Origin of the sequence: Trueperella pecoris (assembly GCF_014926385.1) — a bacterium.
Classification (GTDB): Bacteria; Actinomycetota; Actinomycetes; order Actinomycetales; family Actinomycetaceae; genus Trueperella; species Trueperella pecoris.
The window spans coordinates 2,128,321-2,185,991 of record NZ_CP053291.1 but is presented as its reverse complement, the minus strand read 5'-3'; the positions used below and the strand labels follow the sequence as shown (position 1 = coordinate 2,185,991).

Genomic DNA, 57,671 nt, shown 5'->3' with positions numbered 1-57,671 from the left:
GTCCGAGTAGAGGGAGAAAGCCTGCTGGGCAGTCCCGTGCTTCTCTGTGCGCGTGAATTGCTGCACGAGGCGGCCGGCGTGCTCGCCGTTGCGGATCTGGATTCCCTGGCCGGAAGCGGCGAATCGCCAGGCTACATTCTTATCTGGGGTTACCGTTGCTGTAATGATCTTACTTTCCCAGTTGTGGCCGTCGTCGGTGGACGTCGAAACCTCAACCTGGATCACCTTGCGGCTCGTTTCGTCGTTGCCGCGCTGAGACTCCTGAATACCGGCCTCGTATGAGCGAACGTGGAAATTAAAGATCTTTCCGGTTTCCCAGTCGACCACGTAGGAGGGATCGGAGCAACCATTAATCTTCGACCAATCGCCGACGGGGTTGCCCTTGCATACGTAGCCGTCATCCTCCCACTTAGTGCTGCCCTTCTTGAGCCTCCACTGCTTGATCGAGTTCGGGTTCGGCGAGTCCTCGCCGTTCTTCCAGGTCGCGATGTTGCGAGCCTTCATACCGGTAAACCAGTCTTCGCCGTTAAAACCGCGAACTGCATGCTTACCGGGGTCGTTGGCGCTCAGTGGGCGCTCATCGAAAGCGACGATGAGGTCGCCCTTCGGCGTGGCCGTGATGGCTGGGATTCGATAGTAGATCTCGCCGTCCTTGCGCTGGGCAAGTGCGAGGCGTTCAGTCATGTCAGTCTGGCTGATATCTACAGTGGGCTGGTTAGCTCCGCGTTCCTTCGCCGCCGGAGCCGTGGTGAGTGGCTCGTCCTGTGCGAATGCGGGCGACGCGGTGAGCCCTGATGCGACGAGTGCTGACGCCGCAGCGGCAATGAGCCACCGACGGGCACGTCGGGTCATGCAATCAACTCCTTCGTTGGTCTAATGTGCCGTGGATAAAGGACACCCCCATACCGTAAATCAGATGTCTGACAAATGGAAACGCTTGCCACAGATTTCCCGAAGTCAATGACCGCGCCACGGTCAACGAACACCCCAAGCACCTCGGACACGTGCGCCCGGACGGCGTCGTCCGCCGCTATCCTAGTAACGCACTCTCCCCACGCAGAATCGAGACCACATGCCCGAACGCTTCGCCCGCCTCGAACTCATCCTCGGCAAGGAGGGGCTGTCCAAACTCACCGGCGCAACAGTCATGGTCGTCGGGCTCGGAGGCGTCGGGTCGAGTTGCGCCGAGGCACTCGCCCGCGGCGGCGTGGGCACCCTCATTCTCCTGGACCGCGACGTCGTCGAGGAAAGTAACATCAACCGCCAGGCACTCGCCTTCGTCTCGACCGTCGGCAAGGTCAAGGCCGAAGTCATGGCCAACATGGTCGCGGACATCAACCCCGACTGCGTCACCCACGCCCAGCAGGTCTACATCAACCGCGACAACCTCGCATCCGTATTCGCCCAGTTCCCCCGCCCGGACTACGTCATCGACTGCATCGACGTCGTCGCCAGCAAGATCGAAATCGCGCAGTGGTGTGCAGAAAACGGCGTACACCTCCTGGCCTCTATGGGCGGAGGCAACAAACTCGACCCGTCGAAACTCACCTTCGCCAAAGTCAACAAGACGGAGTATTGCCCGCTCGCCAAAGCAATCCGGCTGGTGTGCATGCGGCGGCGAATCCGCGGCCTCGAGGTTCTCTATTCCACCGAAGTGCCCGTGGCCATCGCAGATAAAGGCAATGGCACCAAGGCCGAAACCCTCGGCACGATGAGCTACATGCCCCCGATCATGGGCCAGATGCTCGCCGGCAAGGTGCTTCGCCGCCTGGCCGGGCTTGAAAAGATGCCGCTCGCCCCGCGGATCGGCGGGCCCGCCGACGCCAACCAGCCGCCCACAGAGTCATGAACACCCTCGACACCCATTTTCACTACGACTTCCTACCTCCTCAGGCGCGCGGGCCGTTTCTCGAGCAGATCGCTGGTCACGGCGTCGGGATTATTGCCCAGACGCTAACTCCGTCCGGCTTCCTCGACCTCGAAGAAGCCGAGCATGCCCGCCTCGCTGCGGACGCATCGCTCACGTCGGCCACATCGGTCACGTCGACGACCTCGGTCACAGCGGCGACGCCGGCAGCCGCGCCGCCACTGTCCGTCGGATACCACCCTTGGTATATGACCCCGGACTACGGCAGCGAGCTGAACGTCTTTGCCGACGCGCTTTCGCGCACCCGGTTCGTGGGCGAAATCGGACTCGACTTTTCGCCCCGGCGTCTCGAGGCCGTCCCCGCCGAGCTTCAGATGGACATACTCCGCCAACTTTTCACCATCCTTCAAGGCTCGGAGTCGGGCGCGCCCACCGTGCTTTCCATCCACACGGTTCGCAGTGCCTCCCAGGTGCTCGACCTCGCTGCCTCCTGCGGGCTCGACGCCGCCGCCACGATTCCCGTCTTCCATCGCTTCGCCGGCACCAGCGACGAACTGACCCGCCTCATCCGCGCCGGCGGGTACATCTCGGTCAGCCGGCAGATGCTGGAGTCCAAGCGGGGGCGAGCATACGTCACCCAGGTTCCTGCCGATCGCCTCCTTCTCGAAACCGACCTGCCATCCGAGCCCGCGAGCGCCGACGCGAGCGCGGGTCCAGCGGCCGACGTCGCGGGCGCGCTCGCCCGCGGCGTCGCCGAGGCCCTCCGATCCACCATCGGCGAGTTGGCGCAGCTACGAGGGATCGAGGAGGCGGAGCTGGCCAGCCAGATTGACCACAACACGATCCGCGTCTTCGGCGCGGACACGCGTTAAATCCGGCACGCGGGTCCCGGCCACACGAGAACCGGCTACGCGCCCGGCGCGGGCCAGCCTCAGCGCTACATGCCCACCATCTTCTCGTTGGCCTGGATCGTCCACTCGGCATGAACACGCGGCAGGTAGTTGCACACGTGGAGATGCAAGCGCAGACCCTTTGTGCGGAAGTACAGCAAGATTCCCACCACCGTGAGCAGGTTCAGGCCCCCGCCGAGGAGGAGGGTCGAGCGCGGGCCGAACGCTTCTCCCATCCAGCCGATAATCGGCGCGCCCATCGGCGTCCCGCCAAGGAAAATCGCCATGTAAATCGCCATGACGCGCCCCCGGAAAAGCGGATCAGAGGCAAGTTGCACGGCCGCGTTCGCACTCGTCATCACGGTCAACGAAAAGAATCCAGCAGGTACTAGAAGCACAGAATACGATACGTAATTCGGTGTGAAGGCCAAGGCGATGGTCGCCAACGAGAAGGCCAAAAGTGACATAAGGATGGTGCGCAACCGGGGACGACGGCGTCGTGCCGCCATCAGCGCACCGGCCAGCGTGCCCACCGCCATGATCGTGCCCAGCAAGCCGTATTCGCCCGAGCCCTTGCCGAAAATGGCGGTCGCCATCGTGGCGTTGAAAATCTGGAAGTTCAGGCCAAATGTGCCCAGCATAAAGACAATCACAAGCAGCACAACAATTTCGGGCTTGGACTTGACGTATGCGAAACCGCCACGCGTAGCGCCCTTCTTGGTGGCTCGTGGAGAGGGGTGTAGTTCGCCAGTTTTCATGGCAAGGAGCGCAACAAACATTCCGACAAAAGAAAACGTGTTGATAAACAGCGCGGGCGCGACGTCGTTATGGAACGCCGCAATCATCAATCCCGCGGCACCTGGACCAACGAGCCGGGCCGCATTGAACGACGTCGAATTCAAGCCGACCGCATTCGATAAACGTTCCTGGGAGACGATTTCGGGTACGAACGCGCCGCGAGCTGGATTATCGAAGGCGATGATGATGCCTTGGGTAAAGGCGAGAACATAGATGTGCCATAGTTCGACGACACCGGTGTAGACCACCAACCATGTGGCGATTGCGTTGAGGGTGAGGAGGACCTGGGTAACTAGGAGAACTTTGCGTTTATCTAGCCGATCGACCACGCCTCCGGCGTAGGGTGCGAGGAAGGGGATCGCAAGAAATTGTAGCGCGGTCACAATGCCAAGGGCCGCCGAGGAACCCTGGGTAAGGTCGGTGAGAACTAGCCAATCTTGGGCAATACGGTGAATCCAAGTACCGACGTTCGATATGAGTGCGCCTGCAAAATAGTAGCGATAATTCCTGACTTCAAACGATTCAAATGTGCGCGACACTTTTCCTTCTCACCCTCTTATGAGGGTTCAGGCTAGCTGAACAAGACGACGCCGTCTATCACCTGGGTCACGCATGGCTTGAGGGTACTCATATGAGCGCCCTCAAGCCATTGTAGAGGCTCGCCTTATTCTCCACCGAAACTAGCAAAGCGCGTGTAGTTGCCTTGGAAAGCGAGTTCGATCTTGGCCGTGGGGCCGGAACGGTTCTTGCCCACGATCACCTCGGCGGGAGGCTGGTCGAGGGAGCCATCCTCGGCTTGGGGACGGTTGATGAGCATGACGACGTCGGCGTCCTGTTCGAGCGAGCCGGACTCGCGAAGGTCGGAGACCTGCGGGGTCTTGTCGTTACGCTGTTCCGGGTTACGGTTGAGCTGGGCGATCGCGATGATCGGGACGCCGAGCTCTTTGGCCAAAAGCTTGATGGAACGGGAGAATTCCGAAACCTCTTGCTGGCGCGATTCGGGCGATCGGCCGCCGGAGGTCAAGAGCTGAAGGTAGTCGATGACGATGAGCTCGATGTGGTTCTGCTGGCGCATGCGGCGGGACTTAGCACGGATTTCCATCATCGTCAGGTTTGGCGAATCGTCAACGAAGAGTGGGCCGTCCGCGATTCTCTCGATCGTCCTGGAGATGCGTTCCCACTGGTTTTGGCGGATGTCTCCCGAGATCAACGCTCCGAGCGGGACCTCGCTCTCGGCGGCGAGCACGCGCATCGCGAGCTCCGTGCGCCCCATTTCGAGAGAGAAGAAGGCCACCGGCTTGTTTTCCCTGAAGGCAATGTGTCGGCAAAAATCCATGGCAATGGTCGTCTTTCCCATGCCGGGGCGGGCGGCGACGATCACCATCTGGCCCGGGCGCAAGCCGTTGAGTACGGCGTCAAGATCGTGGAAGCCGGTGGCCAGGCCCGCGACGGCGCCGTCCCGGCTCGCGTTCGTCTCCAACTCCTCGACGAGGCCGGGAATGATCTCTCGGAAGGTCGCGTAGTCGTTCTTTGTACGCGACTCGGTCATGTTGAAGACCTCGGCCTGGGCCATGTTGAGCAGTTCGGCCACGTCGGCCCCGTCCGTTGTGTAGCCGAGCTGGGTGATGCGCGTGCCCACCTCGATGAGGCTGCGCAGCTGAGCCTGCTCGCGCACGATGTGGGCGTAATAGCCGGAGTTGGCCGCGGTCGGCACCCCGTTGACGAGGTCGAAGATGTAGGTTCGCCCGCCCACGCGTTCGAGTTCGCCGCGGCGGGCAATTTCCGCCGCCACGGTGATGGCGTCGGCGGGTTCGCCGCGACTGAAGAGGTCAAGAACGGCGGAATAGACCAAGGAGTGGGCAGGGCGGTAGAAGTCCTCCGCTTTGAGGATTTCCAGGACGTCCGCAATCGCATCCTTGTTAATCATCATTCCGCCGAGTACCGAACGTTCGGCTTCGATGTCCTGCGGCGGAATGCGATCAAAGGACGCACTCGATACTTCGTTCACTGACCCTCCTGAGTTTCGGCCCGTTTCTACTCTCTCTATACACATACCTGAAAGTCGGATGTCAAATTCAGTTCGAGAAAGATAAAGAAGTTATCCACAGAATGACCTGTGAATTGTGTATTGTTGAAGAAATGCTGTGGACATTTAGTGTGGATGTGTGGATTATTAAAGGGATAACTTGCCACGTTATCCACACCTTTACACACATTTTTGCGATTCTGTGGACACTAGCCTATCTTTCCGCGCAATGTCGTCCCCAGCTTTATCCACAGCAGTGGATACCGAACCGAAAGTTAGTCAAACTTGCAGACCTCTGCAATCTTCACCTACATGAAGAACACACCTTTACTTTAAGAACACACCGTCGCCCGGCGTGTTTAGGGGCCCCGTCCCCACACGGTTCTTACTCACATACCGCTAGCGTATTGTGGAGATCGTCAAAGATTTAAATGGGAGGGCTCATGGTTGGTTTCAAGTCAGACAACACCACCGGCTCAGCGTGGGTATCTTCTTCACGCGGTTTTTCTCTTCCCCCGCGCACCGAAAACCTCGAATCCCCATTCCTCGCTGGCGACTACGCCAAGGCGGACAAGCGCCGCCAGAAAAATATGAAACGCGCCGCCCGGGAACAAGCACGTAAAAAGCCCCGCTCTCACACTGCCGCTCCCACCCCTAAGCCCGCGGCTCCCGTCTCCCGCCCGGCTCCCCGGCTCTCCACCACACCGGCCCCAGCTGTGCCACGTGGGATGACGGCGTCGTCCACCTTCACCGTGGGGCGCCTCGCCGGCGTGACCATCAGCCCCGAGACCTCCTTCCTCGCCCGAGCCAACCGCAACCTGCAGAATTTCGCCAATGATCGGCTCTCCACCCTGTCGAAGAACACGATCCCGGATAGCTCGGGTTATTCGCTCGACGGCGTCGAGCTCACCAAGTCCGAATACGACGCCTGGATGGGCGGAGTCCCAGAGGCGAATCGGAACGTCACGGTCGAAGGCGCAACCCGGCCGATGGTTCAAGACAGCCTCCTACCGGGATACGAGAGCGTCGCCGTTCCCGAGCCCGCCCCGGCACCCAAGTCGGCCCGCAACCACGCGTCCAGCGCGACCACGAAATCCCACGCCGCTACCAAGTCCAGCACCAACTCCCGCCCGACAGCCAAGTCCGAGGCCGGCTGGCGCGGCACGGCTGGCTTCCTTATCTTCGCAGGCATCGTCGCCGCGATCATCAATGGCGGCGGGTTGAGCGAGATCCTGGGCTCCCTCGGAGACCTCATCAACGACTTCTTGAACGGGTTCTAGGCGTGAGTCAATCCTCCCACGCCCTCAAACGGTCCATTCGCCAACTCGCCCTCCCCTCACTTGCCACCCTCCTGGCGGAGCCACTACTCGTCGCCGTCGACACGACGATGGTCGGCCGCCTCGGCACGAATCCCCTTGCCGGGCTTTCCCTCGCCTCAACCGTGCTGACCACGCTCGTCGGGGTGTGCATTTTCCTTTCCTATGCCACGACGGCGTCCACGGCACGATACGTCGGCGCTGGACGGCCCGACCGCGGGCTACGGCAAGGGCTGGATGGCATGTGGCTGGCCGTGGGCCTCGGCGTCATGCTCGGGGTTCTCCTCGCCGTCTTCGCTCCCCACGTCCTCGGATGGTTCGGCCCCGAACCCGCGGTGCTCGACCAGGCCGTGCACTACACGCGCGCCTCGGCCGCCGGGTTGCCCGGCATGCTCCTCGTCCTGGCTGCTACCGGGACGCTGCGCGGTTTCGCCGACACGCGCACCCCGCTCATCGCCGCCACCGCCGGGGCCCTGGTCAACATGCCTGTCAACATTGCCCTCATCTACGCCGCCAACATGGGGGTTGCTGGAGCTGGCTTCGGCACCGCGCTCGCCCAAAGCGGCATGGCCGTCTACCTAGCGTGGCAGGTTGTGCGCCTGGCTCGCACGCATCGCGTGGGGTTACGTCCCAGCGGCACCGGCGTTCTCCTCGCTTTGCGCGACGCCGTCCCGCTGATCATCCGCACGCTCTCGTTGCGCGGGGCGATTTTGCTGCAAATATCGGCGGCAACCGGGCTGGGCACGATCGCACTGGCAGCAAACCAGATTGTCATGACGATGTGGAACTTCGCCGCCTACGGGCTCGACGCGTTAGCCACGGCCGCCCAGATCCTCGTGGGGCAAGGCCTCGGTTCAGGGGATCGCGAGCGCGTGCGCGCGATCGTGCGTCGTTGCCTGATCTATGGGGTCAAGGTGGGGGCGGCGCTCGGCGTCGTGCTTGCCAGCCTGTCATTCGTCATCCCCGGTGTCATGAGCGTTGACCGCGACGTGGCCTGGCTGGCCACGCAGGCGATGTGGGTGACGTCGGCCGCGATGCCGCTCGCCGCCGTGACCTACATCCTCGACGGGGTCCTCATCGGGGCGGGCGATACCCGCAAGCTGGCGGTCTTCATGGTGGCCTCGCTCACCGCCTTTGCCCCGATCGCGCTCTTCTTTGCCGGCCCGGGTGCCACCTGGCCGAGCGCGGGCATGGTGTGGCTCTGGGTGGGCTATTCCGGCATCTTTATGGCGGTCCGTGCCGGGACAATGCTGTACCGGATACGTAAAACTGCCTGGATGGGGCTAGATTAGGCGGTTTCGGGCTACCAAAGTGCACGCTGACGTCATAGAATGACTGGGCATGTATGCATCACCCGAAAGGCGAATATTCAATGAAGAATCCAATGAAAAAGTTGGCGATGAGCGCTGTCGCAGCCACGTCGCTGATTCTTTCACCAGCGGTCGCTCTTGCGACCCCTGATGGAACAGATGCACCGACCACTATTGCGGCTGATTCGACAGCCCCGGTAGATAAGGACAAGGTCGACGTCGATAAGTCTTCGGAAGTAACGACCGAAGACAAGACCAAGGACGAGACCACTGATGAAGGCACAGCCGAAGACAAGGCTGGTGAAGAGGCCGCTGGCGAGGAAGCAGCTGTTGAGGAGGCAGCAGCCGAGGCGAAGGAAGACGCCAAGGCCGATTCCGACCTCGTCACCCTCGATCTGTACAACCTCACCGACATCCACGGTCACATTGAGAAGTCCGAATACAAGGGTAAGGTTTCTGAAGCCGGCCTGGCAGCCATGTCCTGTTACATCAAGGACGCCAAGACCAAGAACCCGAACTCCCAGCTCGTTCTCCTTGGTGACAACATCGGTGCTTCCCCCTTCACCTCTGGTTCCCAGAATGACAACCCGACCATCGAAGCACTGAACAAGATGGACGTGTTTGCCTCCACGATCGGTAACCACGAATTCGACAAGGGTCAGAAAGTCCTCAAGGCCCGCTTCGCCGGAGGCGAGGTTGATGGCGTCACCTACACCAAGATCGGCTTCCCCTACCTCGGCGCCAATGTCGAAGGCATGGAAGAGATCAAGCCCTACAAGGTGTGGACTTCCAAGTCCGGCGTTAAGGTCGCCTTCATTGGCGCAATCGAGGACGACGCCGAAACCAAGGTCTTCCCGGGAACCTTCGACGGCATGAAGTTCAACAAGCCCGTCCCGGTCATCAACAACCTTGCCAAGGACATCAAGGAGCGAAAGGAAGCCGACGTCGTCATCGCGATGTATGACAACGACGTCGAACGCTCGCTGCCTAACATGGGCGAGTACGTGGACGGTCTCATGGGCGGCGACACTCACAAGCCGTACTACTTCACCAAGGTAGCCACGAAGGCTGGCCACAAGATCTCGGCAACTGCCTCGGGCTCGTTCACTGATAACCTCGCTAACCTCCGGATCACTTTCGACAAGAAGGCCGGAAAGGTCGTCGATTCGGAGGCCATCCAGATCAAGGCCGAAGACGTCGTCAAGTGCGGCGAGGATAAGGCCGTTGCCGACGTCGTCGCAGCCGCGAAGAAGATCTCTGACGAGAAGGGCGCGAAGGTTATCGCGGAGGGGACCGGAAACTTCTCTCGCGGCTACCAGGAAACCAAGAAGGATGGCGAGGTCACCCTAGGCGAAAACCGTGGCACCGAATCCACTATCGGCGGCCTGATCGCTGACGCGATGCGTGGATCGTTCACCACTCTTGACAAGAAGCCGATCGACATTGGCATCATCAACGCCGGCGGCATTCGTGCTGACCTCATGCCCAAGGATGGCAAGGTCACAGTGAGTGATGTTTTCAAGGTTCAGCCGTTCTCCAACGAGGTTGGCTACGTGAAGATGAATGGTGCTCAGTTCAAGACACTCCTTGAGCAGCAGTGGAAGGTTCTCGACGAAAAGTCGACCCGCCCAATGCTCAAGCTTGGACTGTCCTCCAATGTCAAGTACACTTTCGACCCGGCCAAGAAGATGGGAGAGCGTATCACCTCGCTCCTCATCGATGACAAGCCGATCGATCCGGCTAAGATCTACACCGTCGGCTCCGTCACTTTCCTTCTGACTGGTGGAGATTCCTTCGACGTCCTGAAGGAAGTCAAGGATACCTTTACGACCATCCCGAACGGCCTCGATCGTGACTTCTTTGGTTCTTACCTGACGGCAAACCCGAAGGTACAGCCACGCGCTCACGTTCATTCGGTTGGCGTGACAGTCGATTCGAAAGTTGACGGAACGAATGTTTCGGCCAAGGTTTCCCTGCGTGGTCTGTCCTTCTCGGGCAAGGCTGAGGCGCGCACCGAGAACGTCACTGTCAAGCTCGGCGACAAGACCGTCACAGCGAAGGTGAATAACACCCTCGAGGATCCGAACGCCGCCAAGGAAAACGCCATCGTGACCGCTGACGGCGTCGGCTACCTCGACCAGCCGATCGAGATCTCGGCTACCGCCACCTGCGGCGATGCTAAGACCGCTCACCTCCCGCTGACCGTCACCGACGACAAGGGCAAGGTTCTCGTGGGCGAGGCTGCCGGCCTCGGCGTCGCGGTCGATTGTGCGGGCACCGACAAGCCGGACCCCGATAAGCCGGCACCTGCTTCGGCCGGAGTGCTCATGCTCGGTCAGACCACCGTCGAGCGAGGCGACACGCTCAAGATCATGGGCGACAGCTTCGCGCCAAACGAGCCGGTCGTGATCTCGATTCACTCCAACCCGGTCACCGTCTTCGACGGAAAGGTCGATGCTCAGGGCTTCATCATCGTCGACTGGACTGTTCCGGCAGACTTTGCCCTCGGCGAACACACAGCGTCGATCGTTGGTAAGTTCTCCAGCGCCTCCGCTAAGTTCACTGTCGTCGAGAAGAAGGCAGCCGGCAAGTCTGGTTCTAAGCTGGCACACACAGGCGCAGAGTCCATGTGCCTCGTGCTCACCGCACTGCTCCTCGGTGGAGCTGGTGTGACATTCGCGGTTGCAGGACGCCGTAAGAGCGTCAAGTAACCCGCTCCTCGGCACATTCCCGTGCCGAATCGAGCAATAAGTGGTGGCTAGGATTCCTAGCCACCACTTTTATGTCCCACTTGTCCGTGTGAAGTTGGCCTGCCGACGCCGCGAGCGCTGGGCGAGTGCCGGCCAAGCAGACCAAGGACAAACCGAACTTGTTGGAAACGCTGTGGGAGCAGACAATTAAACAAACGCGTAGGGCACGCACCAGTTGGTACGTGCCCTATTAGCTCTACCTCGCCGGGTGACCCGGCGAGGAGCTCAGCTTCCGCTGATTACCGAATTACTCAGCAACCACGTTGATCTTGACGTTGGCAACGATCTCATCTGCGAGCTTCACCGAGCCGGTGTACTCGCCGACGGACTTGATGACCGACATGAGATTGACCTGGCGGCGATCGACGGACTTGCCCGTGATCTGTGAAGCAACCTTTGCCACGTCCGCGGTCGTCACGGCGCCGAAGAGGCGGCCATTGGTACCGGCAGTCTTGGCAATCTCGAGGGTCTTAGCCTCAAGAGCCTCGCGCGATGCACGTGCGGACTCGAGGTCCTCAGTGACGCGGCGGCGGCGTGCCTCGTTGATCTGATCGATCTGACGCTGTGCACCCTTGGTCCAAGCGGTGGCGTAGCCACGCGGGATCAGGTAGTTACGGCCGTAGCCGTCCTTAACGGTGACGACGTCGCCCGGCTGACCGAGCTTCGCAACTTCGTGAGTCAGGATGACCTTCATTTATTTAATCCCCTTCCTCAGCGGTTCGAGCTAGAGAACGGAAGAAGAGCCATCTCGCGTGCGTTCTTGACTGCACGTGCGATCTGGCGCTGCTCCTGCGTGGAAACACCGGTGACGCGGCGAGCGCGGATCTTTCCACGGTCAGAAATGAACTTGCGAAGCGTAGCGGTGTCCTTGTAATCGACGTGCTCGATCTTCGCAGCCTTCAGCGGGTTTGACTTCTTCTTGGGCTTACGCAAAACAGGCTTTGCAACCATGATTGAATTCCTCTTATCTGTGAACATTCCGGCTTCGCCCCTCAGAGCTGTTCGGCCTCAACGGCCGCGCCGGTTAACATTTGAGGATCAGAACGGCGGGTTATCGTCGAATGCTGATCCGTTAGGCGCCTGCGACCACGGGTCCTGACCCGAGCCGCCCTGCGGCGCGTTGTAGGAAGCTTGACCGCGCTGGCCGTAACCGCCCTGGTTGGCATACCCGCCTTGGGGCTGGCCGTAGCCGCCCGCGTTAGCGTTGCCATTGCCGCGGCCCTGGGTTCTGGTGACCTGGGCCGTCGCGTAACGCAACGAGGGACCGACTTCGTCCACCTGCATCTCCACGGACGTGCCCTGCGAGCCATCCTGACGCTGGTAATTACGGACCTGAAGGCGTCCCTGAACGATCACGCGCATGCCCTTGGACAGGGATTCGGTGACGTTCTCTGCGTATTCGCGCCACACGGAGCAACGAATGAACATGGCTTCGCCATCTTCCCATTCGTTCGTGTTGCGGTTGAGGGTACGCGGGGTCGAAGCGACCGTGAAGGAAGCGACTGGCGTACCCGAGCCAACGTACTTAAGTTCCGGATCTGCAGTGAGATTTCCGACGACAGTGATAATTGGTTCGCCTGCCATGTCTTTGCTCCTTCTTACTCGGCGTCGGCCGTTGCCTTGGGCTCGTAACGGAGCAGCTTGGTGCGCATAACGGACTCGTTAAGGCTCAGCTGACGATCGAGTTCCTTGGCGGTATCCGGCGTTGCAGTCATGTAAACAACAACGTAGATGCCTTCGCTCTTCTTGTTAATGTCATAGGCGAGGCGACGCTTGCCCATGATGTCCACGTTATCGAGGGATCCGCCCTCTGCCGTGACGACGGCGAGCATCTTGTCCAGCGTGGGCTGGAGGTTGCGCTCGTCCACTTCCGGGTCGAGGATGATCATCATCTCGTACTGACGCATGTGTACCCACCTCCTTTGGTCTCAACGGTCACGGTCCTTCCGTGACAGGAGGGTTCATGCGCTGCCACAACTTTCGTTGCAACAGACAATGACCAAGTCTAGCCCAAAATCACGCCCGAACCACTGCGCAATTGCACACATGTGGACGACGCCGTCGCCCAGCGTCTCGTGGAAAACTTCCGCCCTCGATCTTGACAGCTACGCCAAAAACTGGGGCCCGGGCTCTGATGAGCCCGGGCCCCACGGCCTACTTACCCGACTTATCTCGGACGTCGGGGTTCTGCCCGCTCCCCGGCGTCTGCCCGCCGCGGCCAGGGTTGAGCGGATCCTCGCCTGGAGGGACGCTCGTGGCATCCGTCGGCAGCGGGAGCGGATCGGGCGGAGGAAGGATGTCTGTGCTGGGATCCTCGGTCGGTTCCTCGGTGATGGTGGGCTCCGGCGTCGGCTCGACGCGCACGGGGGCCGGCGCGCGCTTGACCGCACGCTTGGCCACGAGCTTGTCCACGTTGGGGAATTTTTCAATATCCATGCCGTCGGTGGCGACCACCATGTAGTCGTGCCAGACCTGGGCCGGGAAGTTTCCGCCCGCCACCTGGTAGACGCCGCCGAAGGGTTCGAGCACGGCTTCCGTGCCATTTTCCGCGATGCCATACATGTCCACCACGGTCACCATTTGCGGAATGTAGGCGGCGAACCATGCGGACTTCGGGCCCGACGACGTGCCGGTCTTGCCGGCTGCCTCGCGGCCCGGCAGTGCGGCATCCTCGGCGGTTCCCCCGCGCTTGAGCGTATTCTTCAGCACGTAGGTGGACACCTGTGCGGTCTCCTCGCTGATGACGCGCTCGCTGGCGGTGTTGCCCGTGAATACTCGATTGCCGTCGTGGTCCTTGACCTCGCGCACGATGTGCGGCGTGACCTTCTGGCCGTTGTTCGCCAAGGTGCCAAATGCCCGCGCCATGTCGACGGCCTTCGGGGAGGCAGAGCCGAGGGTGTTGCCAACCCCGCGGTCCAGGCCGGGGGTGTCCTCGGGAAGTCCGAGGCGCACGGCCATATCGTACGTCTTCGCCGGGCCGATCTTCTCGTTGAGCTGGATGAATCCGGTGTTCAGTGAGCGTGCCGTCATCTCGTTCACCGTGACATCGTAGTAGCTACGTCCGTCCACGTTCGTAAAGACGAGGTTGTCGCTTCCGGTTCCCACGCGGTATTTCGCGGGCGAGTCGAAGCGCTCCAACGGAGACATTCCCTGATCCATCGCCTCGACGACGGCGAACGCCTTGAACGTTGATCCGCCCTGTGCACGATCCTGCATCACTGAATTGCGTTGACGCTCGAGGTAGTCTTTGCCGCCGTACATCGCATAGATTTCGCCGTTGCGCGGGTCCATGGAGATCAGACCGACGTAATAGTTTTCGGGACGATCCTTGGGCAACTTGGCGACGGCGTCCACGGCAGCCTGCTGCTTACTGACGTCGATGGTGGAGACGATGTGATACCCGGCGGTCGCGAGCTGCTCCTCGGTGAATCCGTTGGCCACGAGTTCCTTGCGCACCGAGTCCAAGAGGTATCCGTTGGTGCCCGCGAAGGCATTGTCCCGGCTCGGCTCGAGGACCTTGGGGAACGACGCCGCGTCGGCGTCGGCCTGCTTGATCCAGCCTTCGGAAACCATGCGTGAGATGACACGCTCGAAACGCTGCTTGGCCCGATCGGGGCTCACTGCGGGGTCCCAGGCGGAGGGTGCCGGAATGATGCCGGCAAGGGTGGCGGATTGGGAGAGCGTCAGCTCGGAGGCATGCACGCCGAAGTAGGCTTTGGCCGCCGCCTCGATGCCGTAGGCGCCGCGGCCGAAGTAGATCGTGTTGAGGTAGTTTTCGAGGATCGTGTCCTTGGACTGTTCGTTGTCGATCTTGATCGCGAGGATGGCTTCCTTAACCTTCCCAGGGAGGGAGGTCGTGGTTCCGGTGTAGTAGCGTTCGACGTACTGCTGAGTCAGGGTCGATCCCCCCTGCGTGGGCTTGCCCTGGATGTTGTTCCAGAAGGCGCGCGCGATACCACGCAGATCCACGCCCGCATTTTCGTAGAAGGAGGAATCCTCCGAGGCGATGACAGCATGTTGGAGGTCAGGGGAGATTTTGTTCAACGGTACCGAGGAGCGGTTCAGCTGGGCGAAAGAACCAAGTTCGGTTTTTCCGTCCGCGTAGTAAACCTTTGTGGTTTGGGCGAGGGCAATATCGTCGACTTTGGGGATGTCCGTGGTGACGTACATGCCGATGAGGCCACCCATACCGATGGCGAAGAGCGCGAAGAATGTTCCCAGTACGACCCGCCACGAGGGCAGCCACCGGCGCACTGGCCCCATGCCTTGACGCGGGTATCCGCGGCCCTTCGAGGTGGCGGTCTTATCCTTATTCCGTGCCATGTCCTGCGCCTCTCACTTCTTCGCGCGCTTGTTCCTGGCGCGCAGATGCATCTTCCGGCGATCCCCGCGAGGCTTGTCGTCCTTCGGGACCGTGTACGCGCCCTGCTTCTCTTTCCGGACGATGTGTTGCTCAGAGATGAGATAGGCATCCAGCCAACGAGCACGTGGATCGGAGTCTACTAGGAGAGCCTTGAAGAATAGTGTGAGCGGTACCGCAAGGATCGATCCGAGGATTCCCACGATGACAGTCCAGAGCACCAGAGAGATGAAGGTGACGGACGGGGAGAGCCCGACGACATCGCCCGTGAACTTCGGCTGGAGGAAGGTCTGGAAGACGACGTTGATGACCGAGTAGAGCACGAGAACCCATACCATCGATTGCCAGCCTTGATCCAGGAGGGCCATCACCATCGGGGGGAAGACACCGATGATGAAGCCAATGTTTGGGATGTAATTAGTGATGAAAGCCCAGTAGGCCCAGGTCCACGCGAGCGGGACCGCCATGACTTGCAGGGCAAAGCCGTCCACAATCGCGACGATCAAACCGAAGACCGTGGTGATCACCCAGTAGGAGCGAACGCGGCGTTCGAAGTCGGACATCGCGCGTGCGATGTTGGCGTGCCGCTTGTTGACGATGGCCCCTCGGCCCTTGGTGATCGTCGTGTCGATTGTGATGAAGAACGCTGTCACGATGACGATCATGATCAGGCCACCGACCGACGAGAGGCGATCCACGATCTCCCACGCAACCCCCACCAAGGAGTTGAAATTGATCTGATCGACGAACTTGGACAGGTCCACGTTGTCCATGCCGAAATCGGTGAGCAACTGGTTGAGCTGCTGGGTCGTCTTCTCGAAGTTGATGGAGTAGTGGACAAGGGTCTGCGGCACCGGGGTCAATAACAGGATGGCCACGCCCAGCAAGCCGAACACAATAAAGACCAACACCGCGATCACGACCGTTGCCGCCAGCCACGACGGCGCCCCGCGCCGGATCATCCGCTGCCCGATGGGGCGCACGGCCAGCACAAGCGTCAGCGCGAGGAAGATCGGGGTAAACACCGGGGCTATGTAGTTCAGGCCTGCTCCGGCGACGGTCATCAGCGCCAGCGCGACGAGAATCATCAGCCCGCTCGAGTCGCTATCAACGTGCGTTTCCGGCTTCGGCGTCTCGGCAACTGGGGCTGCTTCCTCGGGCGGGAGTTCCATAGGCAAGTCCTGGTTCGTCATGAACTCATCTTCTCACTTTCCTCCGACACAACGGGCGAAGAAGTTGTCATCCGGCGCGCCGATAGCCCCCTGAATATTCCCTGTTGTGGACCAACGCCGCCCGCGGGCCGCAACTCGCCGCCTCTCGCCGTCCCGGCCAGCCTCTCACCGCCCGCGCTGTACTAAGCTGATCGACGCTGTACTAAATTTCCGTATTTTAGTACAGCGCCGATCAGCTTAATGCGGTTTCGGCAAAATGCCCCGGCCCCTCGGCCCTCCGCACCCCGGCCCCGCGGCTCACCCGCAACACGCCCGCGGCGCGAACCCGAGAGCGCTGGTCTTACGCCAGTACCACCAGGCGACGACGCCGTACACGCCGGTCAACGCCGCAAAGGCGGCCGGTTGCCAGCCCGTGTTGGGCAAAACGAGGGCGGCCAACACCGCGGCCGCAACAAACGCCGCGTTGTACATCATGTCATAGAGGGAAAAGGCGCGCCCGCGAAAGGAGTCGGAGGTGTCGGCTTGGACGATCGTGTCCACGGCGATCTTCGCCCCCTGCACACCCAGCCCCAGAAGAATCGCGGACATGTACAGCATCGGTGGCTGGTAGGTGATGACCATGGCCATCTGCGAAAGGGCGGACCCGCCCAGGCAGATCACGATCCAGCGCGAGGGAGACACCCACTGATACATCGTCGGAGTGGCCACGATCGCGAGCGCGTTGCCGATCATGGACACGCCCGCGACGAGGGCGAACGTCGCAAGCCCGGCGACGGCGTCGTGCGGATCGGACAGAAGGTTGCGGGAGATCAGGAGCAAAGCGATGAAGTTGACCCCATAGAGGAAGCGGTGAATCGCCATTACCGACAGCGCATACATCGGCGTGCCGCGGCAGGTGAGGTAAACGACGCCGCCCCACATGCGGGCAACGACGCCGGCCAGGTCCGTGGCGAGGCTGGTGGTAGGCGGATGGGCGGGGCCGAGTTCGCGGTAGCGCAGGCGGAGCGCGAGGAGGGCGGCCATGGCGAAGATGACCGACGCGAGCGCGAGGGCCACGGAGTTGCGCACGCCGGTGGCCGAGATGAGGTTGAGGATGAGGCCCAGGCCGGCGCCGATCCCCGCCGCCACCGATCCCAGGGTTGGCGTGATCGAGTTCGCCATGACGAGCAGGTGGGCGGGCAGGGTGTGTGGCTGGCCCGCGGACAGGGCGGAGAGGAGGAAGCGGTTGACACCCAGGCCGACGAGGGCAAGAACATAGATCGACCAGTGGGAAGGGAGGAAGAAAATAAGGACGGCCAGGAGGCTCGCCAACCCGGCGCGGATGAGGTTGGCACCCACAAGCACCTGGCGGCGGCTCCACCGGTCGAGCAATGGCCCGGCGAATGGGCCGACAACCGTGAAGGGCAACAGCAGCACGGCGAACGCGAGCGCTACCCCGGCGGCCGTCGTCGCGTTCTGCGGGTTAAAGAAGAAGAGTGCGGCTAGGCCGATCTGAAACACCCCATCTCCCGTCTGGGAGACGAGCCGCACCGCGAGGAGGCGGCGGTAGGAGGGGTGAGCCGCGCAGTGGCGAAGCTGGTCGATCAACCCCAGCTGCGTGCCGCTCACTCCGCCGTCGCTCCCTGACGCTCGGCCCACCACTGGAGCAGGCGGCGGGTGGCTTCCTCTTCCCCGAGCGGACCCTCGTCCATGCGCAGTTGAAGCATGTAGTTGCGGGCCTGGCCCACCTCGCGGCCCGGCTTGAGGCCGAGGATATCCATAATCTGCTGGCCGTCGAGGTCGGGGCGGATAGCGTCAATCTCCTCTTGCTCCTTGAGCTCGACGATGCGTTTTTCGAGGTCGTCCATGCCCGCCGCCAACCAGTTGGCCTTGCGGCGGTTGCGTGTGGTGCAGTCGGCGCGGGTGAGCCGGTTCAGTCGTTCGAGCAGCGGCCCGGCGTCGGTGACGTAACGACGCACGGCCGCATCCGTCCACTTCTGCTCGCCGTACCCGTGGAAGCGCAGGTGAAGCGCCACCAGGGAGGAAACAGCCTTCGTGGTCGCCTTGTCGAAGCGCAAGTGGTTCATGCGCTTGCGCGTCATCTTCGCACCCACGATGTCGTGTGCGTGGAAGGACACCGATCCGTCCGATTCAAACCGGCGCGTATTGGGTTTTCCGACGTCGTGCATGATCGCCGCGAAGCGCAACACGAAGTCGGGGCCGGGCACCGGGCCATCGGCGTCAGTCTCAAGCGCGATGGCGCGATCGAGCACGGTCAGGGTGTGTTCGTAGACGTCCTTGTGGCGCCCATGCTCGTCCACCGTCTCGCGCAACGCAGAGAATTCGGGGAGCACAACGTCGCACACACCGGTTTCAACCATCAGCTCAAGTCCCTTGCGCGGATTTGCGCCGATCATGAGGCGCTCAAGCTCGGCCTGAATGCGCTCAACCGAGACGATTTCCAGCCGCCCGGCCATGTCGGCCATGGCACGCATGATCTCCTCGGACACGTCGAAGTTCAGCTGCGAGGCGAAGCGGCAGGCGCGCATGATGCGCAGCGGGTCATCGTCGAAGGACTGGGTGGCCGGTGCGGGGGTCTCCAGCACGCCGTCGATGAGGTCCTCCAATCCGCCGCACGGGTCGACGAGTTCGAGCGCGGGGAGGCGAACGGCCATCGAATTGACCGTGAAGTCGCGGCGAGTGAGATCCCCCTCGAGGGTGTCGCCATACATCACCTCGGGCTTGCGCGAGGAGGGCACGTAAGACTCGGTGCGATATGTCGTTACTTCGACCACCAAACCGTCACGTGCGGCGCCGATCGTGCCAAATTCCTTGCCGATGTCCCACACGGCATCTGCCCACTCGTGAAGGAGCATGAGGCTCTGATCGGGACGCGCCGACGTCGTAAAGTCAAAGTCATGAATAGGCTGGCCAAGGAACGCGTCGCGAACTGGGCCGCCGACGAGTGCCAATTCGTAACCGGAACGTGCGAAAATAGATCCCAGTTCAAGAATTGCCTGCGGCAGATCGGACAGGGATTGGTGTCCCTGCGCGAGAAGCCGGGCACGCTGGTTAGTTCCGGCGTCCGCCGTTGTCGAAAAGGAAGTGGTATCGCGTTCGTGAGTCACTCCTTAAGAGTGCCAGAAAAACCGGCGCGAGGCACACACCTGTCGACCTAGTTCATTACAGTAGATACATATGTCGAGAAGATTTCCGGCCCCTCCTCCGCAGGAGTCGCGCCGTAGACGACCGGTGGTTCACCCCCGGCGTTTTGGTCTGCCGGTCGTCAATGAGACCTCCGCAGGCGGCGTCATCGTCTCGGTGCACAAGGGCCACGCCTACGTTGCCGTCATCGCCAGGCGCAACCGCGGCGGCCGACTCGAATGGTGCCTGCCCAAGGGTCACCTTGAGGGGGAGGAAACCGCCCAGCAGGCGGCAGTACGGGAGGTCAGCGAGGAGACGGGCATTTTCGGCCGTGTCCTCATGTACCTGGCCTCCATTGACTATTGGTTCTCCGGCACCGACCGCCGCGTACACAAGGTGGTTCATCACTTCCTCCTCGAGGCCCTGTCCGGGGAGTTGACCGTGGATAACGATCCCGATCACGAGGCCGAGAAGGTCGAATGGGTCCGCATCGATAAGGTCGCCTCGCGTTTGGCCTATCCCAACGAGCGCCGGATCATCGGTATGGCCCGCGCCTTGTTGTATGGGGAGGAAAGATGAGACGACGTCGTTTACCCGCCGTTGCACTGACCATCGCCATGCTCTCGGTTGCCTCGGCGGCCGCGCTTGCCGCCCCGGCAGCTGCAGCCCCTGCGGATACCACGGCGACGGCGGACGCGCAGGTAGGTCAGCCCCACTTGCGCATTAGCGAGGTCGCCTCGCCGGTGCTGGCCCCCAACGGGGATCTCACGTTGACGGTGGAGGTCACGAACCCCACCGATCGCCCGCTTGAGCTGGCCGGCTTCGACCTCCTCGCGCAGGTCTCCACCTCCATTTCCGACACTTCTATTCACCGTTGGATGGACGGGACCACGCCCGCCCGCCGCCTCGCCACGGTCGATTCCCCATTGACGATCGCCCCGGGCAAGACGATCGACAAGAGCCTCGTCTTTGCCCGCGCCGAATTGCCGTGGCCCAGCGGCCCTTTCCAGTGGGGTCCGCGCGGCATTGAGATCGCGGCCCGCGGTGAGGAGGACATCGCCAGCGACCGCACAATGATCGTGGCGGGCCCCGACGCCGAGCTCAACCGTTTTCCCGCGACGGCCGTCGTGCCCATTACTGACACCTCGATCGTTTCTTCCCCCACTGCCAACACGATTTTGTGGGAGACGGACAAGGATCGCACCGCGTGGGAGGCCACCCGTACCAAAGCCCTCGCCCTCGTCGTCGACCGGCTCGCAAGCTGGGACGTTCCGGGCATCACGCTCGCCGTCGACCCCGAGTTGAAGCTTCGCTCACTACAGGCCGAGCAGGTGTCCCTTCCTTCCTACGACGCCGACGTCGCCGCCCTCTCGACCCTTGGCCTCACCGAGCAGGCGACCCGTCTCGCCAGCGGAGCGCTCTTCCTGCCCGAGGGCGCGCCCAGTAAGCAGGCCCTCGCCTACGCCCAGTCCTTGGGGATGACCCTCCTGATTCCCGACGCCGTCTACGCACCTCTTCCCCAGACTTATACTCCCGGCGCGTTAACGACGTTTGGTGAAGATTCCAAGCCCGTGATCTCCACAAACTCCACCATCTCGGCGGCCCTGGCGGGCAAGTTTGCCGTCAGCGGCGAGGGGAGCATTGAACTCGACGCCCTCGACACCCGCCAAGTGTCCCTCGCCCTGTCGGCGGCGCACTATCGTCAGCGCCCCAACGACCCCCGCCCCTACGTGATGACCGTTCCCCGTGGCGCCGACCTCGCCGCCGAGGCCGCCGTCAAAGCCGTCCTGGATTCCCCGTGGGTGGAAAAGTCCACGGTGTCAAAGATCCTCGGTGGCACGCCGGACACCACCGCCCGCACCTTTGTTGAGCCCGAGCCAGCTGCCGGGATGCTGAGCGCCGTGGATCAGGCAAAGATCGAGGCCGGGCTTTCCTCCTTCGAGAACTTCTCCACCATTTTCGCGGATGGGCCGGACAAGGTGGCCGCGGCAAAGTCCCATGCTGACACGCTCACCTCGCTGGCCTGGCGGTCGGCGTCGTCGGCGCGCAATGCCCAGATTCTCTCCATCGCGCCCACGCCGGATCAGCTCCGCGCGATCGCCGTATCGACCTCGTCCACGATCAACCTCATTTCTGAAAGCTCGGGGCTGCCCATTCAGGTGACGAACGACTTCCCTGATCCGGTCACGGTCACGGTCCACCTCAACGTCCCCGACAATCGTCTGCGGGCCCCGCAGCCGGTCGAGGTGACGCTTCCGGCGTCGTCAACCACGATCGTGTCCGTGCCCGTGGAGGCCCACGGCTCGGGCAACCTGGACGTGGACGTGCGGCTGACAAACGCCGCCGGCACGCCGGTGGGTTCGTCCGAGGTGTTGCATGTGCGCGTGCGTGCCGACTGGGAGAACGTTGGCACGGCGATTCTGGCCGGCCTAGTCGGTGTCGTCTTTGTCGTCGGGCTCGTCAAATCTGTCCGCGATGGCCGCCGCTCCGATCCGGTTCCTGCGGACGACTTCGTGGCCGCCACCAAGCACTAATCACGCCAGCGGCCTCTGGGGCGCTAGACTTGCCGAGAGTATCGATCGCAACCGGGGGTTATTCGTGAACACATACGCGCGGGCGGGCCAGCGGATCGCGGGTCGCTTCGACCTTGTCTATCCCTATACCCATCAGCTTTTTGACCATGCTTCGTCCTGGATTGCTCGCGACGTCGTTCTCTCGCGTCAGGTGCGCGCAACCGTCATCGATCCCACGAGCGACCGCGCAAGTGTAGCGGTCGACGCCGCCCGCCGCGCGGCCCTCGTCGTGGATCCGCACCTCGTCGCCATCGTTCAGGTAGTCACCGGGGACGTGCACGCAATCATCACCGAGATTCCGCCTGGGCGCCCGGTGGCCGAGTGCCTCGATGGCACGCCTGTCGATCCTGCGCAGGTCCACGCCATCATCGGCGAGGCCTCCAGCGCCATCGCCACCGGCGCGCGCCGCGGTGTCCGCCACCTGAAGGCGACGGCAAGGACCATTTATTTGACCAATGAGGGCGACGTCGTCGTGGACGGCCTCGGCGTTGATGCCGCACTGGCCGGAGCCGACACGCGCAAGGACAGCGCCGATCTCGACCGGGACGAGGCGCGCGGGCTGACCGTTGTCATGGCTGCGCTACTCCTCGGGCGGGACCTGCCCGCGCCCGCTGAGCATGACGCTGTGATCGGCGAGGCCCTTCGCCTGGACCTTCCCCCTGTTCTCGAATCCGTGTTGCGCCGCGAATCCGAGGGCGACGGCGCGATTTCCCCCGCCGACCTCACCCGCCGCCTCGTTCCCTGGGGCGAGATCACTGCGCTACCGCCGGTTTCCTCCCAGCCCGCGGGCGCGGAAACGATCACCATGGACGCGCTGGACATGCCCGAAATCCCGCATCACGCGCCCTCGATCCCCACGTGGCCCTCGCTCGGCAGGCCTGCAGCCGGCGCTGCCGCCGGTGCAGCCAACGTGGCGGCCGCGGATGCCGCGGTTGCGGCAGACTCCGCCCATGCCGCGGGCAACGCGGATGTTGAGGATGTTGCGGGTGGCGCAGATGCAGACGCCGCCGATGCTGATGCCGACCTGCCCGCTCGCGCCACCTCGCGCGAAGAGGCAGCCCAGCTCGTCAACGAGGAACTCGGCGTGGACGGCCGGGGCAAGCTCACTGCACCCGTGGCATGGCCAGATTTGGGCCAGGCCGCTCATGCCAGCGCCGCCGATGCTCACGCTGGAGATGCTGACGCCTCCGCAGATGAAAGCGCCCAGGCTGCAGGACCTGCCGAGCCCGCCACAGAAACCGCCACAGAGCCCACCGCCGAACCCGCGACGCCTTCGTCGCCATCCGAGTCTCAGACCACTCCGACCTCGCCCACCTATATCCCTCAGCGCGCGCCTGCCGCCACGGAAAGTGACGAGACGGCGGGGGCTACCCCCACGGCGTCATTGACCCGCTACTCGAACGAACGCACCCAGACGTTCAACACGTCCCGCGTTGTCGTCGCGCTCTTCACGGTCGGCGTCGTGTTCTTCGGCTGGCTCGGGATTCGGGCGCTCACCGCGCCCTTCGACCCGGTCGTTCTCGACGATCGAAGCCCCAACCGCACCGTTCAGCCCAGCGATGATCCGTCCGGCACCAGCGTGGCCTCGCAGACGACCGACGCTCCGGCGCCCGTCATCAAGGCCGCTCAGCTCGTCAGCCCCGACGCCGGACTGCTGCGCGGCACCGATCCGACCCGCCAGGACAACCCGTCTTCCGTACCCAACGCGGTTGATGGCAACGCGGACACCGCCTGGGAATCGTGGACGTACACGGTCGCCTCGATGTCGCCCATGTCCGGCATCGGCCTCTACGTCGAGCTCGAGAAGGAAACAACCGTCTCGGAGGTCACGCTCGACACGGCGGGAAACAAGGGCGGGAATATTCAGATACGCGACACCGTTAAGGATGCACCGTCTGCGGGAAAGATCCTCGCCGAAGGTCCCGTGGAAGCGGCCACCGTGTTCAAGCTCAGTGAGCCACTCTCCGCGTCATCCTTCGTCATCTGGATCACCGAGCTTCCGCTGAATAGCGCTGGCGAGCCGCAGATCAAGATCTCCGAGATTCACGTCAAGTAGGACCCTTACGAAAGAGGAAAAGTGACTGAGATTCACGATGTTGTCATCGTCGGCTCCGGCCCCGCCGGCTGGACCGCCGCCATCTACACTGCCCGCGCCGGACTCAAGCCCGTCGTCCTCGCCGGAGCCGTCAAGTCCGGCGGCGCGCTCATGCAGACCACCGAAGTGGAGAATTTCCCCGGCTGGCCGGAGGGCATCATGGGCCCCGATCTGATGCAGAAGTTTGAGGAGCAGGCGCTGCGTTTCGGCGCAGACATGCGCTACGAGGACGCAACGTCGATGAAGCTCGACGGCGAGGTCAAGGAAATCGTCACGGACGAGGAGACCTACTACGCCAAGACCGTCATCCTAGCCCTGGGCTCCGAGTATAAGAAACTTGGCCTCGACGGCGAAGACGAGCTCTCCGGCAAGGGCGTGTCCTACTGCGCCACCTGCGATGGTTTCTTCTTCAAGGGCCACGACATCGCGATCATCGGCGGCGGTGATTCGGCCGTGACCGAGGCTCAGTTCCTTTCCCGCTTTGCGACCACCGTGCATGTCATTCACCGCCGTGACGAGCTTCGCGCCTCGCAGATCATGGCCGACCGCCTGCTGGCCAACGAGAAGGTCACGATGCACTGGAATTCGGTGGTCGAGTCCATCAACGGCGAGGGTCGCCTCCAATCGCTGACGCTACGCGACACCGTCACCGGCGAGACCTCCGAGCTTCCCGTCACCGGCATGTTCGTCGCCATCGGTCACGAACCGCGCACGGCCTTCATCAGCGATCAGATCGAGCTCGATGACAAGGGCTTCATCACAGTCGCCGAACCCTCCACCGCCACGAGTCTGCCCGGCGTCTTTGCCTGTGGCGACGTCGTCGACTCCCACTACCAGCAGGCCATCACGGCCGCCGGCATGGGTTGCAAGGCAGCTCTCGACGCCGAGGCCTATCTGGCTATGCTCGAAGGCTAGCAGTTTCGGCGTCGTTGCCCAAGCGGCCAGTCGGAAGGCTATCCGGCTGGCCGCTTTCGCGTAAATCCTCAATCTCGATGTGGGCATTCACTCACGTTGTCTCGAAGAAGTGATAGCGTCTTACTGAATTCGAGCAGAAAGCCGGGAAGAACATGAATCAGTCGCGTCTTGCGAGCAAACTGGCAGCCACGGGTTCGGGGACCCGCCTCGACCCCTGGTTTGATCGTTATGCGGATCGAGCGCTCGGCATGCGCCAGTCCGAGACGCGTTCCTTGTTCGCCGTCGCTAACCGGCCGGAGGTCGTCTCCCTCGCCGGTGGTATGCCGAACATTGAGGGCCTTCCCCTCGACTTCCTCGCCGAGATGACGGCGAAGCTTATCCGCGAACGCGGCCCGCAGGTGCTTCAGTATGGCGGAGGCCAAGGCGAAGAAGAGCTGCGGGAGATGATCGTGGAGGTCATGCGCCCGGAGGGTATTCGTGCACATCCTGACGACATCGTAGTCACCACAGGTTCGCAGCAAGCCCTAGACCTCATTACCCAGATTTTCATCAACCCCGGCGACGTCATCGTAGCCGAAGCCCCCAGCTATGTGGGAGCTCTCGGCGTCTTCCGCGCCTATCAGGCCAACGTAGTCCACGTTCCCCTTGACAAGGATGGACTCATCCCCGAGGCACTCGAAGAGACGCTCGTTAAGCTCGAAAACGAAGGCCGTGAGGTAAAGTTCCTGTACACGGTACCGAACTTCCATAATCCCGCCGGAGTTTCGATGTCACTCGAGCGCCGCCCGAAGATCGTGGACATCTGCAAGCGCCACCACGTTCTCATTCTCGAGGACAATCCGTACGGCATGCTGGGCTTCGATGATCAGACAATGACGCCGTTGCAGACCTTCAACCCGGATGGCGTAATCTACCTCGGGTCGTTTTCCAAGACCTTCGCGCCCGGCTACCGTGTGGGATGGGCGCTAGCTTCGCACGCCGTCACCCAACGCCTCGTGCTTGCCAACGAAAACGCCGTTCTCTCGCCGACCAAGATGGGCCAGCTCTCCATCTCGGAGTACCTGCGCACCTACGACTGGATGGCCCAAATTAAGTCATATCGCTCGATGTATCGCGAGCGTCGGGACGCGATGACCTCTGCCCTTGACAAGTATCTTCCACAATGTTCGTGGAATGTTCCCGAGGGTGGTTTCTACACCTGGGTCAAGGTTCCCCAAGGTATCGATGCCAAGGCGATGCTCCCGCGCGCAACCACAAATCTGGTGGCATATGTATCTGGTACTGCCTTCTACGCCGATGGCCAAGGTAGCGACCACATGCGGCTCTCGTTCTGTTACCCCACCCCCGAGCGCATCGAGGAGGGCGTCCGCAGACTCTCGAGCGTCCTTGAAGCAGAGCTTGAGACGGTGACCATGTTCGGCACGCCAGATCGCCACACCGATTCCGGCGTCGAAACCCCCAACTCGAATCTAAGGTAGGTTCCCATGCGTCCGTTGACTGTTGCCGTTCTCGCCGGTGGGCTCACCCACGAGCGCGAAGTTTCTTTGCATTCCGGCCGCCGGGTCGCCGAGTCGCTGCGTAACTCCGGTATTCAAGTCAAGGTTCTCGACGTCGATGCCCAGCTGCTCCAGCGCCTCGACGCGATCGAGCCCGACGTCGTTTGGCCACTCGTTCACGGTTCGATCGGCGAGGACGGCTCGCTGCAGGATCTTCTCGTGCTGGCGGGCTATCCGTTCGTCGGCTCGGAGGCCTTCGCCTGTCGCCTAGCCTCCGACAAGTCCGTTGCCGCCTCGGTGCTCGCACGTGCCGGCCTGCGCGTCCCGGATTCTCTTGCTCTTCCCCAGACCCTTTTCCGCGAGGTCGGCGTGGGCAACATCTTGAATCTCGTTGAGGCTCGCTTTAGCTTCCCGCTCGTCGTGAAGCCGACGCAGGCGGGCTCCTCGATGGGCTTATCTATCGTCGAGGATCGAGCTGCCCTTCCGGGTGCCATGGTTGATTGCTTCGCCTACGGCGACGTGGCACTCATCCAGCAGTACGTGTCGGGCCGTGAGTTCGGCGTCGCCGTTGCAGATCTTGGCGAGGCTCCCAAGGCTCTCCCCGCGGTCGAAGTTCGTGCCTCTGGTCCGTACGACTACGACGCCCGCTATAACCCGGGCCGTGTCGAATACCTTATCTCCGATGAACCTGACGCCACGGCCCGCTCCGTGATGGATATGGCCGAGGCCGTTCATCAGGCCCTCGGTCTACGCCATTATTCCCGGACCGACATCATGGTCGACGACGCCGGTCTGCCCTGGTTCCTCGATGTGAACGTCGCACCCGGAATGAGCGAGACCTCGATTTTCCCCCAAGCGGCAGCGGCGCTCGCCCGCCAGCAGGAGCGATCGGTCGACGATGTCTACCTCGATATCCTTACTACCGCCGCGCATTCCGCAGATGCGGTGAAAGAATAGTGTCACACAGGGTAGCCCGCGGATTACGCGGGCTACCCTGTTGCGTCCTACTCTTCTACCTCTATGTGGCCTTCTGAGAGGGTATCGAGGATCCGGTTGAGATCGTCGATCGTGGCGAATTCGATGGCGATCTTGCCCTTGGTCAGGCCCATGTTGACCTTCACTCGGGTATTGAAGCGGTCCGATAGCCGTCCGGCGAGTTCGTTGAGCTCTTCGGTGTGGCGGCCGCGGCGAATTCCGCGTGGGCGGACAGGCACGCTATCCTCCCCGAGTGCCACGATTTCCTCGACCTGACGCACCGAGAGACCTTCGGCCACAATGCGCTGGGCGAGGCGCTCCATGGCCGCCGGATCAAGGAGTCCGAGCAATGCACGCGCGTGACCAGCCGAAATGACGCCAGCGGCAACGCGACGCTGCACCAACGGCGGCAGTTTGAGCAGGCGTAGCGTATTGGAGATCTGCGGGCGAGACCTCGCGATCCTGCGGGACAATTCTTCCTGCGTACACTGGAAGTCGTCGAGGAGTTGTTGATATGCTGCTGCCTCTTCGAGGGCGTTGAGGTTCGCACGATGGAGGTTTTCAAGGAGCGCGTCCCGCAGCAGATCGCCGTCTTCCGTGTGCCGAACGATTGCCGGAATGGATTCCTTATTGGCTCGCTGGGATGCTCGCCACCGGCGCTCGCCCATGATGAGTTCGTAGCGCGCCTGCGGATTATCTGGCAGTGGCGCCACCAGTGGACGTATGACGATCGGCTGTAATATTCCGACTTCAGTGATCGAATCCGCGAGTTCTTGCAGCTCATCTTCGTCGAAGACGGCTCGTGGCTGGCGCGTATTCGGCACGATCTCATTGATTGGAATCTCACCGAAGGTTGCCCCCGGAACCGGCAAGAGCTCGTTGTCATCTACCGGCTTCTCCGTAGCGTTCGACTTCTTTTCTTCGGATTGAGTCTTCTTGACCGAAGCTGCCTGTTTCATAGCGACCTTTGTAGGAGCAGTTTTCTTCGCCTTATCGTCGTTCTTCTCGCTCTTTGTCTCGTCGCGGGTCTGGGCAGGATCCGCCGATCCCTTTGCTGAGTCAGGCTTCTGTTCTTTTCGAGGAGCCCTGGCCACGGCGTCAGATCTGTTGTTTGTCGGCGTTTGGGTAGGAACGTCGTCGCTACCTTGAGTTATGACTACCGCGGCGTCTTCGGACGGTTCTTCCCTGTGTGGAGAGGAAAAGAAGACGTCCGTCGCTCGTCGCTTGTTTTCCTTCTGCTCCTCAGGGAATAGTGCACCTAGGCCTCGTCCGAGCCCCTTTTTTCTCTTGTCAGCCATGAATTCCTCTTCTATGCGCGGTGGGCGATTTCGTATGCGGCCGCAAGGTAGGCGACGCCGCCCGCCGAGCGTGGGTCGTAGGTGAGCACCGTCTGCTCGTAGCTTGGCGCTTCGGAGATCTTGACGTTACGTGGAATTTCTACATCAAGAGTTTGCTTCGGGAAGTGTTCACGCACGTCAGCAGCAACATCTTGAGCTAGGTTCGTCCGCTTGTCATACATCGTGAGGAGGATCGTTGATACCTCCAGCTCAGTGTTTGCAGACTCGCGAACCATGTTGATCGTATTGACGAGCTGGGTCAACCCTTCGAGGGCGTAGTACTCGGTCTGAATTGGAATGAGAACCTCACGGGCAGCGACGAGGGAATTCAGGGTGAGGAGACCAAGGCTCGGCGGGCAATCGATAATGATGTAGTCGACATCGAGGTTGGCCTCCGCGATAGCGTCACGCAGACGGAATTCGCGCTTATCCTCGAGAACGAGCGAAATCTCGATTGTTGAAAGGTCGATGGTTGATGGAGCTACGTGCAAGTTCTTGATATCAGGGCATTCCTGGAGCACGTCAGCAATGGACATTTTACCCATGAAAACATCGTACAGCGATGGTATGCCAGTCGAATGATCAATACCCAACGCCGTCGAAGCATTACCCTGCGGATCCGAGTCAATAACAACCACGTTCAAGCCGCCCAGGGCGAGTCCCGCAGCCACGTTAACGGCGCTGGTCGTTTTTCCGACGCCACCCTTTTGGTTGGCGACGGTAATAATTCTCGTGCGAGCCGGTTTAGGTAATCCCTTTCCGGATAACTTCTTGAGCGTACGGCGATCTTTAATTAGCTCCGCACCGACCGGCGATGTCTCCTCATTAAATTGATCTTCAAAGGATCGTGTCGCGGGCTCAACATTACGGCGACGCTCCGCCTGACGTCTCGGATCTGCCACGTTAACTCCTTGGTTTAGCTAGGTCACTATTCTACCTTGGCTAGCCGGATAAGGCTCGATCTCGGTGCTGTGTGGATAACTTCAGTACGGAAGTTGTTTCACGTGAAACGTGATGAACCCTGATCCGGATTCGATAGCACCTATTTCCCCTTGCGACCGTTTCACGTGAAACGAAGGCTTCCCACGCTAATATAACGATACAGTAATGCAGGCTTGTAAAAAGATTTGCTACAGCTCAACAGCATAGGTTCACATACTGTATTAGTTACAGGGAGACTTAAGGTCCGTTCAATTTCATCTCATATAGTCGATAACAAAGTTCACCCCGATGTTTCACGTGAAACATATTAAATGGTGGTCCAAATCGGACTAAGAAACTGCAACGGCTGGCTGGCATCACATTCAATCACGTGTTCTCAACAAGTACATAAGGATTGAGTGAAGCAAATAGATACATCGCCTTAGAAAGAGTTACTATATCTCCTAACCTAGTTACCGTTTCACATGAAACATGTGTTGTTGTTTCATGCGAAATAAGAAGTCATTGCGAGCACGCACATGGTATCCGATTATTATCTTGATACCGAGCGGATTGCGCGATTCCTCAACGAATGATTTGAAATCGTCACATGCAGTTTCACGTGAAACGTCGCACCGCCGGCCTACCTGAAAGGTGTCTCGCTTTTCCGCTCGAACGCCGTCAAACGTATGATCATTCACATAAAGAAATCACCATCACAGCACACGCATGATATGCCACGATCCTGGCGCGCTTGTATTCCATCGATCGCACACATGAAAGAGTATGTCATACTGCTTGTCGATTATCGACCAACAAGATGCCTTTTACCCAACATAAAGCCCATCGAAAACTTCCCCGGTGCATGCTTCGGCTGCAGCACCACCGTCAAAGCCGAGGATTCACTGAGGCGGACGCACCACTAATCAATCGAGGATGATTCCATGCTTACTAACCGAACAACCAATGTTTCACGTGAAACATAGCGCGTTTATATGAGACCCAACATAACAAACTTGAGTATTCCTATCGAAGATCAGCTATTACTCCGACTATTCCGATAAAGCGGAAACACATGCGAATGCAGACTCGATTGCCCACCAGACGTTGTGACACCGGCCCAAATAAAAACTAGACCCAGACCGATACCGTCAGGCCCCGATCTTGACCACTTCAACGATACGAGTACCTTCGTCGGTGCCCCACACATCCACGTCGTGCGTGTAAGCTGATTGGGCGCCGTACTTCATCAGCTGCTTTTCAGCCTCGAATATCTCTTGCTCGGCGCGCCCGCCCTTAAGTGCAACAAGTTTTCCGCCGGGAACTAATAGGGGGAGCGTCCATGGCAATAGCTTCTTCAGCGCTGCCACGGCACGGGCGGTCGTCGCCTCAACCTTGTATTCTGCGGGAAGATCTTCAGCACGAGAACGTACCACACGGACATTTTGCAGCCCCAGCACATCCTCGACATCTTCGAGCCACTGGGTGCGCCGCTCCATGGTCTCGATGAGATCGAACCTCAGGTCGGGCCGAAGAATCGCCAGCACAATACCGGGGAAGCCCGCGCCAGAACCCACGTCAGCGACAGTCCCAGACTCGGGCAGGAATTCGGCCACAGCCGTCGAATTCAAAATATGCCGACTCCACAGCCGCTCAAGCTCACGCGGGCCGATGAGGCCACGAAGCTCACCCTCGTCGACGAGCATCCGTGCGAAGCCCGTCAGTTTTGCCCAAGCTTCCTCACCGAAATGTTCCGCGCCACCTGCGGGAGCCTCTTCTACGCGCGAATCTTGCACACGCCCTCCTTCATCGATCAGCCTCCATCATAGAGTGCCCGCGGGCCTAAGTCGCACAAGGCAAGAGAAAAGGGCCAACCATCACGGTTGACCCTTTTCCTACGCTTGAGCGAAACGATTACTCGTCGGCTCCCTCCACCACTTCGTCAGCAGAATCTGCCGATACAACTTCGTCGGCCGAATCGACCGTGTCTGGCGAATCAAGATCGTCCACCTCGTCAGCCGAATCCGGCGTCTCGTAGTACTCGTCCTCGAAATCGTCCTCAGACAACGAGATCACCACGTGGCGTCCCTGGCCCATACCGGAGGAGTCCGAAACGAGGCCAGCCTGGGCAACGACGTCGTGGACCACCTTGCGTTCAAACGGATTCATCGGCCGCAGTGCGTAAGGCTCACCCGTCTCCTCGACCTCGGCAATCGCCTTGCGAGCGATCTCGGCGATGTGCTGACGGTGATTGTCGCGATAGCCGAGGATATCGAGCATGAGGCGCGAACGCTCGCCTGTCTCCTGCTGGACGACCAGGCGAGTCAGCTCCTGGAGCGAATCGAGTGCCTCGCCCTTACGCCCGATCAGACGCTTAAGGCGCCGATCCCCGCCGTCGTCGGCAACAATCGCTACTGCTGCACGATCCGCCTCAACACCGATTTCAATATCGCCATCGAGGTCGGCGATGTCGAGGAGCTCTTCAAGGTAATCCGCTGCGATATCGCCTTCGCGATCGAGCTTGGAATGATCAGTCATAACAATCCTTACTGGTTAAAAGTTACGCTTACGCTGATTCTGCTGACGCTTCTTTTCTTTCTGCTGCTTCTTCGCATTGGAACGCTGGCGCTCAGCCATACGGCGCTCGTAGCGCTTCTTCGCGCGCTCGGCATCCGTCAATCCGTCAAGGCCCCGAACCTCCTGCGGCTCCTTTGTTGAAGGAGTCGGATCCATCTCGAAGGCATTGCCCTCGCGAGCCTTCTTGGAACGCTTCTTGCCAAGTGGCTGCACGCGCTGGCCCCCAGTCCCGACGGCGTCGTTCTCTTCCTCAGGCGGAAGGCCCTTGGCGATACGCTTCTCACGAAGCTTCTTCTGACGTGCCTTGTAGGCGGCCGAGCCGGGGGCAGGGTTCGTGGTAATGAGCCAGGTCTGCTGACCAATGTTCCAGAAGTTACCGGTCAGCCAGTAAACGAGAACGCCGATCTGGAACACGCCACCCGAGAACAGGTAGATAAGAGGCATACCGTAAAGCATGTACTTCTGCATCTTGTAGGCCGGGTTATCCGGATCCATCGATTCTTCAGGCAGATTCTTCGTCATGATCTGCTTCTGGGAGAAGAACAAGGTCGCCATCATCAAGGCGATCAATACGATCGCGACCACGATGACGTTAGTCGGCAGGCTGAACTGAGAAGCGGTCGAAATCGAGGACGTCAGGGGAGCCCCGAAGAGCGTCGAATGCGCGATATCCTGGGCAACCTGCTGGTCAATCGGGCCTAGCGATGTACGCTGATAATTCCCCTGAGAAATCGGCAATACCGCGTAAAGCAGTCGGAAGAGAGCGAAGAAGATCGGCATTTGAATCAGTGCCGGCATACAGGCAGCGAATGGCGATGTCCCATGATCACGGTAGAGCGCCATCATCTCTTCCTGCTGGCGCTGCTGAGAAACCTGATCCTTACGACCCTGGTACTTCTTCTGAATCTTGCGAATCTCAGGAGCAAGTTCCTGCGAAGCACGCGAAGCACGAGTCTGCTTGTTGAAAAGCGGGATGATGAGGATGCGGACGATCACGGTCAGACCAACGATCGACAGGACCCATGCCGGGCCCGAACCATCACTCATGCCCAGTGCGGTCAAGCTCGAGTGGACTCCATACATGATGTAGGAAATGATCCACATGAGGGGGTAGAGGAAAGTATCCACCTATACGCTCCTAAGCGTCACGATCATCGCCATGGCTATGTGCCTGATGATCTCTTTCTTCCTGTTCGCGCAATGCGATGAGTTCCTTGTAGCCCAGCGGCTTGGTGGGCCACTTTCCCTTCTTGGGAACCCAGTCCACACCGCCCTTCGACCATTGATTGCAACGAAGGAGCCGCCAGATACTTAAGAGTGTACCTTTAATTGCGCCGTGAACTTCAATTGATTCCAGGGCGTAGGCCGAACACGTGGGCTGGTATCGACACCTACGCTCGGTGCCTGCGGAAATGTTGCGCTGGTACCATTTGATGGCCTTCGACATCGCGCGGACGACGGGGTTAGTCATGCATCAACCCTAGTCGAGTGAATTCGGCGAGCACTGCCCGATTCAGTTCATCGTAGCTTGCTTCGGCAGCCTGCGGCAGCGCGCGAACGACGACAAACTGAGCGTCCACCTCTCCCAGCGTGTTTCGCACGATATGACGAAGGCGCCGACGTACCTTGTTTCGTACGACGGCGTTACCCACCTTCTTACTAACAGTGAAGCCGACCTTGAGGCCGGCTTCGGGATCGTCGGTCAGCGCGTGAACGACGACGAATCTGTTTGCTTTGCGTGAGCCAGAACGGAAGGCGGACCGGAAGTCCGCCGGATCCCGCAGTCGGTTCGCTGCAGGGAGCATTTAAGCGGAGAGCTTTGCGCGGCCCTTACGACGACGTGCAGCGAGAACAGCACGACCGGCGCGGGTCGACATGCGCTTGCGGAAACCGTGCGTCTTGGCGCGACGACGGTTGTTCGGCTGGAAAGTGCGCTTCGTAGTCATGGGTGACCACCTAAATCTAGATCTGGATATCGGACCGCTCCGGTGGCGGAGCGCGTGTGCAAAGCACACATGACTAGTTGACTTTACTGAAGATAACGCCGAAAGGTCAATGAACGAGCCCCGTGCGGTGATGGATATCTCAGGCCCCGCGGCGGCTATCGAACGTTACCCACAGTAGAGGAAAACCACAGACGGAATGTCTCCACATCTGTGTAAAAATCTGTGGTTGAAACCTTTTCCTAGCAAGACGCCATTCCACCACGGGAATTACACGCCTGTAATATCCACATGTGTGCACAACCTTGTGGATAAGTGAACTGACTTTCCACATTTTATCCCTTACGATAGGGCTGAAAGTTCAAAGACGATCGGAGAAAATATGGACGGCTCACCAGCGCGCGACGCGTGGACAGCGGCCACAGAACTACTGCGCGCCCAGGGAGACCTCTCCGATTCGCAAACGGCATTTGTCCGCCTAGCCCATCCCCTCGCCACCGTCGAAGACATTTTCATGATCGGCGTGGGATCTGAGTTCGTGCGTGACTGGATCACCGAGCATGTAAGCGCCATCATGGAAGACCAGCTTTCCGCAATTCTCGGCCGTTCCGTCCGGCTCGTCATTTCCGTTGACCCGTCCCTGTCTGAACAGTCGACGACGCCGACGCCACCACCCGTCCAAACCTGGCCCGAGCGCCCGCTGCACGCTGTCGAAGAGCCGAGCCCAACGGCGTCGTACACGCCGCAACCCATGCCCGCACCCGTCACCGTCCGCAGCGTCCCCGAGCCGAATGACCTGCCCGATGATTTCGACGAGGACAAGCCGCACCACGCCGGGCTGAGCCCCTTGCCTCCGCGCATCGAGCGCAACAAGGATCAGTCCGACGCGCACCTCAACCCGCGCTATACGTTCGACAACTTCGTTATCGGCGAGTCCAACCGCTTCGCGCATGCCACCGCGCTCGCCGTGGCCGAGGCGCCCGGGTCAACCTACAATCCGCTCTTCCTCTATTCCGATTCCGGAATGGGTAAGACCCATCTTCTTCATGCCATCGGCAACTACTATCTTTCCCTCTTTCCCGGCTCCAAGGTGCTCTACACGAGCTCGGAGGAGTTCACCAACATGTTCATCAACGCGATGATGAAGAAGGAAGGCCATAACTTTAAGAACCTCTTTAGGTCTGTCGATATTCTCCTCATCGATGACATTCAGTTCCTCTCCAATAAGGAAGGAACGCTTGAGGAATTTTTCAACACGTTCAACGCCTTGGCCACCTCCAACAAACAGATCGTCATTACCTCCGACGTCGCCCCGAGGCTCCTCGACGGCTTCGAAGAGCGCATGATCTCGCGCTTCGCCTCGGGAATCGTGGCAAACATTGACCTTCCCAACCTCGAAACGCGTATCGCCATCCTTGAAAAGAAGGCGGCCTCCGAAAAGCTCATGGTTCCGCGTGACGTTCTCGAGTTCATTGCCTCGCGCATCACCACAAACGTTCGCGAGATGGAAGGATCCCTGCGGCGAGTCACCGCCTACGCAGGCCTTTTTCACCTGCCCGTCACCCTCGACGTAGCCGAAGGCGCTCTCAAAGACATGGTCAGTGACCCGAGCTCGGTCACCGTGACCGCCGGGCTGATTATGAACCAGACGGCGCTGTACTTCAACATCACGCCGGAGGACCTGAAATCTCCCACGAGAACCAGATCCCTCACTCAGCCCCGACACATCGCGATGTACATGTGCCGGGAGATGACGGATCTGTCCCTGCCGAAGATCGCCGAGGCCTTCAACCGCCGCGACCACACGACCGTGCTCAACGCCCTGCGCAAGATCGAAAGCTCCATGGCCGAGAAACAGACGGTATTCAATCAGGTGACCGAGCTGACCTCGAGGATCAAGCAGGCGGCGAAGGAACAGGCCCAGATCGCAGACCTTCACTGAGGTTATCCACAGAGGCTGCGAATAAGAGGGCGAGGAAGTTCGAAAATGACGTGGACAACTTGAGAAAATCTGCGAGCATTCTCTACTCGAAAATGTTCCATCCACATGACGGCCGATTTACTCGCAGGGATTCTCGCTGAACAATCCACAGGGGTGAATCCTTGAAAACATAAGAGAAGGTAAGCTTCTCCACAGAATCCACAGAGGCTACTACAACTACTACCTACAACACATCACATGAGGATCGGGCAGCCACCGACTGGTTGTGTGATTGAAGGGAATGAGGGCAAGAATCCCTGCCCTCGCGTAAAGTAGAGCCAGATATAAGACGAAAGTAGGTTTGACGGTGAAAATTAGCGTCGATCATGACATCTTTACCGATGCGGTCACCTGGGCATCGCGTACCATTCCGAATCGGCCGGCCAACGCAGTCCTCGCTGGCATTTATATGAAGGCTCACGAAGACGGAACACTGTCCATGGGAGCCCGCGATTCTGATATTTCGTCTCACATCACGATTGAGGCGGACGTCGCCGATGCTGGCGAGGTCCTCGTCAACGGAAAGCTGCTTGCAGAGATTTCGCGTTCGCTTCCCCACCAGACCATCGAGCTGGAAAAGGACGGCGGAAAGTTCGAGATTTCTTGCGGTAACTCGCACTTCACGCTCAAGACCATGGCAACCGAGGACTACACCGAACTTCCGGCAATGCCGCCCGTGATCGGAACAGTCGACGGTGCCGAATGGGAAAAGGCCGTCTCTCAGGTGACGATCGCGGCGTCGAATGATGACACGCTGCCGATGCTCGTCTCCGTCTGCATTGAGATTGAGGGCGACCAGATTTCTCTCATGGCAACTGACCGCTACCGCCTCGCCATTCGCGACCTCGGGTGGGCCCCGGTCAAGTCAGATATCTCCACCCGCATCCTTGTTCGCGCCTCCCGCCTGCTCGACGTCGCCAAGGCCCTTGGTTCCTCGGGCCCGATCGAAATTTCGCTCCAGGATCAGGGAATGGGAGCGCTCATCGGCTTCTCCGCTGGCGGACGCCAGAACACCATGCAGCTGATTGACGGCGAATACCCCCAGGTCCGCTCTCTCTTCCCGACCGAAGTCAACGGTCATGTGGAGATGAATCGCCTCGAAATCCTCGATGCCATCAAGCGCTCGCGCCTCGTCGTCGAGAAGAACGCTGCCGTACGCCTGTCCTTCTCCGAAGGCGAGGTCGTGCTCGAAGCAGGCCAAGGCGATAACGCTCAGGTATCCGAAATCCTCCAGGCCACCCTGGAAGGCGAGGACCTGAAGATGGCATTCAACCCGGTCTTCCTCCAAGAGGGATTCTCCGTCATCGACACCCCCACGGTTCGGCTGTCCTTCACGCATCCGACTAAGCCCGCCGTCGTCACTGCCCAGGACAAGGACGGTAACGTGAACGATGACTTCCGACTCCTCCTCATGCCGATCCGAACCTTCGGCGCGAACTAAACCTTGTACATCACAGATCTGGCGCTCAACGACTTTCGGTCGTATCGCGAGGTCGTGCTCGAATTCGAGCCGGGAGTAGTCACTTTTGTTGGCGAAAACGGCCAGGGAAAAACCAACCTCGTTGAGGCAATCGGATACCTGGCCACATTTTCCTCCCACCGCGTGGCGGCCGACGCCGCGCTCGTCCGGCAAGGCGCGAGCGCGGGAGTCGTGCGCGCCAAAGTTCGCCGCGGCCAGTCTGAGACCATGGTGGAGGTTGAAATCCTCACGGGGAGAGCAAACCGAGCCCGAATCAATCGTGGAAACGCGCGCCCCGCCGACGTTCTAGGAATCGTGCGCACCGTGGTTTTCGCCCCCGAGGACCTTGAACTAATCAAGGGCGACCCCTCAGCGCGCCGCCGTTTCCTGGATAACCTCATGATCCAGTTCCGTCCGCGGCTGGCCTCGGTCAAGGCCGAATATGACAAGGTCATTCGTCAACGCGGTGCCCTGTTGAAGGCCATGCAAAAGACGCGGCGCCGCGGTGGCTACATTGACGAGGCATCCCTCGACGTCTGGGACGCACAACTGGCCAAATATGGTGCTCAGATCATCGCCGCGCGAGCGGAGATTGTGGCCGGCCTGCGCCCGTTTGTGGAGGAGTATTACACCGACGTGTCGGGCGGGCGCGGCGTCGCTCGCATCGATTACGCATCTAACCTCGACAAACGTAGGGAATGGCAGTTGCCCACTGCTGCCGAGTTATCGGGGCCCAACGCCGCCGAGCTCAATTCGGCCGTTGCTGAGCACGAGCGCGAGTTACAGGACATTGCCGACGTCGAACGCCAGCTCCTCGAGATCATGAAACAGTGGCACGGAGCGGAAATCGAACGCGGGGTGAACCTCGTCGGGCCGCATCGTGACGAGCTCGAGCTCTCGCTCGGAACCCTTCCCACCAAGGGCTTCGCATCCCACGGGGAGTCATGGTCATACGCGCTCGCGCTGCGCCTGGGCTCATGGAAACTACTGTGCTCGCACGTTTCCGGAGACTGGGCCGAGGAGGAAGAACCGATTCTCATCCTCGATGATGTCTTCGCGGAACTCGACTATCGCCGCCGCATTCGACTGGCCGAGATCGTGACCGAGGCCGAGCAAGTGTTCGTCACGGCGGCGGTGGGAGACGACTTACCCGACCTGGACGGCATCAGGTTCAGGGTGGAAGACGGCGTCGTGACCAGAGAAAAAGCGAGGGCCGATTCGTGAACGAGGCAATCGGACGGGCAAAGCAGGAAGCCGCGAAGAAGTTCGGCGATCTGCTTCCTCTCGAGTGTCTCCAGCGAGCACGCCGCATGGCGGAAGCCCAGGGGTGGGTGCGTGTGCGGATGGCTGCTCGGGTCGAGCTGGTGAAGGAAGACCAAATCGGCGAGGAGATTTTTGTGCCGACGCCGGGACAAGACGTCGGCTCGGGCGCGCGGCCTTCCAAACGCGATCCGAAGCCGCTGGACATGATCTTTTCTCACCTTATCGCCAGCCGTGGCTGGAAGTCCCAACTCGAGGTCGGCTCGGTGGCAGCGCGCTGGCCGGACATCGTCGGACCGGCGATCTGCGAAAACTGTGTGGTGGAGGACTTCTCCGAGAAGGGAATTCTCACGTTGCGAGCCAAAACCAGCGCGTGGCAGACCCAGATTCGCGCCCTGTCCGCTTTCCTTGACAAAAGGCTGGAGGAGGAGCTCGGCCCCGGCGTCGTGAAAGAGATTGTGGTGGGCGGACCCAACACTCCCTCGTGGAAGCACGGGCGCTATTCGGTTCCGGGGCGCGGGCCGCGCGACACCTACGGCTGAGTGCGGTGGAATCCCGGCGGGTGCTGCGGGTGGCGGGCGCCCGGCCTTGACCAGCATCCAGCCCTGACCAGCATCGCGGCGGGAAACTTTTACACAGCCGACCCATTGGCGAATCACCTCGCAGACTGCTGTTCTCACGAGATTTTGAGCGCAAAACGCGCTATAATTGGTTCTCGGTCTAGAGATGTAGATACCTACCCAGAAGGGCCTCAACGCCCCTAGGGCGATTCTATGGCCCAATTTAGAGACGCACACCACATTCGTGGGATGTGCCAGTGTGAGGAGTTGCCAAGCGTGGCAGAAAACGAGAACCGGATCGGCGCTGTCTCAGCGGAGCAGACGTACGATGCTTCCAACATCACCGTCCTTGAGGGACTCGAGGCAGTGCGCAAGCGTCCGGGCATGTATATCGGCTCCACCGGTGAGCGCGGCCTCCACCACCTCGTCTATGAGGTCGTGGATAACTCGGTGGACGAGGCTCTGGCGGGTTACTGCGACCATATCGAGATCACACTGCTTGACAACGGTGGCGTGCGAGTTGCTGACAACGGGCGTGGCATCCCGGTCGATATCCACCCCACCGAGGGCGTTCCCGCTGTTCAGGTTGTCATGACCGTGTTGCATGCTGGAGGAAAATTCGGTAATGGCGGCTATGCCGTCTCGGGCGGCCTCCATGGTGTGGGCGTGTCCGTCGTCAATGCACTCTCGACTCGTATGGATACCGAGGTGCGCCGTGACGGCTTCGTCTGGCGTATTTCATATGAAAATGGTGTGCCTGTTGCCCCACTTGAGAAGGGCGAGCCAACAGAAGAAACCGGAACTACCCAGACCTTCTGGCCCAACGGAGACATCTTCGAAACGATCGAGTTCGATTTCGAGACCCTCCGCCACCGCCTCCAGCAGATGGCCTTCCTCAACAAGGGCCTGCGCATCACCCTGATCGACGAGCGCGAACAGGCTGTCGCCGAGGGCGAAGAAGTTGTGGGTGCGGAGGATTCAATCGCCGAGGTCGAGGCCCCCAAGCTCGAGGTCACCTACAAGTACGACGGCGGCCTGCTCGACTACGTCAAGCACCTCGTCAAGACCAAGAAGGTCGATCCGGTTCACGCCGATCCCATCTATTTCGAGGCCGAGGATCAAGATAAGAAGATCTCGGTTGAGGTGGCGATGCAGTGGACCACCGCCTACTCCGAGACTCTGCACACCTTCGCCAATACCATCAACACCACCGAGGGCGGTACCCACGAAGAGGGTTTCCGTGCGGCACTGACGTCGGTCATCAACAAGTATGCGCGCGACAAGGGCCTGCTCAAGGAGAAGGATCCCAACCTTTCGGGCGATGATATCCGCGAGGGCCTCGCCGTCGTCATCTCGGTCAAGTTGGGCGAGCCCCAGTTCGAGGGCCAGACGAAGACGAAGCTCGGAAACACCGAGGCGCGCACCTTCGTCCAGCAGCAGACCTACGCCCAGCTCACCGACTGGCTCGACATGAACCCGTCAGAGGCGAAGGAAGTCATCCGCAAGGCAACCCAGGCCTACCAGGCGCGCTTGGCCGCCCGCAAGGCCCGCGAGGCGACGCGCCGCAAGTCGGTGCTCGAGTCCGCCTCGATGCCCGGCAAGCTCAAGGACTGCACGTCACGCAATCCGGAAGAGTGCGAGATCTTTATCGTCGAGGGTGATTCCGCAGGCGGCTCGGCGGTTAACGGCCGCGATCCGCAACATCAGGCGATCATGCCGATTCGCGGAAAGATTCTCAACGTGGAAAAGGCCCGCCTCGACCGCGCGCTGAGCTCCGATTCCATCCAGAACCTCATCACCGCGTTCGGCACCGGCGTCGGGGACGAGTTCGACATGAACAAGCTGCGTTATCACAAGATTGTGTTTATGGCCGACGCCGACGTCGACGGCCAGCACATCGCGACGCTGCTGCTCACGCTCGTCTATCGCTACATGCGCCCGCTCATCGAGGCCGGTTACATCTACCTCGCGATGCCTCCGCTGTACCGTATCAAGTGGACAAATGCCCCACACGAATATGTTTTCTCCGACGCCGAACGCGACGCCGCACTCAAGGCCGGACTTGCCGAGGGAAAGAAACTTCCCAAGGCTGAAGGCCAGGGCATTCAGCGCTACAAGGGTCTGGGCGAGATGAACGATTCAGAGCTGTGGGATACCACTATGAATCCCGAGACCCGCACCCTCAAGCGCGTCAACATTGGTGAGGCCGCCGCAACCGACGAGGCTTTCTCGATCCTCATGGGTGAAGACGTGGGATCGCGCCGCAGCTTCATCCAGCGCAATGCCCGTGACGTTCGATTCCTCGACATTTAAGGACTATCCGTGAGCGAAAATACGACCACCGAAACCGGCTACGACCACGGCCTCATCAAGGATGTTGACCTCCAGAGGGAAATGGAGACGTCCTACCTCGACTACGCGATGTCCGTTATCGTCGGGCGCGCGCTGCCCGACGTTCGCGACGGCATGAAGCCCGTCCACCGCCGCGTCATCTACGCGATGTGGGACGGCGGCTACCGCCCGGACTCGTCCTTCTCCAAGTCTGTCAAAATCGTTGGCGACGTTATGGGTAACTACCACCCGCACGGCGACGCCGCCATCTATGACACGATGGTCCGCATGGTCCAGCCGTGGAACCTGCGCTACCCGCTGGTGGCCGGCCAAGGTAACTTCGGTACGGCCGGCGACCTCGGCGCGGCAGCTCCCCGATACACCGAGGCCCGCATGGCCCAACTGGCCGTCGAGATGGTGCGCGATATCAACGAAGACACGGTTGATTTCCAGCCGAACTTCGACGGTTCGGTTCAAGAGCCGGTCGTCCTGACCTCCCGCATTCCGAACCTGCTGATCAACGGGTCCGAAGGCATCGCCGTCGGCATGGCAACCTCGATTCCGCCGCACAACCTGCGCGAAGTCGCCGCCGGCGCCCAGTGGTACCTGGAAAATCCTGAGGCCACCCGTGATGAGCTTCTGGCCAACTTGATGCTGCGCATCTCCGGTCCGGACTTCCCCACCGGCGCCACGATCTTGGGCACCAAGGGCATCGAGGACATGTACCGCACGGGCAAGGGCTCGATCACCCAGCGCGCCACCGTCGAGGTGGACGAAATCAACGGCCGAACTTGCCTCGTCGTCACCGATCTGCCCTACCAGGTCAACCCTGATCGTCTCCTCGACCGCATGGTCGAAGGCGTCAAGGACGGCCGCCTCTCCGGCATCGCCGACATCCGCGACGAATCTTCCGGCCGTGCAGGCCAGCGCATCGTCGTCGTGCTCAAGCGCGACGCCGTGCCGAAGGTCGTGCTCAACAACCTGTACAAACACACCCAGCTGCAGAATAATTTCTCGGCCAACATGCTTGCGCTGGTTGACGGCGTACCGCGCACGCTCTCGCTCGACGGCTTTATCCACCACTGGGTCCAGCATCAGGTCGAGGTCATCAGCCGGCGCACGGCATACCGCCTGCGCAAGGCCGAAGAACGCCTCATGATCTTGGAGGGCCTGGTGAAGGCTCTCGACATGTTGGACGAGGTCATCGCGCTCATCCGCCGTTCGCCCACTGCCGACGAGGCACGCGAGGGACTCATCGCGCTCCTCGACATCAACGCCGTTCAGGCTGATCACATCCTCGCGATGCAGCTGCGCCGCTTGGCGGCCCTCGAGCGTCAGAAGATCATTGACGAGCGTGACGAGAAGCTGGCCCTGTGCGAGGATTACCGCGACATTCTGGCCAAGCCTGAACGTCAGCGCGCAATTATCTCCGAGGAATTGGCCGAGGTTGTGGCCAAGTACGGTGACGATCGCCGAACCACGATCCTTCCCTTCGACGGCGAGATGACGGTTGAGGACCTGATTCCGGAAGAGGACGTCGTCGTCACCGTGACGCGATCGGGCTTCATCAAGCGCACCAAGGTCTCCGAGTATCGCGCCCAGCGCCGCGGAGGCAAGGGAGTGAAGGGTACGACGCTACGTAGCGACGACGTCGTCGAACACATGGGCATTGCCTCCACCCACGACTGGCACCTGTTCTTCACCAACCTCGGGCGCGTCTACCGCGTCAAGGGCTACGAGATTCCCGAGGGTTCGCGCGAATCAAAGGGCCAGCACGTGGCCAATGTCCTCGCGCTCCAGCCGGGGGAAGACATCGCCTCCGCGTTCACGCTTCGTACCTACGACCAGGCCGACTACCTCGTGCTCGCAACTAGGGACGGCATGGTCAAGAAGACCAAACTCTCCGATTACGATTCCAGCCGCACCGGTGGCCTCATCGCCATCAACCTGCGTGAACACGTGGATGGCTCCACAGATCAGGTCGTTTCCGCCCGTCTCATCAACGAGGGAGATGAACTCATCCTTGTCTCCAGACGCGGCCAATCGTTGCGCTTCGTTGCCGACGACGAGTCGCTGCGCCCGATGGGACGCGCCACTGCAGGCGTGCGCGGAATGAAGTTCCGTGACGGCGATTCCCTGCTGACCATGGAAGTTATCCGCGAAAACTCCGAGGTCTTCGTCATCACCGACGGTGGATTCGCCAAGCGCACGAGCATCGAGCAGTACCGTCAGCAAAATCGTGGCGGGCTCGGAATCAAGGTCGCCAAGGTTGTCGAAGACCGTGGCGAGATCGTCGGCGCGCTCATCACCCAGCCGGGCGAAGAAGTCCTCGTCATTATGGAGGGCGGCAAGGTCGTTCGTTCCTCCGTCGAGGAAGTCAACCTTACCGGCCGCAACACGCAAGGCGTACGCTTCGTTCGCCCCGACAAGGGCGACCACGTCATGGCCATGGCACCGGTCTTCGAGCAAGATAATTCCGACGACGACGAAGGCTCGGCTGACGTCGCCCCCTCTGCGGAGGCCAACCCTGCCGACGGTGCGGGCACAACCTCCGCGACGGCGGCGTCAGAAGAAACCAGTGACGACAATCCGACCACAGAAGCGTGAGGAAACGCTGAAAAAGCGGTAGCGTCTAACTAACGGAAACTCGAAAGACGGAGATCTCCCATGACTGAGACCACGCAGCACATCGACACCGGTCGCGCAGCGGAACCGGACGTCCAAGCGCCCCCGCACAAGGACGTCGGCATTCGCCGCGTGCGAATGACGATTGCACGTGTCGACCCGCTCTCGGCGCTCAAACTTTCCTTCCTCGTTTCGGTTGGCGTCGGCATCATGATCGTCGTGGCTGCCATCATCTTGTGGTTCACACTCGACGCGATGTACGTCTGGGCCCGCATCGAGGAACTGCTGGTCACGCTGAATTCGGCGCCGCTGCTGGAGCTTGGACAGTTCATGCAGTTCGGGCGCGTGGTATCGTTCGCCGTCGTCGTGGGCGTAATTGAAGTCGTTTTGATGACGGCCTTTGGTACGATTCTTGCGTTGTTATACAACGTCGTGGCGATGCTCGTCGGCGGCTTGTACATCACGGTCACCGACGAGTAAATCGGAAAGCTGAATGTGAACTCGGAGAAAGCCCCGCCACGAATCGTTGGCAGGGCTTTTTCGCATAGGTGCGTTGATATGAAGAAGAAATCTCTGCTCGTAGCCGTAGGAATTGTCATCTTGGCAGGTGGCTACGGCGCTGCGCTCGGATACAATAACGCCTACCAGCCCGGCCAGGAAGAGGCCATCGCCAACTATGAAGAAGCCTGGGCGAAATACGAGAGCATGGAGAAGGTCGGCAACTATGACGACGTGCTGACCCACTGTGAAGATGTTGGCGCTACGTGCCTCGGCCTCAAAGAGGCCATCGATAAGATTCGTTCCTTCCCGGTCATGCAGGATGTGCCCGTCGGTCACCTGACGGCAACCGAAATCAACGTGCGTGCCGAGGCGATCAACTCCGGCCGCGTTGAATACGAGGCGGCGATGGAAGATCTGGGTAAACAGCTGAAGATTGCCGTCAAGGAGATCTTCGACATCGAGCAAACCTGGCGCCAGGAAGTCCTGCTACCGGTATTGAAGGAAGCGAAAGAGACCATCGACAAGGCTCCCGATTCTGTCGATACGAAGGAGCTGAAGAAGGCTCTCAAAGCCATGAGAGCCGAGGCCAAGTATGCGAGCCCGGCCGACAAGAAGGGGCTCTTCGCTCAGCTAGACGACGAGCTCAGCCGCGTTAAGAACCAGATGGGTGAGGAACGTACGCCCGCACGACGCGTGGTCAGCAACAACCCGTCCACCACGCCCAATCGGGCCCGCGTCCCGCGCCAAAACCCCCAGAATCCTTTGCGCCCCGCCCCTGCTATGACGCCGTCTGCCCCGGCCAGCACACCGGCGCCGGGGCCGGCGCAGCCCGCTCCCTTGCCGCTTCCGAGTACACCGCCGGCCGGTGACGGTTCGGGTACGCCCGTCGAACCTGCACCCACAGTTCCGGGCGAAAATCAGCCGGAGGGGCCGGGCGGGGCTCCGGCCCAACCCGGCGGGGACGGCGCGCCTGAGGCTCACGGCCAGCCTGAAGCTCGCGTTCAGCCCGATGTCAATCCCTTGCTCGGCGAAGTGGGTGGCGAGTAACAGTTGCCGTGAGGTGCCAGTGCGGTGAAGTCGGGTTGCCGGCAGGCAGGGTTTCGGGCTGGTGCCGGTGCGGGCAGGCGGCGTCGTGATGAGAATGCGTGACGTGGGTCCGCAACATTAAGAAATGTGACGTGTAGCGCTAGGGTGAGTGTCAGTTTGGATATGCGGAGAAAAATGAGTTAATCTAATTCGGCATCCTCAAGGAAGCAAAAGCCCGGGGCGTATAGCTCAGTCGGTTAGAGCGCCACACTGATAATGTGGAGGTCCGTGGTTCGAGTCCACGTACGCCCACTCGGGAATCAAGGAGGTCACGATGAAAAAGTTTGCACTTGCCATTGCGACCGTCACGGGAGGATACCTCGTCTTCCTCAAGATTCAGGAGAACATGCAACGCCAAGCAACATGGCAGCACGTCACTGATCCTGTTGATTTCTAGAAGGGGCCTTGGCGCAATTGGTAGCGCACCTGCTTTGCAAGCAGGGGGTTACGGGTTCGAGTCCCGTAGGCTCCACAACAGTGAAAGCCGAACGGTAAAACCGTTCGGCTTTTTGCGTATTGGGGCTAAACCTGAAAAAGTGACTAAGCAGGCAGGTTAATAGACAAAAGTGTGTCTTATCCGGGCGTGTCGGTAGTTTTGGATCCAGCCTTTTAGAAAGTATAGGCCGTCGTCCCAGGGGTTTGTGGTCAATTCTAACTAGGGATGATGGTTGCTTGGTCTGGGGGTGAGCCCGCCGGCGAATAGAGCTAGCCTTGTGTTGAACAAGGGGGTTGTTATGTTTAAGAGATTGCTGTCCGCGAATGCCTCAGAGGTACTTTCGATGAGCGCTGCGGAGCTGAAGCTGGCGATTGCCGCCAGCGAGGGGCGCACGATTGTCTCGGAGAATATTGTCATCCGGGAGCCCGTGATTCCGGATCTGACGAATGCGGAGGTTGCGCGGTCGGTCGGGGCAGATTTGATCCTGCTCAATATGGTCGACGTGTTTGATCCGAAGATCGGTGGTCTCGACGACGCCTCGGACTTCGTTCATACGCTTCATCGCCTCGTCGGATGCCCGATTGGGGTGAACCTCGAACCAGTTGACGAGGACGCACGCATGCTCGAGGCGCGCACTCACATCGGGGCGGGCCGGACGGCGTCGGCGGAGACTCTCACGAGGCTTGAAGAACTTGGCGCCGATTTCGTCTGCTTGACGGGTAACCCTGCCACTGGAGTTTCCAACCAGACCATTCTCGCATCCGTGGCGACGGCGAAGGAGCACTTCTCCGGGCTCATCATCGCCGGAAAGATGCATGGAGCCGGGGTTAACGAGCCTGTGACGACGCCGGAGGTGGCCCGCGCACTTGTCGATGCTGGGGTCGACGTCGTGCTTGTTCCCGCCGTGGGAACCGTGCCGGGATGGACGGATGGCGAGCTCATCGACGTCGTGAAGGCGGCTCACGAGGCGGGCGCACTCGTGATGTCGACCATTGGGACGAGCCAGGAATCCTCGCAGGAGGAGGTCGTGACTCAGATTGCCCTGAGGAACAAGATTTGCGGAGTGGATATGCAACACATCGGCGACGCCGGATTCGGCGGCGTCGCGCTTGTGGAGAATATCCTTGCTATGTCGATGACCATTCGGGGTAAGCGGCATGCTATCTCGCGGATGGCACGTTCGGTGAATCGCTAAGACTCGGCCCGCGCACGACGTAGGACCGACTACGTCTAACAGAGGCGTATGGACGACGCGCGGAGGGCGCGTAGAAGAGGAAAGAAAAATGGAAGACGCGACGATCAGGCGGGCGCAGCGTGCCGATGTCGATCTCATTCTCAGCTTCATCAAAGCGATAGCGGAATACGAAAAACTATCCGATGAGGTCGTGGCAACGAGTGAATCGCTCGAGAAATGGATCTTCGACGACCAGCGGGCGGAGGTCATCTTCATTCTTCACGACGGAGTCGAGGTGGGTTTTGCGTTGTTCTTCCACAATTTCTCCACTTTCCAAGGTCGAGCCGGCCTCTACCTCGAAGATCTCTACGTCAAGCCTGAATTCCGTGGGCGCGGATACGGCAAGCGACTCTTGAAGGAACTTGCCACAATCGCCAAGGATCGTGGTTGCGGGCGCATGGAGTGGTCGTGCCTGAACTGGAATCAGCCGAGCATCGACTTCTATCTCTCCTTGGGTGCCAAGCCGATGTTGGAATGGACGGTATATCGGCTCGACCGCGAGCAAATACAGGAGCTCGGCAAATAATCGGCCAAGAGAAGGAATCGCGTACTACAAAGGCGGGGGTGGGGAAACTTGATGTTTCCCCACCCCCGCCGAGTACTCAGGAAGCGATTTACTTGTCTTCGTCCTTGATGAGACCGGCAGCTGCGGCTGCTTCCTCTTCGCGGGTCTTGGCAATGTGCTCGTCGAGCTCTTCAGCCTTGAGCTCTTCCTCGCTGGGCTGAGCCTCCTCGGGAACAAGCGCCTCATCCTCGGCGACAGCCTCAGCAGGCTCCTCGACAACGTCGTCGACCTTGTTGGTCACTTCGTCATCTGCCTCCGGAACCGAGACGTCCTCCCAGTAGGCCTCCGCCCAGGGATCCTGAACCGGCTTTGAACGCGCCCACGCCACGTACGCCGCGGCCGCGCCCGCACTAGCCACGACGAGGAAGCCGAGCCACTTACCGCGGCGACGCTTCTTCGTGGGCTTGGCCAGCTCCTTCTTCGAAACCTTTACGACGGCGTTGGCGCGCGTCTGCAGATCGCCAGAGCCCGTGCGCGCCTCATCGAGTGCGGCCTGAGCGGCACGCTTGGCGCGCGGCAGGTAGTCGTCACGGACCAGGTCGGCCGTCTCTTCGTAGCGCTTAGCAGCGTCCTCTACGTAGGGGCGAGCCTTGACAACGGCGTCGTGCGCCACGACGTTAGCCTTATCCACCGCATCCTTCACATAGGGGACAGCCTTGTCGTAGGCGTCAATAGCGAGGGGCTGGATGCGATCCGCCGCTTCCTTCGCGCGGGGCTCGGCCCACGAGATAGCAGCGCTGAGAGTATCCTTCACAAGAGTGCCCAGATGTGCGCCTGCCTCGGCTGCACGCTCGGCAAGCGGCTCGACCTGTTCGGCCACCTTCTCCTTCGTGGTCTTCTTCTTAAACAAAGACATTGCAATTACCTCCACTGATGGGACGGCGAAGTGCCGCTAGTTACATTTCCTAATCTTTCCACGTGGGGAAAGGTTTCGCAGGAGACTAGCCGGATTTCCGCCCAAATAGTGCCCTCAATTTCATTGACAGAGTAAATTACGCCATTAGCGGTGTGGAGCGAGCAAAGCGTGGAGAAAGAACGCCGGGCGTCGGAGCGTGTGCGAAAATTGGGTCTATGGAAGCAACACTGCATACAAATTACGGAGACATCAAGATTGACCTCTACCCGGAGCACGCTCCGGAGACGGTCGCTAACTTCACCGAGCTCGCCACGGGCAAACGCGAGTGGCTGAACCCGAAGACCGGTCAGACCACCACCGATCCGTTGTACGACGGCGTCATTTTCCATCGCGTCATCGCTGGCTTCATGATCCAGGGCGGCGACCCGTTGGGCACCGGCACCGGCGGCCCAGGCTACCGCTTCGATGACGAGATCGCCCCCGAGTTGAACTTTACCGAGCCCTACATGCTTGCCATGGCCAACGCCGGCAAGCAGGGTGGCCGCGGCACGAACGGTTCGCAGTTCTTCATCACCGTCGCCCCCACCACCTGGCTGCAGGGCAAGCACACTATCTTCGGCAAGGTGGTTGACCTTGACTCGCAGGTGGTTGTGGACAAGATTGCTCAGACCAAGACTGGGCCGATGGATCGCCCCATCGAGGACGTCGTCATTAACTCCGTGACCATCAACGAGTAACACCCTATGAGTGACGCCGAACGGACCGACGACTTTCCCCTTCCGGAGCACCAGTCTATCCAGGAGCCGCCCATAGAGGGCGCGGTGGAATCTCGGTCCGTTCGGCGTCCTTTATCAAATATTCCTCCTATCACGACGGCGATCGGCGTTATTTGCGTCCTCATGGCGGTCGTGGTTCGGCTTCAGCCACAGGTTACGGTGGAGCTGATGTTTTATCCGCCGATCTCGGAGGCCCAGCCATACCGATACCTCACTTCGGCGTTTATCCACAGCGGCTTCTGGCATCTGGTGTTGAACATGTATGCCCTGTGGCTACTCGGCCGTGTGATTGAGCCGGTCTTGGGGAAGATTCACTTTCTCGCGCTGTATCTTGTCTCGATTTTCGGCGGCAACGTGGCCGTCTATCTCCTGGCCGGACTCACGGGTGCGTGGAACATCGGAGCCGTCGGCGCCTCGGGCGCGATCTTTGGACTCTTCGGAGCCCTGGTCGTATTGTCCAAGCGTGTGGAAGCCAATATGTCCGGCATCCTGACCTTGCTGGCGATCAACCTTGCCTTCGGCCTGCTTGTGCCGGGAATTTCTTGGGAGTCCCACGTTGGTGGCTTGCTTGTGGGCATGTTATTGACGTGGATGTGGACTCTCATCTTTGACAGCTACCGCGGTCAGGGAGTGCTCCAAGGCAAGGCACTTTTTCGTACCCTCGCCGACGCCGCCACAACCCTCATCGCTGTCAGCGCACTCGCGCTGGTGATTGTGCGTTAGCCTGCGGCCAGGTCGCTGCGGGGGCTGGGGTCGTTTGGCCGAGCGCGAATTGCCGATTCTCGTTGTTTAGCTGAACCAATGACTCGCGTCAGCGCCTCTTATCCAGGTCTCGTGAATACGTTGTCTTATCAGCATGCGACCTGCAGTAATACTCAGATTTATCCCCAACCGTGGATTGACCTGTGGAGAATTACACGCATGTAATTCACAGCTGTGGGCAGCGCTGTGGATAATTACATACGTGTAATTCACTCGCTGCGTTTTGAGGTGGAATCCGGGCATGTCCGCCGAAGTGTGGTGAACGCAGGGTGTATTGCCGAGCCGGGCAGCCCAAACCGTCGAAACCGCACTAATCTGACTCGCGCTGTACTAATTTGGCGTATCTTAATACAGCGCCGATCAGCTTAATACAGCGCGGGCAAAGGGCCGCGGTGACGGCCTGCAGCTTAGTACAGCGCGGACGAGCGGGGGCAGTGCGCGAGTGGAAGACGACCACTACCCGGCCCGAAAAGTGGACAAAGCGCCCGAACAAAGGGGTCCCCCGCGGAAAACCCGCGAGGGACCCTGAATTCTGTGGTTATTGGGGCGACGAGGCCGGCACACCCAGTCCGCCAGCGTCACCAACCCGCCGACGCCACCAGCACCAGCCCGCCGACTACCTCCAACCCATCGTCATGAGGAAGCCGACCAGCATGAAGCCAATACCAACGAAGAGGTTGATATTGCCGTTGGCCAGGCCCGGGATCGGGAAGCGGCCGCCAGTGATGTAAGCCGTGACGATAATGATGAGGCCAAGAATGGCCAAGCCAACCATGACAGGCACCCACCAAGAGGGGGAGCGCTTTTCGGGTTCGGTTGCATGACGGCGCTCGTCGGCATGCTGCTGGGCAATTCGGCGCTCAACTACCTTCTTGCGCTTTTTCGATTCGGGCATCGTTCATCCTTTATGTATGGAACTTACCCCCAAATCCTATACGGCCACAGGGAAAAACGGGAATCAATACGGAGGGTGTCATCGACTGTTCTGGGGTGTGCGGAGGTGATGGGCTAAGCTACTCATTAGTTAATTATTCACGTGAAGGGTCAAGAATGTCGCAAGCACATAAACGAATGCCCGCGCAGAAAAAGCCGTCCCTTTTGAATCGGATTCTCGGCGTCATTGGCGAGTTACTGATTACCGCTGGAGTGCTCATCGGATTGTTCATCGTTTGGCAGGTGTGGTGGACGGATATTGAGGCTAACCGTGAGCAGGCCGCAACGATCAGTACGCTCCAGAAGAAGTTCGGCGGCCCGATTACGGTTGAAGACAATGGAATCGCCAAGCCGCAAGAGGGGCCGCCACCGGAGTGGACTGGGCCCACGGGGGAGAATGAGATCCTCGGAATTATGCGTATCCCGGCCTTCGGCTATGACTACGCCTATACCATCCAGAACGGGACGTCGCTTTCGAAGGTGCTCGATAAAGGATCGTTCGGCCGCTACGATGGCGCTGCCTTCCCCGGCCAGGTCGGCAACTTCTCCACGGCCGCGCACAGGCAGACCTACGGTGCGCCGATGTTGCGGGTGCCTGACCTCAAGGTTGGCGACCCGATCGTCGTCGAGACTGAGGATACCTTCCTTGTATACAAGATGATCGACGAAGAGATTGTGGATCCCACCGCGATCTGGACGATTGCTCCGGATCCATTCATGGCGTTTGACGCGATGAAGAATGGAGGGGCTGTCGGTGAGCCGACGCGCCGGCTCCTTACGATCACGACGTGTCACCCTCCCTTTGTTTCCAACGAGCGTTGGATCGTCCACGCGGAATTTGATTACTGGACGAAGCGAGCGGATGGGTTGCCGGAAGCGCTCGTCGATCCGGCGAAGAAGCCCTCTACTGAAGGAGCAAAATAAATGTATGCGGCTATTTGGCGTGCGCTTCCAGGACCCACGTGGCTGAAGGTGATCGAGGCTCTCATCCTCATCCTGGGGATTATCTATCTCTTATTCGAGTTCGCATTTCCGTGGATTTTGGAAAACACCAAGCTGGTTGACAACACGATTAGCGGTTAACGACGCCGTCATCCCGGTTCCGCGCTGGCCACGGCGCTTGGTTGTGGACGGCTCTCACCGCGGCAGTCAGCTGTGGCCGTGACTCGGGCCAGGACAGTGAGCTGGCATGAAAATGCGCAGTGCCAGTGCACTGCGCATTTTCTGTATTAACTACGCCCGTTAGCGTCCGCTGCCTCGATTATCCACAGTCGGCTCATCCGTTGTGGGGTTAGCCGGGCTGGGGAAGGTGGGCAACGGCGTCGGCGTCGGGACCGGGGTAGGAGCCTTGGCAACGACGATCTCGACGCGCTCGTTGTAAGGAATCTTTCCAGGGCCGGGCGTCATGGAGATGACGGTGCCGGGAAGGGCGTCGGAGGTTTCGGTCTCGGTGATCGAAATGGAGCGGATCTTGAGATCCTCGCTCAGGACGCGCTCGGCCTCTTTGACGTCGAGGCCGCGGACGTCGGTGAGGACCACGTCACCGGAGGCGACGACGAGGTTGACTTGGCTACCGCGTTCGACCTGGGTGCCGGCCTCGGGGGAGGTTTCGGCGACGGTATCCTTGGCAAGGCCGGGAACATCCTTGGTGTCGACGCGTCCCACACGGAGCCCGAGACCTTCGAGGGTCTTCTTGGCTTGGTCCTGGGTATAGGAGCCGTTGGCGACGTCGGGAACCTCAGTCTTTCCGACGCCGGAGGAGAAGTGGACGGTGACGCTCGTGCCTTCGTCGACGTTGGCGTTAATCGGAGGGTTGGACGAGACGTAGATGCCTTGGGCAATCTTGTCATCCTCGACCGGGTCGCCCACGTTGAGCACGAGCTTGTGGTCGGTGAGAGCGGCACGAACCTGGGCCTCGTTCATGCCGGTCAGGTCGGGAACGGTGGTCTGGATCTTCGTGGTCTCGGTGGTGGAGGGATTGCTCGTCGCATTGATGATCGCGTAGCCAATGCCCGCCAGAGCGATGATGAGTAGGATCGTGCCGAGGACGAAGAACAGACGGTTGCGCTTGGCCTCATTGTTAACGGGCACCATGCTGGTCTGGGTCATGGTCGTTCCGCCCGGTGTTGGCACGACGGGCGGCGTGGCGGGCGCGATTTGTGTCGGTGCCGCGATCACCTGGGTCTGCCAATGGCCGACGGCGGGCGCGGATACTTCGTCGCCGTGAATGGCGGCGAGGAGGTCGGAACGCATCGCGGCTGCGCTCTGGTAGCGGTCCTCGCGTCGTTTGGCGAGAGACTTGGTCACCACACGATCGAGCGCCTCGGGGATATCGGGAGCGATCGACGTCGGCGTCGGGGGCTGCTGAGAGACATGCTGGTAGGCGACGGCCACCGCGGAGTCGCCGCGGAAGGGAGGCTGCCCGGTGAGTAGCTCGAAGAGGAGGCAGCCGGTGGAATACAGATCCGAGCGGGCATCGACGACCTCGCCGCGGGCCTGCTCGGGCGAGAGGTATTGGGCAGTACCGACGACGGAATTTGTTTGGGTCATGGTGGCCGAGGAATCGGCGATTGCGCGCGCGATGCCGAAGTCCATGACCTTGACCTTGCCGTCGGGCGTCAACATGATGTTGCCCGGCTTAATGTCGCGGTGGACGATATTCTCGCGATGGGAATATTCGAGCGCGGACAGAACGCCGACGACGATCTGGACGGCTTCGTCAATCGGGAGCGCGTCCCCATTGCTCAGCAGCTGGGAGACGGTGCGGCCCTTGACGTATTCCATGACGATGTAGGGCAACGAGAGAGTGCGGCCGGCCTCTGAAAGGACGGTTTCTTCACCGGTGTCATATACCGCCACGATGGACGGGTGGTTGAGCGCGGCAGCAGACTGGGCTTCGCGGCGGAACCGGGCGATGAACGTGGGATCTTGCGCGTGATCGGTGCGCAGTACCTTGATGGCAACCGTACGAGAGAGGCGGGTGTCGTAACCAAGATGCACCTGCGCCATGCCTCCGCGACCGATGAGATCACCGACCTCGTAACGATCGCCTAGGATGCGTGGTATATCAGCCATGCCGAACTTTCCTTTCCCTGTGCACAATGCACTCTCAACATACTGCCTGAATGTAGCGCAAAACTGCCAACTTAAGAGGTCACAATCCGGTTACAAATAAATGTGGTCATCGGCCAACCACCGCGTCGATGACGGCACGCGCGACGGGGCCGGCGTTCTGGCCGCCGTCTCCGCCGTTGATGACGAGCACGGCGACGGCGACGCGCGGGTTGTCCGTGGCGTCGAAGCCAGCAAACCATCCGTGGGGCGGAATGTCGGGGCCGAGCTCGGCGGTGCCGGTCTTGCCCGCGACTTGAACGTAGCTGAGGGCGGCGTAGGCGCCGGTCCCCTTGTTGACGACGTCGACCATCATCTTCTGCAACTCTCCCGCCGTCGTGGCTGAGATGGGTTTGCTGAATTCGGAGGGCGACGTCGTGGATAGAACGCCGAGGTCAGCGGTGAAGGTCTGATCCACGAGGTAGGGCTTCATGAGCGTGCCATGGTTGGCGATCGCGGAGGCGACCATGGCCATTTGGAGCGGCGAGGTAAGAATGTCACGCTGTCCAAAGGAGTCCATCGCCAGGGCGGCCTTGTCGGCGGGGTCGGGGAACTGGGAGGGACGCACACGCAACGGAATGTTGAGATCTTGTCCGAAGCCGAAAGCCTTGGCCAGCGCCTGCATCTTCGCGGCGCCGGCGTTGATGCCACCGATGGCGAATGCCGTGTTGCACGATTCGGTGAAGGCCACGCGCAGGGGGACCTGCCCGGACCCGTCGCCGCACTGATGCTTGAGGGGGTTGAAGATTTCGTGGGAGGTCCCCGGCGGGGAATAGGTGTAGGGGGCCTCGACCATGCTGTCGGCGTTCAGCCCGCCTTCGACCATGGCCGCCGCCGTAATCATCTTGAAGACGGATCCGGGTGCGTACAGGTCATCGCCGATGGCGCGGTTAAGGAGCGGCTTGGCGGGATCGGCCGAGTATTGCTCCCATGCTTGGGTGGCGGTTGCGCGATCGTGTGAGGCGAGCGGGTTGGGATCGAAAGACGGCTTGGAGACGAGGGCAAGGATCTTTCCGGTGGACGGCTCGATGGCGACGACGGCGCCTTGCCGCTTTCCCAGCGCATCCCAGGCGGCCTTCTGGGCAGCAGGATTAATTGTGAGCGAGACGGCTCCGCCCTTGGGGTCGGTTCCGGTGATGAGCTCTTCGAGGCGCTGTGGGGTGAGTCGATCGTCGCTCCCGCCAAGGACCCCGTTTTCCGCACGCTCGATGCCGGTCAACGAATTGTGGATCACGGAAAAGTATCCCGTGATCGGGGCGTAGAGCTCCGGCTGGGCGTAGGTGCGCAGGTAATTGTAGGGAGATTCGATGGGTGTAGAACCGGTGATGGGATCGCCGGCGACGATGATGGGCCCGCGGTCCACACCGTACTCGCGGTAGAGGGTGCGCGCGTTGCGTTCGTCCGCGTTGAGGGAGGGAGCACGCACGAATTGGATGAGAGTCGCTGCCACCATGAGCGTGAGGAACATGATGATGACGACGATGCTGAGTCTGCGCAGCGGCGGATTCACCGGACCACCTCCGTCGGGTATCGGTCGGCGTCGGTTTCCGCCTCGACCTGGTCCTCTTGTGCCTCGCCGTTTTCATCGGCGGGAAGATCCGCGACGCCGTCGTCGGCCTCGTCTGGGGAGTCGGGGCTGTCGGGTAGCGAAGGCAGCGGGGAGGATGCCGGGATGTAGGGACGGCGGGCGGCGTCGGACATGCGAATGAGGAGACCGATGATGATCCAGTTCGTCAGGAGGGCTGAGCCGCCGTGGGCCAGGAAGGGGATGGCGAGGCCGGTCAGTGGGATGACGCCGGTGACTCCGCCCGCCACGATGAAGCACTGCAGTCCGATCGCGAAGCCGAGGCCGGAAGCGAGCAGCTTGCCGAAGCCGTCGCGAAGGTCGAGGGCGGTTTTGATCGCGCGCGAGACAAACAGGAGATAGACCGTGAAGATTGCCAACAGACCAATCAGGCCGATCTCCTCGCCGAAGGAGGCGACGATGAGGTCGGAGTTGGCGGCGAAAGTATTGCCCGGATAGCCCTGGCCAAGGCCCGTTCCGAACAGTCCGCCGGAGGCCATGCCGAACCAGCCTTGGACGATCTGCCATGACCCGTACTGGGCCTGATAAACATCCTGGTCGAGGGCATGAAGCCAGATGTCAAAGCGGGCCTGAATGTGGGGCATGACCTGCACGAGGAAGTACACGCCCACGGCCGTCAGCAGGCCGCCGATAATGAGCCACGAGACGCGCTCGGTCGCCACGTACAGCATCGCCACGAAAAGGCCAAAGAACAGCAGCGCCGTGCCGAAATCCTTCTCAAGCGCGAGGATGATCATGCAACCCATCCAGCCCACGAGCAGTGGGCCAAAGTGACGCCCGCGCGGCAACTGGATGCCGAGGATTTTCTTCCCGGCCAGTGCGAGGTTGTCACGCTGGCTGACGAGGTAGCCGGCGAAGAAAATTGCGAAGAAGATCTTTGCCAGTTCGGCCGGCTGGTAGGAGAAACCGAGAACGTTAATCCAGATGCGGGCTCCATAGTTCGACCGGCCGATGCCGGGCACCATCGGAAGCAGAAGCAGTATCGTGCCGAGGATCAGCGAAATGTAGGTGATGCGCCGCAAGGAGCGATGGTTGCGCAGAGCGAGGGCGGTTGCCGTCATGAGTACGATGCCGACGGCGGCGAGCATCATTTGCCCATCAACCACCGTGCCTTTGCCGCGCGCCGCCAGCGAATAGTCGATGCGTTCAATCATGACAAGGCCCAG

General features: G+C 60.5%; 50 protein-coding genes and 2 tRNA genes (2 of these 52 only partly in view). 28 read left to right on the top strand and 24 right to left on the bottom strand.

The window, feature by feature from the left end:
- Window positions 1–852 carry the 5' end (the start) of an exo-alpha-sialidase gene (locus HLG82_RS09965; RefSeq protein ID WP_193326671.1) on the bottom strand. 1,944 nt of this gene lie to the left of the window's left edge, so 852 of the gene's 2,796 nt are visible here — the first part of the coding sequence; the start codon lies at window positions 850–852; its stop codon lies beyond the left edge, outside the window.
- 220 nt (window positions 853–1,072) lie between these two features.
- Between HLG82_RS09965 and HLG82_RS09960 the strand changes: the two genes are divergently transcribed.
- Together HLG82_RS09960 and HLG82_RS09955 are read left to right on the top strand one after the other, a co-directional pair.
- Window positions 1,073–1,849, top strand: coding sequence for a tRNA threonylcarbamoyladenosine dehydratase (locus tag HLG82_RS09960; protein ID WP_193326670.1), 777 nt, complete (start codon window positions 1,073–1,075; stop codon window positions 1,847–1,849).
- Window positions 1,846–2,739 (top strand): TatD family hydrolase, encoded by an 894-nt coding sequence (locus HLG82_RS09955; RefSeq protein WP_193326669.1) that lies wholly within the window; start codon window positions 1,846–1,848, stop codon window positions 2,737–2,739. Before HLG82_RS09960 ends, HLG82_RS09955 begins: the two co-directional genes overlap by 4 nt.
- A 65-nt stretch (window positions 2,740–2,804) precedes the next feature.
- Here HLG82_RS09955 and HLG82_RS09950 read toward each other — a convergent pair whose 3' ends face one another.
- A complete protein-coding gene (locus HLG82_RS09950; RefSeq protein ID WP_193326668.1) occupies window positions 2,805–4,094 on the bottom strand; it encodes an MFS transporter in 1,290 nt (429 codons plus the stop codon).
- 125 nt (window positions 4,095–4,219) lie between these two features.
- Window positions 4,220–5,563 carry a replicative DNA helicase gene (dnaB, locus tag HLG82_RS09945; RefSeq protein ID WP_246462311.1) on the bottom strand — a complete coding sequence of 448 codons (1,344 nt, stop codon included), beginning with the start codon at window positions 5,561–5,563 and terminating at the stop codon, window positions 4,220–4,222.
- 461 nt (window positions 5,564–6,024) lie between these two features.
- On the opposite strand from dnaB, the gene HLG82_RS09940 reads away from it, so the two are divergent.
- From HLG82_RS09940 to HLG82_RS09930, 3 genes are all read left to right on the top strand, one after another.
- Window positions 6,025–6,861 (top strand): hypothetical protein, encoded by an 837-nt coding sequence (locus HLG82_RS09940; RefSeq protein ID WP_193326666.1) that lies wholly within the window; start codon window positions 6,025–6,027, stop codon window positions 6,859–6,861.
- A gap of 2 nt (window positions 6,862–6,863) precedes the next feature.
- Window positions 6,864–8,189, top strand: a complete 1,326-nt coding sequence (locus HLG82_RS09935; RefSeq protein ID WP_193326665.1) for an MATE family efflux transporter — start codon at window positions 6,864–6,866, stop codon at window positions 8,187–8,189.
- A gap of 80 nt (window positions 8,190–8,269) precedes the next feature.
- Window positions 8,270–10,918, top strand: coding sequence for a bifunctional metallophosphatase/5'-nucleotidase (locus HLG82_RS09930; protein WP_193326664.1), 2,649 nt, complete (start codon window positions 8,270–8,272; stop codon window positions 10,916–10,918).
- A 286-nt stretch (window positions 10,919–11,204) separates the two neighbouring features.
- On the opposite strand, the gene rplI is transcribed toward HLG82_RS09930, so the two are convergent.
- The 8 genes from rplI to HLG82_RS09890 form a co-directional block, all read right to left on the bottom strand.
- Window positions 11,205–11,651, bottom strand: a complete 447-nt coding sequence (gene rplI, locus HLG82_RS09925) for a 50S ribosomal protein L9 (protein ID WP_193326663.1) — start codon at window positions 11,649–11,651, stop codon at window positions 11,205–11,207.
- A gap of 17 nt (window positions 11,652–11,668) precedes the next feature.
- A complete protein-coding gene (rpsR, locus tag HLG82_RS09920) occupies window positions 11,669–11,908 on the bottom strand; it encodes a 30S ribosomal protein S18 (protein ID WP_038101734.1) in 240 nt (79 codons plus the stop codon).
- A gap of 87 nt (window positions 11,909–11,995) precedes the next feature.
- Window positions 11,996–12,541 (bottom strand): single-stranded DNA-binding protein, encoded by a 546-nt coding sequence (locus tag HLG82_RS09915; protein ID WP_193326662.1) that lies wholly within the window; start codon window positions 12,539–12,541, stop codon window positions 11,996–11,998.
- Window positions 12,542–12,555: 14 nt separating this feature from the next.
- Window positions 12,556–12,864 (bottom strand): 30S ribosomal protein S6, encoded by a 309-nt coding sequence (rpsF, locus tag HLG82_RS09910; protein ID WP_193326661.1) that lies wholly within the window; start codon window positions 12,862–12,864, stop codon window positions 12,556–12,558.
- Window positions 12,865–13,111: 247 nt separating this feature from the next.
- Complete coding sequence (locus tag HLG82_RS09905) at window positions 13,112–15,280, bottom strand: transglycosylase domain-containing protein (protein ID WP_193326660.1); 2,169 nt, start codon at window positions 15,278–15,280, stop codon at window positions 13,112–13,114.
- A gap of 12 nt (window positions 15,281–15,292) precedes the next feature.
- The gene (locus tag HLG82_RS09900; RefSeq protein WP_193326659.1) at window positions 15,293–16,510 is read right to left on the bottom strand and encodes an AI-2E family transporter; all 1,218 of its coding nucleotides are present in this window, start codon (window positions 16,508–16,510) and stop codon (window positions 15,293–15,295) included.
- A gap of 276 nt (window positions 16,511–16,786) precedes the next feature.
- Window positions 16,787–18,097, bottom strand: coding sequence for an MFS transporter (locus HLG82_RS09895; RefSeq protein WP_193326658.1), 1,311 nt, complete (start codon window positions 18,095–18,097; stop codon window positions 16,787–16,789).
- Window positions 18,094–19,596: a CCA tRNA nucleotidyltransferase gene (locus tag HLG82_RS09890; protein ID WP_193326657.1), complete on the bottom strand. Its 1,503-nt coding sequence runs from the start codon at window positions 19,594–19,596 to the stop codon at window positions 18,094–18,096. Before HLG82_RS09890 ends, HLG82_RS09895 begins: the two co-directional genes overlap by 4 nt.
- 70 nt (window positions 19,597–19,666) lie before the next feature.
- On the opposite strand from HLG82_RS09890, the gene HLG82_RS09885 reads away from it, so the two are divergent.
- The 6 genes from HLG82_RS09885 to HLG82_RS09860 all read left to right on the top strand — a co-directional run bounded on the left by HLG82_RS09885 (window position 19,667) and on the right by HLG82_RS09860 (window position 27,648).
- The gene (locus HLG82_RS09885) at window positions 19,667–20,191 is read left to right on the top strand and encodes an NUDIX hydrolase (RefSeq protein WP_193326656.1); all 525 of its coding nucleotides are present in this window, start codon (window positions 19,667–19,669) and stop codon (window positions 20,189–20,191) included.
- Window positions 20,188–22,146 (top strand): DUF6049 family protein, encoded by a 1,959-nt coding sequence (locus tag HLG82_RS09880; RefSeq protein WP_193326655.1) that lies wholly within the window; start codon window positions 20,188–20,190, stop codon window positions 22,144–22,146. The genes HLG82_RS09885 and HLG82_RS09880 overlap by 4 nt, the downstream gene beginning before the upstream one ends.
- Window positions 22,147–22,210: 64 nt before the next feature.
- Complete coding sequence (locus tag HLG82_RS09875) at window positions 22,211–24,241, top strand: hypothetical protein (protein ID WP_193326654.1); 2,031 nt, start codon at window positions 22,211–22,213, stop codon at window positions 24,239–24,241.
- A 21-nt stretch (window positions 24,242–24,262) separates the two neighbouring features.
- A complete protein-coding gene (trxB, locus tag HLG82_RS09870; RefSeq protein ID WP_193326653.1) occupies window positions 24,263–25,195 on the top strand; it encodes a thioredoxin-disulfide reductase in 933 nt (310 codons plus the stop codon).
- Window positions 25,196–25,347: 152 nt separating this feature from the next.
- Window positions 25,348–26,673, top strand: coding sequence for an aminotransferase-like domain-containing protein (locus tag HLG82_RS09865; RefSeq protein WP_193326652.1), 1,326 nt, complete (start codon window positions 25,348–25,350; stop codon window positions 26,671–26,673).
- Between the two features lie 6 nt (window positions 26,674–26,679).
- Window positions 26,680–27,648, top strand: coding sequence for a D-alanine--D-alanine ligase family protein (locus HLG82_RS09860; RefSeq protein WP_193326651.1), 969 nt, complete (start codon window positions 26,680–26,682; stop codon window positions 27,646–27,648).
- A gap of 47 nt (window positions 27,649–27,695) precedes the next feature.
- On the opposite strand, the gene HLG82_RS09855 is transcribed toward HLG82_RS09860, so the two are convergent.
- The 8 genes from HLG82_RS09855 to rpmH all read right to left on the bottom strand — a co-directional run bounded on the left by HLG82_RS09855 (window position 27,696) and on the right by rpmH (window position 34,447).
- Complete coding sequence (locus tag HLG82_RS09855) at window positions 27,696–28,964, bottom strand: ParB/RepB/Spo0J family partition protein (RefSeq protein WP_193326650.1); 1,269 nt, start codon at window positions 28,962–28,964, stop codon at window positions 27,696–27,698.
- Between the two features lie 11 nt (window positions 28,965–28,975).
- A complete protein-coding gene (locus tag HLG82_RS09850) occupies window positions 28,976–29,797 on the bottom strand; it encodes a ParA family protein (RefSeq protein WP_255313967.1) in 822 nt (273 codons plus the stop codon).
- Window positions 29,798–31,075: 1,278 nt separating this feature from the next.
- Window positions 31,076–31,720 (bottom strand): 16S rRNA (guanine(527)-N(7))-methyltransferase RsmG, encoded by a 645-nt coding sequence (gene rsmG / locus HLG82_RS09845; protein WP_255313894.1) that lies wholly within the window; start codon window positions 31,718–31,720, stop codon window positions 31,076–31,078.
- Window positions 31,721–31,838: 118 nt separating this feature from the next.
- Entirely contained in the window at window positions 31,839–32,462 is a 624-nt protein-coding gene (locus HLG82_RS09840; protein WP_193326648.1) for a Jag family protein, read from the bottom strand.
- A 15-nt stretch (window positions 32,463–32,477) separates the two neighbouring features.
- Complete coding sequence (yidC, locus tag HLG82_RS09835; RefSeq protein WP_193326647.1) at window positions 32,478–33,629, bottom strand: membrane protein insertase YidC; 1,152 nt, start codon at window positions 33,627–33,629, stop codon at window positions 32,478–32,480.
- 10 nt (window positions 33,630–33,639) lie between these two features.
- Window positions 33,640–33,972, bottom strand: coding sequence for a membrane protein insertion efficiency factor YidD (yidD, locus tag HLG82_RS09830; protein WP_193326646.1), 333 nt, complete (start codon window positions 33,970–33,972; stop codon window positions 33,640–33,642).
- Window positions 33,965–34,306, bottom strand: a complete 342-nt coding sequence (rnpA, locus tag HLG82_RS09825) for a ribonuclease P protein component (RefSeq protein ID WP_193326645.1) — start codon at window positions 34,304–34,306, stop codon at window positions 33,965–33,967. The genes yidD and rnpA overlap by 8 nt, the downstream gene beginning before the upstream one ends.
- Complete coding sequence (rpmH, locus tag HLG82_RS09820) at window positions 34,307–34,447, bottom strand: 50S ribosomal protein L34 (RefSeq protein WP_024963111.1); 141 nt, start codon at window positions 34,445–34,447, stop codon at window positions 34,307–34,309.
- 379 nt (window positions 34,448–34,826) lie between these two features.
- Between rpmH and dnaA the strand changes: the two genes are divergently transcribed.
- The 13 genes from dnaA (at window position 34,827) to HLG82_RS09760 (ending at window position 48,443) form a co-directional block, all read left to right on the top strand.
- Entirely contained in the window at window positions 34,827–36,386 is a 1,560-nt protein-coding gene (dnaA, locus tag HLG82_RS09815) for a chromosomal replication initiator protein DnaA (protein ID WP_193326644.1), read from the top strand.
- Window positions 36,387–36,732: 346 nt separating this feature from the next.
- Window positions 36,733–37,866 carry a DNA polymerase III subunit beta gene (dnaN, locus tag HLG82_RS09810; RefSeq protein WP_193326643.1) on the top strand — a complete coding sequence of 378 codons (1,134 nt, stop codon included), beginning with the start codon at window positions 36,733–36,735 and terminating at the stop codon, window positions 37,864–37,866.
- Between the two features lie 3 nt (window positions 37,867–37,869).
- Window positions 37,870–39,108 carry a DNA replication/repair protein RecF gene (gene recF / locus HLG82_RS09805; RefSeq protein ID WP_193326642.1) on the top strand — a complete coding sequence of 413 codons (1,239 nt, stop codon included), beginning with the start codon at window positions 37,870–37,872 and terminating at the stop codon, window positions 39,106–39,108.
- Window positions 39,105–39,686, top strand: coding sequence for a DciA family protein (locus HLG82_RS09800; protein ID WP_255313893.1), 582 nt, complete (start codon window positions 39,105–39,107; stop codon window positions 39,684–39,686). The genes recF and HLG82_RS09800 overlap by 4 nt, the downstream gene beginning before the upstream one ends.
- Window positions 39,687–39,980: 294 nt before the next feature.
- On the top strand, window positions 39,981–42,017 hold the full coding sequence (gyrB, locus tag HLG82_RS09795) for a DNA topoisomerase (ATP-hydrolyzing) subunit B (protein ID WP_255313892.1): 2,037 nt from the start codon (window positions 39,981–39,983) through the stop codon (window positions 42,015–42,017).
- Window positions 42,018–42,098: 81 nt separating this feature from the next.
- Window positions 42,099–44,642, top strand: a complete 2,544-nt coding sequence (gene gyrA / locus HLG82_RS09790; RefSeq protein ID WP_439654679.1) for a DNA gyrase subunit A — start codon at window positions 42,099–42,101, stop codon at window positions 44,640–44,642.
- Between the two features lie 60 nt (window positions 44,643–44,702).
- Entirely contained in the window at window positions 44,703–45,140 is a 438-nt protein-coding gene (locus tag HLG82_RS09785; protein WP_246462317.1) for a DUF3566 domain-containing protein, read from the top strand.
- A 78-nt stretch (window positions 45,141–45,218) separates the two neighbouring features.
- On the top strand, window positions 45,219–46,208 hold the full coding sequence (locus HLG82_RS09780) for a hypothetical protein (RefSeq protein WP_193326640.1): 990 nt from the start codon (window positions 45,219–45,221) through the stop codon (window positions 46,206–46,208).
- 217 nt (window positions 46,209–46,425) lie between these two features.
- A tRNA-Ile gene (locus tag HLG82_RS09775) sits at window positions 46,426–46,499 on the top strand.
- Window positions 46,500–46,521: 22 nt separating this feature from the next.
- On the top strand, window positions 46,522–46,644 hold the full coding sequence (locus HLG82_RS10425) for a DLW-39 family protein (protein WP_216858941.1): 123 nt from the start codon (window positions 46,522–46,524) through the stop codon (window positions 46,642–46,644).
- Between the two features lie 2 nt (window positions 46,645–46,646).
- Window positions 46,647–46,719 (top strand) — tRNA-Ala (locus HLG82_RS09770).
- Between the two features lie 262 nt (window positions 46,720–46,981).
- Window positions 46,982–47,878 (top strand): DUF7916 family protein, encoded by an 897-nt coding sequence (locus HLG82_RS09765; RefSeq protein ID WP_193326639.1) that lies wholly within the window; start codon window positions 46,982–46,984, stop codon window positions 47,876–47,878.
- An 88-nt stretch (window positions 47,879–47,966) separates the two neighbouring features.
- Complete coding sequence (locus HLG82_RS09760) at window positions 47,967–48,443, top strand: GNAT family N-acetyltransferase (RefSeq protein WP_193326638.1); 477 nt, start codon at window positions 47,967–47,969, stop codon at window positions 48,441–48,443.
- 88 nt (window positions 48,444–48,531) lie between these two features.
- Here HLG82_RS09760 and HLG82_RS09755 read toward each other — a convergent pair whose 3' ends face one another.
- A complete protein-coding gene (locus tag HLG82_RS09755; protein ID WP_193326637.1) occupies window positions 48,532–49,338 on the bottom strand; it encodes a hypothetical protein in 807 nt (268 codons plus the stop codon).
- Between the two features lie 215 nt (window positions 49,339–49,553).
- On the opposite strand from HLG82_RS09755, the gene HLG82_RS09750 reads away from it, so the two are divergent.
- Window positions 49,554–50,075 carry a peptidylprolyl isomerase gene (locus HLG82_RS09750; protein ID WP_193326636.1) on the top strand — a complete coding sequence of 174 codons (522 nt, stop codon included), beginning with the start codon at window positions 49,554–49,556 and terminating at the stop codon, window positions 50,073–50,075.
- Window positions 50,076–50,081: 6 nt separating this feature from the next.
- Window positions 50,082–50,837, top strand: coding sequence for a rhomboid family intramembrane serine protease (locus HLG82_RS09745; protein ID WP_500814658.1), 756 nt, complete (start codon window positions 50,082–50,084; stop codon window positions 50,835–50,837).
- 655 nt (window positions 50,838–51,492) lie between these two features.
- Here HLG82_RS09745 and HLG82_RS09740 read toward each other — a convergent pair.
- Window positions 51,493–51,771, bottom strand: coding sequence for a cell division protein CrgA (locus tag HLG82_RS09740; RefSeq protein ID WP_193326634.1), 279 nt, complete (start codon window positions 51,769–51,771; stop codon window positions 51,493–51,495).
- A gap of 155 nt (window positions 51,772–51,926) precedes the next feature.
- Between HLG82_RS09740 and HLG82_RS09735 the strand changes: the two genes are divergently transcribed.
- Both HLG82_RS09735 and HLG82_RS09730 read left to right on the top strand, forming a co-directional pair.
- Complete coding sequence (locus HLG82_RS09735) at window positions 51,927–52,733, top strand: class E sortase (protein ID WP_255313889.1); 807 nt, start codon at window positions 51,927–51,929, stop codon at window positions 52,731–52,733.
- Window positions 52,734–52,892: a hypothetical protein gene (locus HLG82_RS09730; RefSeq protein WP_193326633.1), complete on the top strand. Its 159-nt coding sequence runs from the start codon at window positions 52,734–52,736 to the stop codon at window positions 52,890–52,892.
- 159 nt (window positions 52,893–53,051) lie between these two features.
- Here HLG82_RS09730 and pknB read toward each other — a convergent pair whose 3' ends face one another.
- The 3 genes from pknB to HLG82_RS09715 form a co-directional block, all read right to left on the bottom strand.
- On the bottom strand, window positions 53,052–54,884 hold the full coding sequence (gene pknB / locus HLG82_RS09725; RefSeq protein ID WP_193326632.1) for a Stk1 family PASTA domain-containing Ser/Thr kinase: 1,833 nt from the start codon (window positions 54,882–54,884) through the stop codon (window positions 53,052–53,054).
- Between the two features lie 106 nt (window positions 54,885–54,990).
- Window positions 54,991–56,430, bottom strand: a complete 1,440-nt coding sequence (locus HLG82_RS09720; protein WP_193326631.1) for a peptidoglycan D,D-transpeptidase FtsI family protein — start codon at window positions 56,428–56,430, stop codon at window positions 54,991–54,993.
- Window positions 56,427–57,671, bottom strand: the 3' portion of a protein-coding gene (locus HLG82_RS09715) for an FtsW/RodA/SpoVE family cell cycle protein (protein WP_193326630.1). It continues 264 nt past the right edge of the window; the window shows 1,245 of its 1,509 coding nt (coding positions 265–1,509); its start codon lies beyond the right edge, outside the window; it ends in the stop codon at window positions 56,427–56,429. The genes HLG82_RS09720 and HLG82_RS09715 overlap by 4 nt, the downstream gene beginning before the upstream one ends.

Excerpts from the sequence above, each read along its gene's own strand:
- HLG82_RS09960 (WP_193326670.1), top strand. The coding sequence starts at position 1,073 with ATGCCCGAACGCTTCGCCCGCCTCGAACTCATCCTCGGCAAGGAGGGG.
- HLG82_RS09955 (WP_193326669.1), top strand. The coding sequence starts at position 1,846 with ATGAACACCCTCGACACCCATTTTCACTACGACTTCCTACCTCCTCAG.
- HLG82_RS09940 (WP_193326666.1), top strand. The coding sequence starts at position 6,025 with ATGGTTGGTTTCAAGTCAGACAACACCACCGGCTCAGCGTGGGTATCT.
- HLG82_RS09930 (WP_193326664.1), top strand. The coding sequence starts at position 8,270 with ATGAAGAATCCAATGAAAAAGTTGGCGATGAGCGCTGTCGCAGCCACG.
- rplI (WP_193326663.1), bottom strand. The coding sequence starts at position 11,651 with ATGAAGGTCATCCTGACTCACGAAGTTGCGAAGCTCGGTCAGCCGGGC.
- rpsR (WP_038101734.1), bottom strand. The coding sequence starts at position 11,908 with ATGGTTGCAAAGCCTGTTTTGCGTAAGCCCAAGAAGAAGTCAAACCCG.
- HLG82_RS09915 (WP_193326662.1), bottom strand. The coding sequence starts at position 12,541 with ATGGCAGGCGAACCAATTATCACTGTCGTCGGAAATCTCACTGCAGAT.
- rpsF (WP_193326661.1), bottom strand. The coding sequence starts at position 12,864 with ATGCGTCAGTACGAGATGATGATCATCCTCGACCCGGAAGTGGACGAG.
- HLG82_RS09905 (WP_193326660.1), bottom strand. The coding sequence starts at position 15,280 with ATGGCACGGAATAAGGATAAGACCGCCACCTCGAAGGGCCGCGGATAC.
- HLG82_RS09900 (WP_193326659.1), bottom strand. The coding sequence starts at position 16,510 with ATGACGAACCAGGACTTGCCTATGGAACTCCCGCCCGAGGAAGCAGCC.
- HLG82_RS09885 (WP_193326656.1), top strand. The coding sequence starts at position 19,667 with ATGTCGAGAAGATTTCCGGCCCCTCCTCCGCAGGAGTCGCGCCGTAGA.
- HLG82_RS09880 (WP_193326655.1), top strand. The coding sequence starts at position 20,188 with ATGAGACGACGTCGTTTACCCGCCGTTGCACTGACCATCGCCATGCTC.
- HLG82_RS09865 (WP_193326652.1), top strand. The coding sequence starts at position 25,348 with ATGAATCAGTCGCGTCTTGCGAGCAAACTGGCAGCCACGGGTTCGGGG.
- HLG82_RS09860 (WP_193326651.1), top strand. The coding sequence starts at position 26,680 with ATGCGTCCGTTGACTGTTGCCGTTCTCGCCGGTGGGCTCACCCACGAG.
- HLG82_RS09855 (WP_193326650.1), bottom strand. The coding sequence starts at position 28,964 with ATGGCTGACAAGAGAAAAAAGGGGCTCGGACGAGGCCTAGGTGCACTA.
- HLG82_RS09840 (WP_193326648.1), bottom strand. The coding sequence starts at position 32,462 with ATGACTGATCATTCCAAGCTCGATCGCGAAGGCGATATCGCAGCGGAT.
- yidD (WP_193326646.1), bottom strand. The coding sequence starts at position 33,972 with ATGACTAACCCCGTCGTCCGCGCGATGTCGAAGGCCATCAAATGGTAC.
- rnpA (WP_193326645.1), bottom strand. The coding sequence starts at position 34,306 with ATGCTCCCTGCAGCGAACCGACTGCGGGATCCGGCGGACTTCCGGTCC.
- rpmH (WP_024963111.1), bottom strand. The coding sequence starts at position 34,447 with ATGACTACGAAGCGCACTTTCCAGCCGAACAACCGTCGTCGCGCCAAG.
- dnaA (WP_193326644.1), top strand. The coding sequence starts at position 34,827 with ATGGACGGCTCACCAGCGCGCGACGCGTGGACAGCGGCCACAGAACTA.
- gyrA (WP_439654679.1), top strand. The coding sequence starts at position 42,099 with ATGGAGACGTCCTACCTCGACTACGCGATGTCCGTTATCGTCGGGCGC.
- HLG82_RS09785 (WP_246462317.1), top strand. The coding sequence starts at position 44,703 with ATGACTGAGACCACGCAGCACATCGACACCGGTCGCGCAGCGGAACCG.
- HLG82_RS09780 (WP_193326640.1), top strand. The coding sequence starts at position 45,219 with ATGAAGAAGAAATCTCTGCTCGTAGCCGTAGGAATTGTCATCTTGGCA.
- HLG82_RS10425 (WP_216858941.1), top strand. The coding sequence starts at position 46,522 with ATGAAAAAGTTTGCACTTGCCATTGCGACCGTCACGGGAGGATACCTC.
- HLG82_RS09765 (WP_193326639.1), top strand. The coding sequence starts at position 46,982 with ATGTTTAAGAGATTGCTGTCCGCGAATGCCTCAGAGGTACTTTCGATG.
- HLG82_RS09760 (WP_193326638.1), top strand. The coding sequence starts at position 47,967 with ATGGAAGACGCGACGATCAGGCGGGCGCAGCGTGCCGATGTCGATCTC.
- HLG82_RS09755 (WP_193326637.1), bottom strand. The coding sequence starts at position 49,338 with ATGTCTTTGTTTAAGAAGAAGACCACGAAGGAGAAGGTGGCCGAACAG.
- HLG82_RS09750 (WP_193326636.1), top strand. The coding sequence starts at position 49,554 with ATGGAAGCAACACTGCATACAAATTACGGAGACATCAAGATTGACCTC.
- HLG82_RS09745 (WP_500814658.1), top strand. The coding sequence starts at position 50,082 with ATGAGTGACGCCGAACGGACCGACGACTTTCCCCTTCCGGAGCACCAG.
- HLG82_RS09740 (WP_193326634.1), bottom strand. The coding sequence starts at position 51,771 with ATGCCCGAATCGAAAAAGCGCAAGAAGGTAGTTGAGCGCCGAATTGCC.
- HLG82_RS09735 (WP_255313889.1), top strand. The coding sequence starts at position 51,927 with ATGTCGCAAGCACATAAACGAATGCCCGCGCAGAAAAAGCCGTCCCTT.
- HLG82_RS09730 (WP_193326633.1), top strand. The coding sequence starts at position 52,734 with ATGTATGCGGCTATTTGGCGTGCGCTTCCAGGACCCACGTGGCTGAAG.
- pknB (WP_193326632.1), bottom strand. The coding sequence starts at position 54,884 with ATGGCTGATATACCACGCATCCTAGGCGATCGTTACGAGGTCGGTGAT.